Genomic DNA, 57671 nt, shown 5'->3' with positions numbered 1-57671 from the left:
AAAGCTGGGCCGCTCAAAAACGCCAGGGCCACCAGAACGGCCAGGGCTTTCAGGGTTTTCCTAGACATGATTCGTTTCTCCAATTTTACCTTTTATGGTTAACCGGTCTCCGGGGCTTAAAAGCCCCGGAGAAACGGGATTACACTACTTAGTTCTGGTTAATCGTGGTCGTGTTGAACGCACCCGTCTGGATTGCAGTTGCGTTGTTGAAAGTGCCACAACCGCCGACAACACAAGCCTGGTCCTGAGTGATGGTGATCACGTTGCCTTCGCCGCCATGCTGCTCGGCATTGGCCACATCGTCGTCATCAATCTGAGTGACGGTAACGGTGTTCGGATCAGCAGCCGTACCCAAACCGGTCTGCAGGACATTTGCTGTGTTGAAATCATCCTGAGAAACGGTCGCTACGTTCCAGTCGCCGCTCTGGTCAATCGTAGCGTCATTGTCAACTGAAATGCCGATCGGAAGGATGCCGTTATCCTGGTTGACAGTTGCGATGTTGTCATCACCAGACTGCGTAACTGATGCCGTATTGTCACGAGATTCATATTGACCACCAAGTTGATTCACATCAGAGCTGTTGCGTTCACCGCTCTGATTAACAGTCGCCGTGTTGCGCAAATCCTGATCAACCGTAGAAACGTTGTCAATACCGGACTGGGTCACATCTGCAACGTTTTCATCAGCAAGCTGATTAATAACTGAATCGTTATTATCACCAGTCTGATCAACAGTCGCGTCATTCAGGTTGCCTTCCTGGTTAACCAGGGAGGTGTTCAGGTGACCGGTCTGGGAAACGTTTGCTGTGTTGTCATCACCAGACTGCTGAACATCAGAATCGTTGTCGTCAAAACCCTGAGCAATGATCTGGCTGACGTTGGCGGTGTTGCCATCGCCGGACTGATCAATGTTAGAAATGTTGCGGTCATCCTGGTCAACTGTCGCGCTGTTCCCGCTACCGGACTGGTTGATGGTAGAAATGTTCTGGGTGTTCTCAGGAGCAGTAGGATTGCCAATCTGGTTAACATCAGCAATGTTGTCATCACCAGACTGATCAACTGTAGACTCGTTCAGGTCATCCTGGTCAACGGTAGCAACGTTGCCCACACCACTCTGATTTACATCAGAATCGTTTTCACCCTGGCTCTGGTTTACAGTTGCGGTGTTGTCCAGGTTGGACTGGTCAACATCCGAAGTGTTGTCGTCACCATTCTGATCTACATCAGCTGTCTGACCATCACCGGACTGGGTGATGTTAGAGGTATTGTCGTTACCCGTTGTGGTTGAAGTCGCGTTATTGTCCGCCATTGCCGTTCCATTCAGAAACGCCAACAAGGATAAGATTGCCAGTGCTTTCAAAGTTTTTTTAGCCATTTTTAAATTTTCCTTTATATTTCAAAATTCAAGTTTGTAAAAATTTTGACCCCAAATACTGCTAAACACCCGATTGTTTCCCCGGGGAAAACCCCGGGGAAACGGATGCTTTACCGTGTAACTAAGGAAGCTGCGTGATGGTCGTCGTATTGAACGTACCGGTCTGAATCGCAGTCGCAAAGTTATTAGCGCCAAATGGAGCTACATTGGAATTACAACAAGCTTCCTGATTGATGGTGATTGCATTGCCTTCGCCGCCATGTTGCTCGGCCTCAGCAAAATCGCCATCGTTGAACTGAGTGATATCAACCGTGTTCGGATCGCCAGCCGTTCCTAAACCGGTCTGCAATACCGATGCGGTGTTGAAATCGTCCTGGGTAACAGTCGCAACGTTCCAATCTCCAGATTGCTCTACAGTTGCAGTGTTATCCACAGACTTTCCGTTTGGAATTACACCGTTCTGGTTAACAGTAGAAACGTTATCGTTACCAGACTGCGTGACATATGCTTCATTGGAATCAGACTCGAAAGGATCATGATGCTGATTCACGTCAGAAAGGTTCCGGTCGCCAGACTGAGTTACTTCCGCCGTGTTGGAATCGCCCTGGTCAACATTGGAAACGTTCTCAGTACCAGACTGAATAACAATGGCATCATTCCCAAAACGCTGAACGATGTTGGACTCGTTGAGGTTACCGTTCTGAGTCACATCGGCGATGTTGCCGTCACCGATCTGCAGGATGTCCGACGTGTTGGTGTCGGTTCCACTAAATCCGGTCTGATCAACAGTTGCCAGGTTCAGGTCACCCTGCTGCTCAATGGTGGACTCGTTGTTATCATCCTGATCAACAACCGCGGTGTTCAAGTCACCAGACTGAGTGATGGTGGACTCATTGCCAACATTGGTGCCAACAGCGTTGCCAATCTGATTTACATCAGCGGTATTGTCATCGCCAGACTGATCAACGGTGGACTGGTTTCCACGATCCTGATCAACAAAAGCTTCGTTGTCGTTACCGGACTGGAAAACTTCAGAGAAGTCCAGATCGTTAACCTGATTTACAATGGCGTTGTTACCGTTACCACTCTGATCAACATCAGATGTGTTGTTAGATGTGGTCTGGGTCACTTCTGCATTGTTGCTATCACCAGACTGATCGATGGTTGACTCATGATCCTCACCGTCCTGATCAACATTCGCTGTGTTGACATTGCCGGACTGGTTAACATCTGAATCATTCTCGTCACCATCCTGATCCACGGTGGCCTGGTTTTCAGCACCACTTTGATCGACTGTAGACAAGTTATCCGCGCCAGCCTGAACAACATCGGCTGTATTAAGGTCACCACTCTGATTTACATCAGAGATCTGACCATCACCCGATTGCGTAACATTAGCGAGGTTTGAATCACCCGACTGTTCGACATTGGAATCCTGATTCGTGTCATCCTGATCAACATTTGCGGTATTACCAGCACCAGACTGGTTAGCAGTTGATAGGTTGTCATCGCCATCCTGATCAATATCAGCCGTGTTATCTGCATCTGACTGCTGTACATCAGAATCGTTGTTATCACCATTCTGATCCACATCAGCTGTCTGACCATCACCGGACTGGGTGATAGCCGAATTGTTATTGGAACCCGTGGTCGTGGACGTGGCGTTGTTGGCGGCAAATGCAGAGCCGTTCATAAACGCCATTACCACTAGTACCGTAAGGGCTCTCAAAACTTTCTTTGACATTGTTTTGTCTCCAAACTTCGAAACTCAATATTAGTAAACTGAATTCCCGGGGCCCCAAGGCCCCGGAAAGCCAGATTCAAACTACGGGAGTTGCGTAATGGTGGTCGTGTTGAAAGAACCACTCTGAATCGCAGTCGCAAAGTTGTTGGCGCCAGCATTTTCGGAACAACAAGCTTCCTGGTTGATGGTGATGGTGTTGCCTTCACCAATGTGCTGTTCTGCATCCGCTACATCACCACCGTTGTGCTGGGTAATGGTCACGGTGTTCGGATCGACAGCTGTACCCAAACCGGTCTGCAGTACAGTCGCGGAGTTGTCATCGTCCTGAGATACGGTTGCCACATTGTAGTCACCGCTCTGGTCGATTAGAGCCGTGTTATCGAAAGAGTTCAGGTTGGTTTGAACTGAACCGTTGTTCTGGTTAACAGTCGCCTGGTTGAAATCACCGCTCTGATCGATGTCGGCGGTGTTGCCTTTAGAACCACCAAAATCGGTAGGATCAAACTGGTTAACAGTCGCCTGGTTGTCGTTACCGCTCTGGTCAATAGAAGCAGAGTTTCCACCGGAACCGTCAAAAGTAGCCACTGCATCGTTCTGGTTTACGTCCGCGTTGTTGCGGTCACCAGACTGGTTAACAGTCGCGTCGTTCAGCTCGTCCTGCTCAACATTGGAAACGTTGTCGTCACCGGTCTGGGAAACATCAGCCAGGTTCTCATCACCATACTGGTTAACAATTGAATCGTTGTTGTCACCTTCCTGAGTAACGTTCGCGTCATTCAGGTCACCTTCCTGGTTAACAAGGGAGGTGTTATTGTGACCGGTCTGAGAAACGTTTGCTACGTTGTCATCACCAGACTGCTGAACATCAGAATCGTTGTCGTCAAAACCCTGAGCAATGATCTGGCTGACGTTGGCGGTGTTGCCATCGCCGGACTGATCAATGTTAGAAATGTTGCGGTCATCCTGGTCAACTGTCGCGCTGTTCCCGCTACCGGACTGGTTGATGGTAGAAATGTTCTGGGTGTTCTCAGGAGCAGTAGGATTGCCAATCTGGTTAACATCAGCAATGTTGTCATCACCAGACTGATCAACTGTAGACTCGTTCAGGTCATCCTGGTCAACGGTAGCAACGTTGCCCACACCACTCTGATTTACATCAGAATCGTTTTCACCCTGGCTCTGGTTTACAGTTGCGGTGTTGTCCAGGTTGGACTGGTCAACATCCGAAGTGTTGTCGTCACCATTCTGATCTACATCAGCTGTCTGACCATCACCGGACTGGGTGATGTTAGAGGTATTGTCGTTACCCGTTGTGGTTGAAGTCGCGTTATTGTCCGCCATTGCCGTTCCATTCAGAAACGCCAACAAGGATAAAATCGCGAGGGCTTTGAGAGTTTTCTTAGCCATTTTGAATTCTCCAAAATTATTGTGATTAATAAAAACTTAAAAAAAAGAAACAAAAACACTTAAAAAAAACTAATCGAGATCCAGTCTTTTACTTTTTTGATTCGGACTGGGTAATGACCATGTTTTTTCCGCTTCCGGACTGGGTCACGGTGCGGGAATGCCCATCCCCAATCTGGGTGTGAGCAATTACATTGTCCTCGCCCTCCTGAATGGAGAGTGCGAGGTTGTCCCTGCCTTGCTGTGTTTGAACTACTGAGTTGTGTTCTCCGGTCTGGTCAACGAGAGCGACGTTGTCCCCGCCCTCCTGTTCCTGAACAACGCTGTTGTTGTCACCTTCCTGCCGGATTATGGCAATTTGTGAATCGCCGGAATTTTTATCTGCGGACTTTTGCGCTTTATTTTTCTTTTGAATAATTGTCGCCTTGTTATTACTTCCGCTTTGCTTAACTTCCGTCACTCCGCCACCGCTCTGCTTGACCACAACACGATTGCCAGCTTCGGCACCGGATTGAGCCAGCGATAAAGCAGCTGCTGTAGCGAGAGTAATATTTCGTAAACGTTTCATCTTCAGTTACCCCGTTCTTTACTGCTGATGAATAAAGAAGGTCTGATTGCCCGTCTGAGTTACCGCGATCGTTTTGGGCGAACCTTCCTGGATAATTTCAGCATTATTGTTATTTCCGGTCTGTTCGATGGAGGCGTTGTGCCCGTTGCCCGTCTGCAGAATGGAAGCCAGGTTGTTGAAACCGTCCTGGATGATGCTGGCGATGTTGCCGATACCAATCTGCTCGATCAGCCCTTCATTTCGGAATCCGTCCTGAGTGATACTTGCCATATTGTCGCTACCGGTCTGCGAGATGATGGCCTCGTTAAATGTACCGTCCTGCATGATGGAGGCATTGTTGTTGCTACCGTCCTGGGTGATCTCAGCGGTATTGTTGACCCCCAGGGTTTCGATGAGCGAAATGTTATCGATTCCACCTTCCTGCACCACGGTGGCTGTGTTCATCGAACCATCCTGGCTTACAGTGGCTTCGTTATCATCCGAGAGCTGGGTAATGAATATTTCGTTCTGGAAATCTACCTGAGTGATTGTGGCGAGATTGTTATTACCCGTCTGAACCACGGTGGCTTCGTTGCGGCTGCCGGATGTCTGGCTGGATTCAACCCGGTTGTTGTCTCCGGTCTGGGTAACTTCGATGGACATGTTTTCATCAACCTGCTCAATTAAGGCATGGTTGGAAAATCCATTCTGCTCAAGAGTAGCCTCATTGAGCATTCCATCCTGATTGACTTCAGCAAAGTTATCGTCGCCAACCTGGGAGATATCGGCTGTGTTGGCTGCGAGATTGCCGAGAAAACCACCCTCACCGCCGCCACCACCGGGTGCCAGCGGATCAAGAATCAACAGATCCTCAAGTACGCCCTGGTCCCCTTCTTCCAGTTCGTTGACCTGGTTTACAAAGGCCTGGTTACCCGAACCATCCTGTTCCACTGTGGCCTCATTGAAACTACCCTGCTGATCAATCTCTGTGTTATTTCCAGTCCCACCCTGTTGTGTGATGACCCCAAAGTTCATAGCGCCATTTTGAAAAACAGTGGCGTTGTTTTCGACAACCTCTTGCGCAATTGCGGTAGGCATTGCAATGAATGGCAAAGCCAGACAAAAGGCCTGTGAAAGGATCACGTTGAATGACATTGCCAGAGCGGCAATTTTTTTCACTCGACTGTGGGGTTTAGTTTGCTGGGATAAATCCTTTTGGATTTTCATGGGCTCTATAAATTTTTGTATGCGTGAATAAAAAAACCGGGACCACGAAAAAAACGCATTGCGTTTCTTTCGCGGCCCCGGCTTTTGTCGCTCTATACCGACCTCTTGCCCTCTTGGACCTGTCTCGATTTTAATGTGGTAATTCTTTTAAAAAACTTTCATTCCGATTCTAAAATGCAACTCCAACTTCAAATGCATCGGTTAAATATCGAAGGTTGTTCAATTCAACGCGGGTTTTGCAGAACTTGCAGGTACCAAAGGTGACCCCCGTTTCAGGATCAGACTCAAGAACACTACAGTTTTTAGTTACAAACAATCCTTCAGCATTCAGGAATTGTATTTTTCGTTTACACGTGTTGCATTTGACGGTTTGGTTGTCCATATACATTCCTAAAATATCGGTATGATTCGGTAGACCCGAAAAAGGTTGACCGGAACCCTAGTTTTCTATTAAGAACGGTGCCATTATATTTACAATCACAACTTACCCACAATACCCCAAACGGGGTATTTTGTTCGAGATTGAAATTTTAAATATTAAACTAATAAATGCCGAAACCATTGATTTAATTAAGGTTAATATAATTAACCAAAATAGTAAAAAACCATGATTTTGGCCCACTTAGCCGCAATATTTCGTAATTCCGAATTGAGTCTTCATCCAAATAAAACTGCCTGAAAATTGGTTTTTTTAAACTGTAAATTACTATTTTAGATATAATTTACCAGTCGGCCTTGCTTTTACATAATTTTGCGGCAGGTCCCCTACCCCAAAAGGGGATAAAGGGACATTTTAATATTTTAGTTGAGGAATTCTTTTGGCCAAACCAGCTTTAATTTCCATGAATCTTCCTGCTTTGCAAAAATTTGTTAAAGCCCTCTCTACATGCAATACCCGTAAGGCTTATGAAGAAACATTAAAAGAGTTTTCTTCTCCTCTTCTTGAGTTATCAGAAATCTCCACCATTGATGGATTTGAAATCCTGAGAAAAAAGGGTTCAAAAGAGAAAGGATCGTCTTTATCCAAATTGTCCGACGACCTGGAAAAACTTGCGCAGACGATTCAGGGTATTCTGGTTGCAGATCCGGGAAAACCTGATGAGAGTGAAAGCTCCGTCCTTTGGCTTCAGCGTTGTATTTCTCTTTTCCTGGTAAAAAAATATTTCCAGGTTGAATTACTGGAAGAAGCCCGGAAGTTTCAGGTGGCCCTTGAAATTCTGGTTGAGCCCGGCCTTGGGTTTGCCCTTGTCGACATGGACATGCAAATCAATTATTGCAATGCGGTCATGCGCGAGGAATTCGAAATAAAAAATGGTGGAGCCCTGCCTGAAGCTCTCAACCGTCTGGTAAAGAAAAAACCGACGCCCAAAGTGCAAGCCAGTCCCCTTGATGACGTTTCACGGATTACCACCGATTATAATTTCTTTAACTGGAACAACAAAAACTATCGGGTGACCGTGCGTTTACTGAATGGTGAAACCACACAGAGTTTTCAACCTTTCTGGGCTATCACCACACAACCCGCTCTTGACGCTTTCAGCCGGACGAACCGGTTGGCACAAAAAGTCGGTTTGTCCTGGCGCGAGGTCGAAATTTGCAGCCTGCTCCACGATGGACTCGACCCCAACGAGGTATCAAATCGGTTATTCATCAGCAAACACACGGTCAAAACCTATCTGAAGAGGATATACCGCAAATGCGGGGTTCACTCCCGGGCCCAGTTAATCGCGCTACTCAACCAATATTCCGGAAGTAAATACGTTGTCTAATCCTTGAAATAAGATATCCTTGGTACCATGAAATTCAATCTTGATACTATTCCCAACGGCCTGCTGGGTTCTCCGCTTCATATCTACTGTGAACTTCAAAAGGTGATGCATCACCCAGACACCAGTTTCCAGGAACTGGATGCCATCATTCGCATCGACTCCTCTCTTACAGCCCGGCTCTTGCGAGTTGTGAACAGCCCCTACTATGGCTTCAAGTCAAAAGTGGAAACCATCACCCATGCATTGTCCATTGTAGGCATGGACCAACTCATGGAACTGGTGGTGGCAACCAGTATTCTCGGAAAATTCCGCGGTATCCCTAATGAACTGTTCAACATGAACCTGTTCTGGCGTCACAGTGTAGCCGTTGGCCTGGCTAGTCGTACGATTGCCGAAATAAAAAAAGAAGACAAGGCCGAACGGTATTATGTTGCCGGGCTATTGCACGATCTCGGTCGACTCGTTCTGTGCCTTTCCGTACCAGACCAGTCCCTTAAAATATTTGAAGAACACGCACAGGGTGAAAAACCCATGACGTTTTACGAGGAGGAGCACCTCAATTGCAGCCACGCCCAGGTTGGGGCTGCCCTGTTCAAACGCTGGAACCTTCCGGAATTTTTACAGGCTGTTGTGGGAGGGCATCACGATCCGTTTCGCAACCCGAAGTGGGAGACCCAGGCTTCCATTATTCACTTCGCTGATTTCCTGGCTTATGAAATGGGCCTTGGCGGAAGTGGTGAGATGCATCCCCCCGTCCTGGATCCCAGGGCTAAAAACCTTCTCAAACTGGATGAGAAAGCTTTGAAAAAAGTCTGGGAAGAAATGAACAACAAACTGGAAGACACCCTCGCCGCCTTTATATAGGGCTTTTCATAACATAAGTGAAATATTTTGGAACAAAGTGTCCGTCTTTGCGAGGAGCCTTTGTGACGAACCAATTCAGCCTGGCAACACCCGCAGGAAACTGGAAAAAACCTCCGGATCTACCTCCTCGGGACACTAAACCTTAGGGAAAATACCTGGGCCGAGCTTCCCCTGGTCGCTCGCGGTGGCGGTTTTTTGCAACGGTTGTTATCAAACCAACAATATAGAGCGTTTCATTTCCCTGAAATCAATTTCTACTTCACCTGAAAGCTCATCAATTTTTCATTCGGAGCACTTCGACAATCTCAGGATAAACTCTAGAGGTGAATCAATGCAGAAATCTGGTCCAGATGCGAAAACCAGGCGGGATCTAAAAGGAAAACCTTATTTCTACGTCTGAAATTTATTCCTGGTTTTGTAAATCTCGCTCCAACAAATTGTAGACTTCGTCAAAGCATCTCGGCGGCGTTTTTTTCTTCCTGCACCAGTTGTAACGTCTTCTTGCCGTTCTTGGTCATATCGCATTGACCATCAAACACGGCTCCCAGCTCAACATACAATTGGGGGGCGATCACGTTGCCAACGACTTCACTATCTTTATGGATTTCCACTTTTTCTTTTGCCTGAACAGTTCCACGGATCTTGCCTTTGCAAACCACAATCCCTGCTTCAACATCAGCTTCCAACACACCCTTTTCGCCAACAATCAGTGTGTCATCGGTCCTCACCTTGCCCTTGAAACTTCCATCAATACGGACAGTACCGTTAAAAGAAAGCGAACCATCAAAAGAGGTGTCTTCGCCCATATAGGCTTTGATCTGGTCGTTCTTTCCCTGCTTCATCGCTTCCCCCCCCGAATTAAACATCGCGTGTACTCCATTAGGATATTTTTCAGCCTTTCATGCGCAAGTAAAAATATCGGACTGCTCCCATACGTTACGGCGCGTGCCACCCCTTTTTAAGTGTCGCTCTTCAGAATGATATCACGAATTCTGGTCAAGTCATCATTGGAATAATAGGCCACAATCACCTTTCCACCCTTGCCAGAAGTTTTAATATCCACCTTGGTTCCGAGTGCCCGGCCCAGTTGTTTTTCAAGATCCTCGACAAAAATATCCCGCTTGCCTTCCTTGAGTTTAGAACTACCCGTTGTGGTTTTTTTGTCGTGTGGAGACCAGGCTTCGGCTTGCCGTACACTCAAACCCTTTTCCACTATCGCCGATCGAAGTGCTTCCTGAGCCTTCTCCGATTCCTGACTCAATATCGCGCGGGCATGGCCAAAGCTTAATCGATTGGCCCGCAAATCCTCCTGTATCGCGCGCGGCAGTTTCAACAAACGCATATGGTTCGCCACGCTCACCCGACTCCTCCCCACCTTTACCGCGATGGCATCCTGCGTCAACCCAAACTCCTGTGCCAGTCGTTGAAATGCCTCTGCTTCTTCCATCGGGTTGAGATCCTGCCGGTGGATGTTCTCGATCAAAGCCATCTGCAGACGCTGCGTGCTGGTGACTTCCCGCACCACTGCAGGAATGGATTTGAGTCCCGCCTTCTGCGATGCACGCCAACGCCGTTCCCCACAAATTATTTCGTATTTATTTTTTGCGCCCATTTGGACTACTATTGGCTGCACCACTCCGTTTTCCCGGATAGACGCCGTCAGCGCCTCCAGGGCTTCAGAATCAAAATGCTTGCGCGGTTGCAGCGATCCGGGCTCCACTTCTTCCAGTGGCAATTCTGCCGGACCTTCTTTTTCATCAGGGGGTTCATCCAGATCAAAATCCGGGATCAGGGCATTGAGCCCTTTACCCAACGGCTTGCGGGTCATACCGTTCCTCCTTGCTGTTCGTTCATGGCAGCATCCGATTTTTTATTGCGAGCGATGATTTCCTTTGCCAGCCCTATATAGGCATCGGCACCTTTGCTGCGTCCGTCATAAAGCACTACCGGCTTGCCGTGACTCGGCGCTTCGCTCAAACGCACATTGCGTGGAATGTACGTGTCCAGAAGATAATCCTTGAAATACTCTTTCACCTGGTCCCGCACCTGAGACGCGAGGCTGGTGCGTCCGTCAAACATGGTGAGCAATATGCCCTCAACCGAAAGCTCCGGATTCACCGAATGCTTGACACCTTTCAATGTTTTTAATAAATGGCTGAGTCCCTGCAGGGAGTAATATTCGCACTGCATGGGGATGAGCACACTGCGCGAGGCCGCCAGCGCGTTCAGGGTCAACAGACCCAGCGAAGGGGGGCAATCGATAAAGATGTATTCAAATTTTTCGCCCGAATGGGCTAAACTATTTTTGAGGCGTTTCTCACGCTGCTGGTGGTTGACCAGCTCAATTTCTGCCCCGGCCAGGTCGACTGTTGCGGGTACCACCTTCAGGTTTTCGATTTCTGTCGGGTGACACACCTGTTCAAGTTCAGCAGAACCGAGTAATAGGTCATAAATACCCATCTGGCCGGGTTGAACATCCACCCCAAGACCACTGGTTGCATTGGATTGGGGATCCATATCGATGAGCAACACAGACCGCCCCGCCAGGGCAACACAGGCCGATAAGTTTACCGAAGTGGTGGTTTTTCCCACCCCTCCCTTTTGATTGGCAATGCTGATTATTTTTGGCATGGTGAGTATCTTTTGTGAGGACAATTAAAAATACCATATTCATCCCACCGGAACAACGAACATTTAAAGGCTAATTTTTATAAAGACATATGAAAAAGGTGGCTTACATAAAAGAATTTTGTAGGTTGAGCGTATATTCAAGTGTTCCACGTGGAACAAAAGGAGCCCTTTGCATAACTCTAAAATCAAAAATCAAGGCGGGATTCTTCGCGGAGTTTATCCTGAGCAAATATGGAGGACTTTGAATGACTGTTCTTTGATTTTATGTATCACATTCAAGAACCCGAATAGCGGTTCTTGAACAGGAGGCCTTGTCCTTTTCAAGCCGAAGTGCGGTTTTCATCCCAAAAGCACTTATGAAAAGACCTCGAGCAAAAGGAGGACTGCTACTTATTTGAATGCTTTTTATAACATTCCAGGAGAAGTGGATTGGAATTGAAATCTTCTACGTCAATAGCATCAATTCGGCTGTACTCCGGGTGGGGCGAATCTTTACTGGCTTCTTCTAAAGTGCGTATCAAAATGACTCGACCTTCTGACTGCAAAATTCCCGATGCCATTTCCAGGCAGGTCTTTGTATCGGCTACGGCCCGAAACAGAGCAGTGTCAATTTGAAAAGGCGTTTCGCCGACATCCTCAACTTTTGAATCCATTACCACGGTATTCTCCAAGCTCAGTTCACGCACCACCTGCTTTAAGAAATTGGCTCTCTTCCGACGGGATTCTACCAGCAACATGGGAATGGCTGGCCAAATGATTTTTAAAGGTACTCCCGGCAGCCCAGCGCCGCTTCCAATATCAACAATTCCCTGGGGATTCCCAAGCGCCTTCAAAAATTGAAAACTGACAAAAAAATGGTTCCTTATATATAGAGCCATTTCCTTTTCAGCGGTCAGGCTTATCTTCCGATTCCATTTGTCCCAGAGACGTGCAAACGTCCCTAGCCTGGGAATAACAATTTGGAGATCATATTTTGTTAGAAATTGCAGACGGGGATCCGTCAGGAGAGATTCAATAAAATATTCTGGAGAGGATTGTTCCACGTGGAACACCTGGTCAATTCTGGGTTATTTTGCGGATTTCCTCGGTCAGGACGGGGACTATTTCCAAAGCATCTCCCACAATACCGTAGTCTGCGACATCATAAATGGGGGCATCTCCATCTTTATTGATTGCCACAATACATTGAGAGGAAGACATTCCCGCCAGGTGCTGAACAGCTCCGGAAATTCCACAGGCTATATAAAGATTTGGGGAAACGGTCCGGCCTGTCTGTCCCACCTGGTTGGAATAAGGCCGCCAGCCTTCATCCACTACCGGACGACTGGCCCCAACTGCTCCTTGAACAAGGTCGGCAAGATCCTCGAGCATCTTGAAATTCTCCGGTCCCTGCATACCCATTCCGCCGGAAACCACAACCTGGGCCTCGGTTATATCCCGGCGACCTCCCTCTACTTTCCTTTCGGTAAGTTTCAATCTAGCTGTAGATTCCGACAACTCAACTGACTCCTGCTTTACCTCCGGAGAACTGGCTACCTGTACCTCTCCACGAAATTGGTTGGGTCGGATAGTAATAAAATAGGGTGGAGGGGAATCAAAAGTAAGCGTGGAAATTGCCTTCCCGGAGTAGGTTGATCGCCTGACAGCAATCCTTCCGGAATCATAACTAATTTGATTACAATCAGTTATGCATCCAGAATTCAAAGAGGTGGCTAGTGCCGGCATGAGCTCTTTGCCGTGGTTGGTGGCCCCCATCAAAACACAAAATGGCGGAGCTTGAGAAATTAAAGGTGTCAAGACTTCCCTATATGCGAGTGGACTGTAGTCCTCCAGGCCTGCGTTGGTCAATATTCGAACTTGATCCACTCCGGAATTTTCCAGAGATTTGTTAATGGCATCAGGTTCAGCACACAGAACCACTCCCACCACCTGGCCACCTGTCTGCTCTGCCAGATTGCGTGCAGCATTCAACGCTTCCAATGAAACGCCTTTTATATCCGCCCCAGTACGCTCAATGATCACCCAGACATCTTTTTTTTCACTCATTTCCCAATCCTGATTTAAACTTTATTCAAAAACCGATTAACTCCAAGTTATTGAAAGGGCAAACACCCTCTCCAGACCCGGAGCATACCGAATGGCGTAAAAAGGGTCAAGCCAGACAAAACAAATCAAATGGCCTATTGACAACTTATTGTCATTTTGTTATTTTATTACCATATTGATTATCGCTTGACGGAGAGCATCATGCCTGACGAAACAACCTCTGAATCACACCTCATAAAAATTGCTTTCCCGCAAACAGGTATACGTCCCATCCTGTTTGCCAATGCGGCGTTCTCCTTTTTCTCGGGATCCACCATGCTTCTGGTGCAAACCTGGCCACTGATCACATCCAATAAAACCCTTTCACTGATTAACGGTTAACCATGCCCAAACGTACACCAAAGGCTGAAGCACTCCGCCACCTGATCCTGAACCTGCTCGAGTTGACGAGTGCCATGGAATCCAAAGGACAGGAAATTGTCAAACCGCACAAACAAACCCTTTCAAACTGGAAGGTCCTTACAGCCGCCGGATGCGACAACTTTACTGTTTCCCAGATAGCAAGGCGTATGGGCCTCTCCCGCCAGGCGGTACAGAAAATTGCCAACTCCCTTGTAGAACAGGGCCTGGCCCGCTATGTAGAAAACCCCGACCACAAGACATCTCCAATAGTTGCATTGACCAAACAAGGCCATGCCCTGGATGAAGCCATCGTTCAGGACCACATCGTATGGTCCAATGCTTTCTCCAAAAATTTCACCCTGGAAAACTTAACCACCACAGCGGCCACCTTGAAGGAATTATCGGAGCACCTCGAAGCGGAATCGAAAGGAAAAAGTCGCTCTAAAGGGAGACCAAAACATGGCTGAATCTCAATACAGGCTTTTCAAAACCAGGAGATTCACGCCCCTCTTTCTCACCCAATTTCTGGGAGCGTTCAACGACAATCTTTTCAAGAACGCACTCGTCATTCTCATCACCTACCAGGCTGCGGAAAAAGCCGGTTACAACCCGCAAATTCTGGTAACCGCCGCAGCGGGAATATTTATCTTCCCCTTCTTCCTGTTTTCAGCGACAGCAGGTCAATTAGCGGACCGCTACGACAAAGCCAGTCTCATTCGCATCATCAAGCTGGTCGAAATCTTTTTGATGGTCGGAGCCTCCATCGGATTCATCTGGGGTAACATCTGGTTCCTGCTGACAATCCTGTTTTTAATGGGCACCCAGAGTTCATTTTTTGGGCCATTGAAGTACGCCATTCTGCCGCATCATCTGGAGGACAGTGAATTAATCGGGGGCAATGCGCTCATCGAAGCGGGAACATTTATTTCCATTCTCACCGGTACTATTCTCGGAGCTCTTTTAATAAGGGCCGACGGAGGGGTGACCTGGGTATCCTCATTCATCATTTCAGTTTCTCTGGCTGGATGGGCCGCCAGCCTGAAGATCCCTTCAACTACGCCCGCGGTACCGAACCTCACCATTGAACCCAATATTTTCAAACAAACCTGGGTCATGATGAAGGAGTCGCACCAGAAGCAGGACATCTTCCTGTCCATTATGGGCATTTCCTGGTTCTGGCTCATTGGGGCCACCTTCCTGTCCCAGTTTCCCAACTACGCAAAATTCATCATTGGTGGAAACGAACAGGTGGTCACTCTTTTCCTCACCCTGTTCTCCGTGGGCATTGGTGTCGGTTCCCTGTTTTGCAACCGTCTTTTAAAAGGGCAGGTCTCGGCCACGTTCGCACCCATCGGTGCGCTGGGAATGACGATATTCATGGTCGACCTGTTTTTTGCCAGCCAGGCGGAGTTCATCAAACCGGCCACGGGCTTCATCGGCGCGTCGGAATTTTTATCTACATTTCCGGCCTGGCGGATTCTGTTCGACCTCTTCGCCATCTCGGCCTGTGGCGGTATTTATATCGTCCCGCTCTACGCTATTTTACAGGCTCGCTCCGAGGTCACTCACCGAGCCCGCACCATCGCTGCCAATAACATCATGAACGCCCTGTTCATGGTCGTCGCCGCTATCGCCACAGTTATTATGCTGGCACAGGGGTTTTCCGTTCCCCAGGTGTTTCTGGTGGCCGCCACTATGAACGCATTTGTCGCGGTCTATATCTGTAAGTTATTGCCCCATGCTCTTATCCAATCCCTCGCCCGCAGTGTCCTCTTTTTTCTGTATCGGGTAGAAGTCAAAGGACTACACCATTATGAAGAGGCAGGGGACCGCCGCGTAATCATCGCCAACCACCTCTCGTTTCTCGATGTCCTGCTCATTGCCGCCTGGATACCGGACAAACTCACTTTCGCCATCAACACTCACATCGCAAAACTCTGGTGGATCAAACCCTTTTTGTCCCTGGCGGAAACGCTGTCACTCGACCCGACCAATCCCCTGGCCACCCGCACCCTGATCGATCGCGTCAAGAAAGGTCACCGCCTCGTTATTTTCCCCGAAGGTCGGCTCACAGTCACCGGTTCCCTCATGAAGGTTTATGAAGGACCAGGGATGATCGCGGATAAATCAGATGCCAACCTCGTCCCGGTTCGCCTGGAAGGGGCGCAGTTCACCCCGTTTACACGCCTCAGGGGAAAGGTTCGCGTACGCTGGTTTCCACGCATAACGGTGACGTTTCTTCCACCGGTAAAATTTAATCTTCCGGATGAAATCAAAGGGCGAAAACGTCGCAGACTCGCTGGCGAACATTTGTACACCTTGATGACCGACATGCTGTTTCAAAGCGGACCGTACCGGCAGACTTTGTACCAGGCTTTGCTCGACGCTAAAACAATGCAGGGCAGTGGTCATACAGTGGTGGAGGATCAGGATTTTCAACCGCTGACTTATTTCAAACTGCTGGTGCGCTCCTCAGTATTGGGAAAGGTCTTTGCGAACAACTCGGAACCGGGCGAGCGAGTCGGTTTACTGCTCCCCAATTCGCTGGGACTGTTAATCAGCTTTTTTGGATTGCAGGCTTATGGTCGTGTTCCGGCGATGCTCAACTTTTCTACAGGTGCGCGCAATGTGGCGATCGCCTGCAAAACCGCCTGCATTAAAACGGTGTACACCTCTCGCCGATTTATTCAGATGGGAAAACTGGAAACCATGGTCGAAGCCATCGAAAAGGAGGGCGTCACCCTTTGTTATCTTGAAGACCTTCGCCCCACCATTTCCCTTTGGCAAAAATTGTCGGGCGTATTCAATGCCATCTTTGCGGAAACGTTTTATCAAAACAGGGTAAAGGGGCGGAATCCCGATGACCCGGCGGTAGTCCTGTTCACCTCCGGTTCCGAAGGAACTCCCAAAGGGGTTGTTCTCTCGCACGCAAATATATTGGCCAACCGACTGCAGGTCGGTGCGATTTTAGATTTTGGTCCAACCGATGTGATGTTGAATGTTCTCCCCATGTTTCACTCGTTTGGACTCACCGTGGGAACCTTACTCCCCATACTCTCAGGCATTAGAACCTTTTTGTACCCGACTCCCCTGCATTACCGGATCATCCCGGAGGTCGGTTACAACATCAACGCCACCATACTGCTGGGAACCGACACCTTTCTTTCCGGCTATGCAAAATTTGCCAATCCCTATGACTTCTACAACCTGCGTTATGTTTTTGCAGGCGCGGAAAAATTAAAGGAAGAAACCCGCCAGACCTGGCAGACCAAGTTCGGTATCCGAATTTTGGAAGGCTACGGTGCCACAGAAACTGCGCCGGTACTGGCACTCAATACACCCATGCATCACTTGCCCGGTTCCGTCGGAAGATTGGTACCCGGTATGCAACACCGCATCGAACCGGTTACCGGCATCGATGAAGGTGGCAAGCTGTGGGTCTCCGGACCCAATGTGATGTCGGGTTACCTGCGTGCAGAAAAACCGGGAATTTTAGAACCACCGGAAGACAAGTGGTACGACACAGGGGATATTGTGACGCTCGACGATACCGGCTTCATCACGATCAAGGGTCGAGCTAAACGGTTTGCCAAAGTGGGGGGGGAAATGGTTTCTCTCACCGCCGTGGAAACCTTTATCGCCGATCTTTGGCCCGGAGCCCATCATGCGGTCGTCTCCTTGCCGGATCCCAAAAAAGGCGAACAGTTGGTGTTGGTCACGGATTATCAGGAAGCTTCACGCGACGCAATCCAGAGGTATGCAAAAGACCAGGGGATCGGTGAAATCAATCTGCCCAAAGCTATCAAAGTCGTCGATACCGTCCCGGTACTGGGGACGGGAAAAACAGATTATGTAGGAATTAAGGCCATGGTTGAAAATAGAAATCTGTAAAAAAAGTTAATTCAAAAGAAATATTGTCCGCCCCGGTACTGGAGACGGGAAAAACAGATTATGTAGGAATTAAACCTATGGTTGAAAATAGAATTTTGTAAAAAAATTAATTTTAAAGAAATATTGTCCCGCTCTCCTTTATTATGGTTAACTTTAAATTTAAATAGGTATTTATTTTGTAAAAGTAATTAAGGAAACCCCCCTTCGCAACTAAACTCAGAATGACAAATAAAAAGCCAACTACATTCTGACTCGCCTCCAGGCGAGGAAGATTCTCGCAATGGACTTTGTTTTTAGAATTATGCAAAGGTCTCTTTAATTATTAAAGAACGCGAATAGCGGTTATTGAAGGGGAAAACATTTTCATTAACACATAAAACGCCTTATCGAAACGGAGCTAGTTCATGAGCAAAGCAACGCTTTCAAGACGACAACTTTTTAAGAAACTTTTACTGGTTGGCGGACCCGTGGCTGCTGCGATTTTCCTGGTTGGCTTAAAAAGACCCAACCGAGTTTTTGAACAAGTCCTCGGACCTTTCTTTCCAGACCCTGACGACCCGATAGAACCCATCCGGGAGCTCGGTAATAAGGGAAAATCTTTTCCCATGTCTAACGACTGGGACCTGACCCAGGTTAAAGGAAAACAAAAGAGGGCCGAAGGGCAAATCGTTTCACTGACAGGGAAAGTGCTGAACCCCAATGGGGAAGCGGTACCCAATGCTTCCCTAATGTTATGGCAGGCATCGAGCAGCGGTCGTTACAACCATCAGGATGATTCATTCGCAAACACGTTTGAGGATCCGCGAGGAAAAACGATTGAGAGAAAACTCGACCCCAATTTTCAATATTGGGGCCATACCATTACGGATGCCACCGGCTCCTACCGGGTCCGTACCATCATCCCCGGGTACTACCCCGCCGATCTCGATATCGGCTGGTTCCGCCCGCCACACATCCATTTTATTGCGAAAGCCGAAGGCCTCCCCGAACTGGTGACGCAAACTTATTTCAAAGGCGATGCCATTCCTGACAACCGATTCATTCAAACACTGAATGCACGCGACTTTGTTCTGCGCAATCTGAAATTAAAAAGGGAAGAGCAGGAGCGACTCATCATCGAATATAAACCTGCAGCAGATGATCCTGGTGTTTTGACAGGACACTTTGATTTCCAATTAAGAACTGCATGAACCCCGGTAAAAAAAAAGATGGGGTTGTTCTGCTGCATGGCATATTGCGCAGCCACCTTTCCATGATCGGACTGGAATCCAGGTTCCGCAAGGAAGGGTACCGAACACTCAATCTCAACTATCCTTCAAGTCGATTCAACATTGAGGCCCTGGCGGATCGTCTGCATCCGAAGATTGATCGTTTCGCCAAATCGCTCGAGGGCAAGATTCATTTTGTAACGCATTCCATGGGGGGATTGCTGACGCGAGCCTATATCGCACGCCATAAGCCGGCCAACCTGGGTCGGGTGGTGATGCAGGGTCCACCCAACCAGGGCAGCGAAGTGACTGACTTCTGGAAGAATAACTGGTTATATAAAACGCTTTACGGTCCTGCCGGCCAGCAACTGGGGACCTGTGAACAAGGGCCCTCCGCCTGGAATGATGTTGCCGACTATGAACTTGGGATAATCGCCGGTAATCGGACGGTAGACATCTTTCACTCCAGCCTCATAAAGGGTAAAGACGACGGCAAGGTTTCTGTGGAAAGTACGCGCCTGGAAGGCATGACCGACCATATCATCCTGCCAGTGACCCATTCATTGATGATGTATAAAAAACCCGTAATCCACCAGACATTATTTTTTCTTGAACATGGCAGGTTTGATCATAAAGGCTAATGGCTCTACGTCGCCGTGTTGAAATATTACTATCCCTGCTGGCTGTTAGTATCATCTTCGCCCTTCTGGCTGATCCCATTCCGCAAGACGTGCACTACCACCACTTTGCCGATTTCCAGAATTACCTGGGTGTGCCGTTTTGTGGAAACGTTTTTTCCAACCTGCCGTTCCTTTTGATCGGGACATGGGGATTACTGTTCACCATTAACAACCGGGATAACCGTGAAGTCTTTCACGATTCACGCGAATGGATCAACTGGGCCGTTGCGTTTTTTGGGATCGCCTTGGTTGGGCCGGGTTCCGCTTACTATCACCTGGCGCCGGATAATGCCACCCTGCTATGGGATCGGTTGCCTATAGGGATTGGATTCATGGGACTCTACGCTGCCGTGATTAGCGAGCGGGTGGATACCGATCTGGGTTTGAAGCTCTTGCCCTGGTTGGTGGCGTTGGGAATCGGGACGGTGTTGTACTGGCATTTCACCGAGCAGGCGGGAAGTGGGGATTTACGTCCCTATGCCGTTGTGCAGTTCTTCCCACTGCTGACCATTCCCATCATGCTGCACTGGTTTCCCGGTCAATACGGACACGCGCACTGTTTATGGAAGTTGATTCTCTGGTACGGCTTTGCGAAAGTGCTCGAACATTTCGACGCCGGTGTGTACACCCTGACAGGTAACCTCGTCAGCGGCCACACACTCAAACACCTTGCTGCAGCAGTTGGTTGTTATCACCTTATAAATTATCTGTCAAAGCGTCTCACATTCTCTCCGCAACAACGGATATAATCGAAACAACAGGGGCATCCATCTTGCCCGCAAATCACAGCGGTCGTGCAGCAAATTAAAATTTGAGTTACTAATCCCCTTCGTTTTCATCCAGCACTGTTTCCTGTTCGCCGTCCGCGGAGGACCACCTGGCGGTCGTGCAGCAAATTAAAATTTGAGTTACTAATCCCCTTCGTTTTCATCCAGCATTGTTTCCTGTTCGCCGTCCGCGGAGGACCACCTTGCGGTGGGGCAGCAAATTAAATTTTAAGTTACTAATCCCCTTCGTTTTCATCCAGCATTGTTTCCTGTTCGCCGTCCGCGGAGGACCACCTTGCGGTGGGGCAGCAAATTAAATTTTAAGTTACTAATCCCCTTCGTTTTCATCCAGCATTGTTTCCTGTTCGCTGTCCGCGGAGGACCACCTGGCGGTGGGGCAGTAAATTAAATTTTAAGTTACTAATCCCCTTCGTTTTTATCCAGCATTGTTTCCTGTTCGCCGTCCGCGGAGGACACTGTTGGCGCGGAGGATGGTTTCGAATCCGTACTTGGTGCGCAGGCGGTCGATGCCTTTATACAACCGACCCCACCGCTCCGGCGCTGTCGGGTGGAACAGGTCGAGCTGTTTCTGCCGGTCCGTGGTGAGTCCGCTCAGCGACACGCCGACCAGCCGCACGGGTATGCGATCCATGGCGGCAAGTGTGAACAGTTTGCTGATGCTTTCAAACAGAATATGATCTTCGCAGGACGCTTCGGACAAAGTACGCGAACGCGTGATGGTTTTGAAATCGTAGAACCTGAGTTTCAGCGTAACGGTGCGCGCATACAAACCCTCTTCGCGCAATTGCGCAGCGGTTTTTTCGGTGAGGTAACTCAGCATTGCGTTCAGATATGGACGGTCGAGCGAATCCTCTTCCAGCGTGGTCTCCCGGCTGATGGACTTCGCTGCTTCTTCCCGCGCGCGCACGGGTGAGTCACATTGTCCGCGTGAACGATAATAGAGCCGTGTGCCCCACTCGCCGAAACTCCTCTCCAGTTCATCGAGCGGCAGCATGGTGAGTTGCCCGACTGTCTTGATCCCCAGGCGGCGTAACTGTTCTTCGCCTTTGGGGCCGATACCAGGAATGCGCTTGATCGGCAGTCGCTTGAGGAAGTTGCGTTCCTGACCGGGCGGCACGCGCAGGAAACCGTTGGGCTTTGCCATACCGGACGCGATCTTGGCGATCAGTTTGTTGGTGCCCATGCCGATGGAGGCACAGATACCGAGTTCGTCTTCAACCTGATGGCGGATACGTGCCGCGGTCTTCTCTGCCGGACCGCCGTGCAGGCGCTCACACCCGGTGAGGTCGATATACCCCTCGTCGAGCGACATCGATTCGACCAGCGGTGAATACGTTTCCAGAATTTCAAAAAACTGTTTTGATATTTCGCTGTAGAGTCCGTGCGATCCGCGCACGAATATGGCATCGGGACACAAACGTTTGGCGCGCGCTACGGGCATTGCAGAATGCACACCGAACTTGCGCGCTTCGTAAGATGCTGCTGCAACCACACCGCGCCCGTTGGGGTCTCCACCGACGATCACCGGCTTGCCCTTGAGCGATGGATCGCGCATCTGCTCCACCGACGCGAAGAAGGCATCGAGATCGACATGCAATATCTGGCGGGAACCCTGTACTCCACCCACTGCAACCTTACGGCCAGTGCCAGGGAACTTTTTGCGATGCGCTGTGAAATTATTCTGGTTCATACAATATTCGGTCCGGTTTGTTTCCAGAAATCGGGGTCTCTGCGCTACCGAAGCAGTCAAATCCCCCTGCTTCGCTTCCCCCTTAAAGGGGGAATCACTGACACGGCGCCCCTTCCCTTCGACAAGCTCAGGACAGGCTCTAAGCTCAGGGTGACAGCAAAAATACTTAAACCTTGCTGCACCGGTGCTCAGCGCAAGGTTGTGTTTGGGTGTTGACTGCTATCCTATTATGGAATGGGATTTACGTCAACCTCATTGATTTTACAGGAGTTAGGGCGATTCAAGTTCAGCGTTTGTTTGTATGGCTTTGGGGGGATTGAACTATTTTCAAGAGATCCGAGAGGGCTTCAGAATCGGAGGCACGGAACAGGCATTCGGCCTTTTCGATGAACTCAGCGTGGGTGTGGAAGCTGAATTCCACCTTGAGCTCGCCCGATTCAAAATGCTCCGGCACACGGATGCGCACCTTGCCGTCGAGTTTCATCTGGCTGAGAGACCGGCGGACTTCGATCCGCAATTCGGAAAGGGTGGGGAAGCGTTTCTGGAAGAGGTGCTGGTGAACCGCCTGGTACCGGTCGCCGGGATTCAGCGACTGATCTGCAAGCGCGTTTTGAATGGCGGAGTCGTTTATCAGGGAAACCGGGGTGACCGCGTCGCGGTCGGCAATTTCTCCGATCAATTCAAACAAGTCGCGACATTTGTTGGCACCGGGCTGTAAAACGGTGAGCAGGTGCTGGATGGCATCGAGGTCTGCGTCACTTAAAGGGTACAGCATCGAATAGGTCCGCAGCGGAATGGCCAGGTTGTGCAGGGTGATCTGCAGATTTTTCGAAAACTCCCGCGCGTTTAAAAAATCGTGCAGACGTTTTTTCGATGGTTGCTGATCCAACAGGGGCAAAACATGTTCAATGATTTCGCTTTCATCCAGATCAGTTGCCGACAGGCGAATGAGCGCACGCCCGGTTTCGATGTCCGACAGACTCCGATGGACCCGGTTGTCCTGAAGTTGCAGTAACAGTTTTTCTTCAGGGGTGAGGGAACTCCCTGCAATCCGTACCGGCAGGGTGGAGATACCCGAATCTTTTGCTGTCGCCAGTCGGCGGTGCCCACAGATCACCGAGACCGTATCGTTCTGTCGGCAGGCCAGAAGCGGCGTGAGGACACCCATCTGGCGGATTGACTCGATCAGCTTGTGCGGCACCGGGCTCAGCGCAAAATCGGTGACCGGGTCCGGGCGCAGTTCCTCAATGGAAATCGTTTCAAGAGGCCATTCGGCGGGTTTGAGTTGCATGCGCTTTCCTGTTCTATTGATTGGAGGGCTTCCCATACTTCAGGAATACTGGGTCTTGAATCAACTCCCCTCCTTAAAAAAGGAGGGGATCCAGGGGAGGTTGTATTCATGACCCCTCCCAAACCCTTCCCTTACAAGGGGAGGGAAAATAGTTAGTTCAAGACTTGTAAACTTTCCACCATGAAAATGTTTAGGTTATGCAAAGCTCTCTAGTGAATGCTGACTATTGTAGTACACTCCTTACCGGTTACCTGAAAATTTTATGGAGTGCTACACTGCATCTATGAAAATCCTTTTTACCCGATATTTGATGCTGCTTGTACTCGCGTTCGCGCTTGCCACGAGCGGTTGTGCCGAGCCTCCGCCGCAGGGAATGGTCCTGGTGCCTGCCGGTTATTTCAGCATGGGCAGTGATGAGAAAGACACCGAGGGCCACGCGCTTTCGATGGGACTCAGCAAACCCTGGTACGCTGATGAGTCGCCGCAACGGCGGTTTCACCTCGATGATTTTTTTATCGACCGGTACGAGGTCACCAATAAACAGTTTTACATATTCAGTCAGGCAACCGACCATCCACCGCCTCCAACCTGGTCGGGAATGCGTTATCCCGAGGGACAAGATGACTTCCCCGTGCATGGGGTCAGTTACTTCGATGCCGCATCGTATGCCGAGTGGGCGGGCAAGCGTTTACCAACTGAAGCCGAATGGGAAAAAGCGGCGCGCGGCGAAAACCCGATCACGTACCCGTGGGGCGATATGTTCGATGGCAACAGGGCCAACCTCAGCTTATCGCCACGAAGTAAAACCGGGCGCGGACTGATGCCGGTGGGTTCATTTCCGGAAGGAGCCAGTCCCTATGGCGTCGAGGATATGATCGGCAATGTGTGGGAGTGGGTGAACGATTATTACCGTTCTTATCCCAGGAGCACGTATGAATCCAAATATTTTGATGGCAAACATGTCGTAGTGCGCGGCATGTCGTATCTGGGAGTCGGGCATTTCCCGAAGAAAGAATACACGAAGGTGGTGGCGCTAAAGGCGCGGGCAGCTTATCGCGAGAAACTCAATCCCTCTGCAAAAAGGCTGGACGTGGGCTTCCGTTGCGCAAAAGACCGGAAAAATTTTTACGAAACCTATTTTGGTGGTTGATTAAGAACAATAAGGCGGGTGGAATTTATTTTTAAATAACGCATTGCTTAAAACCCGATTCAAATTCTTCCCCGTTTAATTCCAAAAGACTGCCCACTCAGGCAAATCAGGACCATTCCGTATTATATATACTTTGAATGTGAAACTGATTCTAAGACAAACCTATGTATTCGAAATAAGGGAACGTCTAAATAACGATTATCCAAAGGATTACAAAATATTCTGAAATCGCAGGGAATCAGGGTCTGCTGAAATAGTAACGGATGCCCAGTTCAAAGTTATGTGTGTCGATGGAGGGCGTGACCATGCCGATTGTGGGATCGCTGACACTCATATATTTGTAGCCCAGGAATCCGACCACCTGCGGGTTGATCCAGTAATTGACCCCCCCGAATAATTGATAGGCGAAACCCATATCATTGTCTGTGCTACTGGGAATGGTTACACCGCCGGTGGTAAAGGTCGGGTTTTGAAAATCCACCAGTCCAACTCCTAATCCAGCACCCAGGTAAGGTGAAATGCGACTCGAATTTCTGAAATCGAATGCGGCATTTGCCATAAACGTATTGATGCTCATATCGCCTTGAGAAGGGACGACCGTATTCCCTGCCGGGAGAGTCAGGTTGACCTGATCAATGTCAGCCGATTTGTACGCGTACTCAAATTCAACCCGGAAACGCCTTTTGAAGAACAAACCAATCGCCGCATTGACGCCAAGCCCAGTGGATAACTCCGATTCGGCCTCTGCTGCCTGCAGTGCGGTGTTGGTCGCGCCATTACCGGATGTCAGCTCGGAGTCCTGTGGGATAACAAGGGCCCCCGCAGCGGAAACGTAAAACGGATTTCCATTGCGCCGTGCACCCCAGCTTTCCGAGGCCAGGCTGAAACAAAGAAAAATGGCAACAATATAAGGGACGTATTTTTTCATAATGGAATTAACTGCTTTATCGGGAGGATACGACCGGATCATGAGGTAATTCTAATGCAAAGTACGCCAAAGGACACCCAAAAACTTAAGTAAGACTACCGAACTTGTCTCACCATTGAAAGTGGTCTTTGCAAAGCTAGAAAATCAAAAGCAAAGGCGAGATTCTTCGTCCCGTTGGTCCTCAGAATGACAAGACGGAGTCTAAAATGTCACCCTGAGCCTGTCGAGGGAGGCCTCCTTGCTTGCCCCTTAAAAAAAGTTCACCCGCGCAAAGGCGAGAATATAGGGGAGGTTGAATAGAAAGCCCCTCCCCTTAACAGGGGAGGGAAATCACCAGGGTTTGCTTTAGCAGAACCGTTATCCGGCAGCAAGGTTTCGGTCAGGTTTTCCGGATTCCGGCAACTGAATGTTGAACCAGTCGATATGCCGGGTGACATACATGATGAAAGCCAGGACAAACCACAGGCCAACCGAGCCCACCACCAATGCTAAATCTTCCTGCTTGAGCAGCACAAAAAGGAAACCGTAGAGAACGGACAATTGCATCAGAACGATGAACGCTCCTTTTTTCGCATGGGTCACACCCAGTACATAAAGGAAAATGGTCAGGATGGTTGCGCCCGATGCACCCGCATACGCCAAGGCAAAACCTATGTGCTCGGATACCGAAATCAGTAAAAGGTAAAACAGGCAGAGTCCGGTGCCGGTGATGGTGTAGTGCATGGGATGGAATTTAAGGCCGTATAAAATTTCAATGAAGAACATGGTGGCGAACGTTAAGGCAACGAACAGGAAGGAATATTTCACCGACCGGGTGTTCAACTGATAATTTTGCAGGGGCATCAGGAAACGCACACCGAAGCGACTTTCCTTTTGAAGGTTTTTCAAGGAACGCCTGCCGCTGAAGGATTTAGGGAGGTTTCGGTTCAGTCCCAATACACTCCATTCCGCTTGAAATCCGTTTTTACTGATAGCCGAGCTGTCCGGTAAAAAAGAACCATCGAAACTGGGGTCCGGCCAGTTGGACACCATATTCACTTTTGTTGTCCCACCGAAAGGTAAGAACTCCAACGCGTCGCTGCCTTTCAAACCAACCGTGATATGAAACTTCCCTCCTTTTTCTTTTACAAAATCGGATGTGCCGGGGATTTTGGATCGAATCGCGCTTCCGCAAACACCGGAAGCCATATTGCCGATCGTCCGGTCCAGTTTGTTGCCATTCCATTGCACCTCAACTTCTTTCAGACCTCGCACCTCGTCCACACCAAGATTTAACTCTGCCTTCTTCCAGAGTATCTTTGTGTTCTTGAGATCCTGCGTGTACTGTTCGAGATTGGAAAACCCGCCTTCCAACACGAGTCGGGTTTCGTAAAGGGGAATGGTGTAGAGTCCGCGTTTTTTAACGTGGCTCTGGGTATCCGCTGTGATCAGGAGCGTGTCCGGTAAAAAATGAACGTAGTTATGATGGTCATAAGTCTCGCTTTTCCCTTCCTTGTCCAGTCTGGTGCGTGTCTGAATAATGGGTACAGACAAGACGACCTTGCCGGTGCTTTGCTTGCGCGACCATTTTCTGGTCACCTCATCTTTGGCCTGATTGCTGTAATGATGTCGCTCATGAATCAAATCTTCCACCTGCCCTACAGGAATGAGCAGGATCAAACAAATAAAAACGATCAGCCAGATTTTAATCCAGATGCTGTTAGCAAAAAATTTTTTCTTCACGTCACTCATAGCGTCCTCCAGTTTATTTTTCCCAATTTTGGAGAAGGACTATGAACCTAATATGAAGTCTCTATGAACTTTCCATGAATTCGTCCTGCACCCCCCGGGAAGGATTGGGTCATTGCGAGGAGCGATAGCGACGAAGTAATCCAGACCTCTGGATCTACCCCTTCGGGGCACGAAAGCTTAGGAAAAATACCTTGGCCGCGCCCCCTCTGGTCGCTCGCGATGACGGGTGTTAGCCATCATTGCTACCAGACCGATCTGCTTTGATTTTAGGGTTCTGCAGAGGTCTCTCTAAGAGTGGGGAATTGTGATCTGGAAGTGGGTTCCGCTTGGAGTGGGGATTAACCTGATGGTGCCAGAGTGCAGGGACAGGGCTTCCTCTACAAAACTGAGACCCAGGCCGGAACTTTTTTTGCCAGTCCCGGGTCGTTCCAGCGAAAAAAATTTCTCGAAAATTCGTTCCCGGGCGTATTCGGGAATCCCGGGTCCCTGGTCCCGAATTGAAATTTTAATATGTCGGTCATCGCTGTCTATCTCAATAAAAATGGTTCCCTTTTCCGGTGAAAAATCAATGGCGTTGATCAACAGATTGCTGAGGGTCTGATGAATCAACAACCGTTCCCCTTTAATAAAATGGTTGGAACCCTTTATAGAAATATCAAGCTGGAGACCTTTTTTCTCGATCAAAGCAGAAAAGGATTTTGTTATTTCCCGTAGCATCTGGGACACAGAAAAGCGCTCTATATCTTTAAGTGAACTGCGGCTTTCGAGTTCAGCTACGGAAAGCAATTCATCCAACAGCCTGCGGGCTCGTTTGGTTTCCGTCTCAATATTGGAGACAAACAGATTTCGTTTGTCAGCAGGCATGTCGTCCTGCAACAGCTCGGCGGCACCTTGAATGGCAGTCAGCGGACTTTTCAGTTCATGCGTGAGGTGCTGCACAAAATTCTCAACCGATTTTTTACCTTCCAATGAAATTCTCATTTCATCGAAGGCCTGGCCGAGGTTATCAAATTCATGCGAACCAGTTTTAGGTGGCCGGGCTTTTCCGCCACCAGTAATCTCTCTGGCGTACTTCAACAACGATCGGATAGGCCGTGTCAGCCAATAGGAAAACAGAACGGCAACCGTTGAAGCCGCAAGCACCACCAGCAGCCCTATCGAAAAAAACTTCTCCCGCCCCTGCGAAATAAACTTCTGCAGGCTTTGTTCCGGTTTGATGACGGATACTACTCCGATGATTTTTCCGCTATGCACGATGGGGGCGGCAATAAAATATACAGAAGACAACGGGTCTTTAGAGTCCATCCGTGTTGACCGTGCACCATACTCTCCTCTTAACGTCAGATAAACATCATTCCATTTGGAATAATCCTGGCCAACGTTATTGGGATCTCGCGAATCAAAAACCACGATTCCTTTTTCATCGGTGACGTATGCGTGGATGGGACTGCTGTCTTTAAAAACGCCGTGTATTTTGGCGTTGAATTCAAGCTTCCTGAAATTGCGAAAGGCTTCGCCAAAATCCTTAAAATAAAGTTTCCCATTATTGGATTGCGCTGACAGGTAAGAGGCCAGAACATTGGAGAAATCAACCAGCGAGTCTTCCATACTCTGCGCATATTGACTGCGGATTTCCTTCATCAGCCAATATCCGTAGCCCCAGAAACCAAGGCCCAGCACTAGAATGATGCTGACAAAAATTTTGGACGAATATTTCACACGGTTTCCAACCAGGGTTTTTGGAACAGTTCTAATAAGTGTTTTTAAAATAAAATAATCTGCTTCAGCGTTCCTTGATCGAATATCCCACTCCCCGGTGGGTCACCAGGATTTCTTCATCGCTGATCTCTTTTAATTTCCCGCGGATGGTTTTGATATGCGTGTCGACGGTTCTTTCGAAACTCATATCCGGGTCGGGCCAGACATGTTCCATGATCTGCTGGCGCGAATACACCTGACCCGGTCGCTTGAGCAACAGGCTCAATATCCCGTATTCATACCGACTCAATTCCAATGCGTTTCCCTGAAAGCGGATGATTCGTTTATCCTCCTCCACCAGGAACAAGGTACTTTTCTGATCCTCAGGCACCTGGGTGGTCCGTCTCAGGATTGCTTTGACCCGCGCCGAGACCTCGCGCGGGCTGAACGGTTTGGTGATGTAATCGTCAGCACCGATTTCAAGGCCCACGATGCGATCCACCTCATCATCCCTTGCCGTCAAAAACAGGACCGGTGTTGAGTGATCCTTGCGAATTTCTTTAAGGAACTCGAAACCGTTGCCATCTGGCAGACCGACATCCAGCACAATGGCCGTGTAGGACCGCGCGGCCAGATGTTCGCGCGCCTCTGATAATGTAGCTACACGGGTAGGATCAAACCCTTCCTTCTCCAGCGTATAGATCAGAGTATCGGCGATGCTCGGTTCGTCTTCCACCACCAGAATTTTCTGGTTCATAGCAAACTTTCCTTTGAGGCCATTACTTATCTATGAAACACAATGATCCTTTCCAATGCAAGAACATTGATCTACAGCCTGCACCGTATTCTTTTCCGCCCTTGCAATGTGAGGTTTTCCAATTAACCTAAACATAGATAAGACACTGGATACGTCACCGCTATGTACGATGCATTAAGATCAAAATTGATTGTCGTCTGGATACTGCTGGGAGCCGGTTTGATGTGGTGGGTCCTGGAAAATTACCCATCCGGCCCGAAAAAAGGACCTCATCCCGGCAACGAGGCGGCCTGCGCGGCCATGGGCATTGAGGGAGTGAAGGAGGGGTTGATTGATGAGGTGGAAGATGACTATTCGGTGGTTTATGTCACCGACCGCTGGGACCAGGTGATTGAATCTCAAAAAGATCAAATAGGATATTATTTCGCGCTCTGCAAATCTCCGAATGAAGTAACGGAAATCCGCCGGGCTTCAGATGATTCCCTGTTGCGTACTTTTGTTATCGACCTGGATTACAGGATGCAACGCGGATTGCCCATTGATCATCTCATTCCCGGACAAAAGTAGATTATTACTCCTGTTCTTCTAATATTTACCGGGGGGCCGAAACAGGGGTAGGTCGAGGATCCATTCCACATTAAACAATTCTCCAATAGTACCGAGCGCCAGAAGGAAAACATAAAGCACTACAGCCGCAAGTCCCATTTCCGCCTTGTACCGGTTCCAGAAAGAGGAGGATGCCGCAGAAGTCCGGCTATCTGGATCGGAGGCAGAATCTCCCTGCGCTTCTTCAACTACCTTTTCTGCTTCTTCCATATTATTTTCCATTAGATCACTTTAACTTCATCACGCAGAATCCGAGCCAATTCCGCGCAGGCTTCCTGTGTTGACCCTTCAAGGATCACCCCTTTCTTGCGTGAAGGGGGTGGAGAGAGCTCCATCTGCAGGACTCGATTGGCTGTTGCGCCGTATTTTTCCTTATCAAACCCGATAGCCGCGGCATCCCATACGTTGATTTCCTTTTTCTTGGCTTTCATGATGCCTTTCAGCGAGGGCAGGCGTGGCTCGTTCAAACCCTTCTGGCAGGTGAGCACACAGGGAAGACCAATTTCATAAACTTCCGATCCCCCCTCCACTTGCCGGGTGACAGTGGCGGATTGATAATCGTCAGCAAACACCAATTTGGTGATTACCGTAAGGCAGGGCACGTCCAGCATTACCGCCATGGCAGGACCGATGTGCGCCATATCATCATCGACCGCTTGCCGTCCACAGAGGATCAGGTCGAAACCCTTTTTTACAGCCGCCTGGGATAATGCGTGGGCCACACCCGAAGAATCAATGCCGTCAAATTCCGGATCGAGCAAATGAACCGCCTCGTCAGCGCCCATGGCGAGACCCGTCCGGAGCGTATCCTTGAACTTCTCTGGCCCCAGGGAAATGACGGTGATACTGGCCTCAGGGTTCGCTTGCTTTATCTTGACCGCTTCCTGAATGGCAAATTCATCGTAGGGGTTGACCACACGCGGCAACGCTTCGCCATCCACTTTGGAATCCTGGATCTTCAAAGCGGCGCCGGTATCATAAACCTGTTTAATGCAAACGAGTATCTTCATAAGTTTCCTTGCCGTATTATCGCAGAGTCAGGTGAAAATAGTAACCGGGCAGACTCTTCATTTTCGATATCTTCTTTTAAAGGCTGGTCCGGTACAATAGAAAGATACTGAAATTTTTCCAAATATGGAAGCCGTATGGAAACACTGGAAACAGTTGGAACCTATTCCCAGCCTTACGAGGCGCATATCGCGCAGAAACGTTTGCGTGATGCAGGCATTCCGGCCTTCCTCAGAAATGAGCACACTATTTCAATTGACTGGCTCTTGTCTCAGGCTCTGGGGGGTGTGAAGGTGATGGTTCCGTCGGACCGTGCAGAAGAAGCCCGCCAGATATTACAGAGTGATGGAGAATCTCAACTGGATTCCGCATTAGAGGATCCGATCACCTGTCCCGAGTGTGGAAGTCCTGACACCGAACCCACCCAGGTCAGAAAATTTAATGCGATCTGGCCCGTTGCTTTGAGCCTGGTGGTTTTTTACTTTTTTGGCCCGGAGTTCATCATTCTGGTATTCCCCTTTTTCTTTGGCGGACCCGGTGTGCTTTGCCACACCTGTGGAAAAAAATCCTATATCGGTAAATGGCCTTTGCCAAGGGTCGGAAAGTTCCTCGGCATCAGTATCTCAACCCTGGGGGTTCTCCTTATTTTCCAGGCCTTCCTGACGGCCTGGAACAAGGATTTTGTTGAGGGTGAAAGGGATTGGAATCAGGATGGGGAGACCACTTTAGGTGAATATCTCGAAAGCGCGTTTGTTGAAAAAGTTCCAACAGACCGATCCGATTGTTTTGATTACTATCAGAAGATCACAGGGGAAAAACTAAAGAGGGAGTGCGGGTTTGGAAATGAACCCAGGATGGATTGATATTTTCTTCAGAAAATATTCTTTTCGTCAAATGAGTACTGCGACACTTTGATTTCGACCCTTTTGTTTCGCCTCATAGAGGGCCTTGTCAGCGGCCTTCACCAGAACCTCGATTTTTCGGTCCTTGGTATTTATTATGGTCGCCACTCCCAGGCTGATCGTCAGGTGATCCCCAATATCGCTTGAGGCATGTTCAATTTTCAAATTAATTAACGTTTTTCTTATATTTTCAGCGATCTCCAGGGCTTTCTCTGATGCTATTCCCGGCAGAATGGCGACAAATTCTTCACCTCCATACCGACCCAGAAAATCACTGGCACGATTGAGGCTACTCCCTAACCCTGCAGCAACCTTCTTCAAACATTCATCCCCTTCAACATGCCCGTAAGTATCATTGTATTTCTTAAAGTAGTCGATATCCATCAGGATCAGAGACAAGGGTTCCTGGTTTCGACTCGCCCGGTTCCATTCCTTTTCAATATTAATATCAAAGGAACGTCGATTGTCTATTCCAGTCAGGCCATCAGTTTGAGACAACGCCTCCAGTTCATTCTCCAATTTCTTTCGGTCTGTTATATCCCGGATGGTCCCGGTAAAAATCCGATTCCCCATCCTTTTAAATTCAGCGACCCCTATTTCAATGGGAAACTCCTGCCCGTTTTTTTTTCGCCCTATGATTTCCACCAAAGTCCCGATGATGCGTTTATCACCTGTTTTTAAATATCTTTCCAAACCGTCTCCATATCTATTTACAAACTCAACAGGCATCAGGAGGCCGACCTTGCGACCCACAACTTCTTCCTCCTTATACCCGAACATTTTCTCAGCAGCCGGATTGAATGACCGGATTATGGAATTTTGATCCATGGTGATGATTCCATCTACAGTATTTTCAACAAGGGTTTTTACCTGGAGGCGGGAAAAGTTCAATTCAAAGGCAATAGCAAATAAAAAACCAAAAACCAGCACCATTCCGGCTATCAAATGCGGAAAGTACTGATTGGGTCCCGAAGCATCACCCTGCCAAACCAGTTGCCAGTCCTGGCCAAAGAAATTTAATACCTCGCGACTTTCTAATTTCCGTTCAGGGCTTAAAGTTTTAAACAAAAAGTCTTCTGGATTATCTTCATCACCCTGGAATATGGCCAACTCCATATCCGGTCTTATGATAGGAGCTAAAACATTTTCCACCAGATCACCAACCCGGTATACACCCAGGACAAATCCTTTAAGGCGGACCCGACGCCCTCCCGGATCCTTCGGAAGGTTGTTCCCCTCGTAAACGGGTAAAAATATCAACACTCCTGCGTGCTCTTCTTCATCCTGAACCAGATGAACCTTTTTTGTAGCCACAGCTTCAGCCTTATCCCGTGCAGTGACCATGGATTCAAAACGGGTCGGGTCACTGGCCATATCAAACCCAAAGGCTTTTTCGTTTCCCCTCATGGGTTCAATGTAAAAAACAGGAAAATATTCGGGACGCGAGGCAGCTGTCACAAAATTCCCATCCGCTGTTTTTTCCCGGGTTTCAAATTGAGGAAACCCATCACGGATAGCCTGTTGTTTGTATTTAAAATAATGTTCTGCCTTTACCCTGGGAACCCACTCCAAAGCTCTAATTCCGCCATTGGATTTAATAATTTGGGATGCAAAGATTTTGAATTCATCGCGATCTACATGTTTGGATGCATAAAATAAGGAACGTAACAAATGGAGAATCTGTCGATTGACTTCTAATCGACCCCTGAGAGCCAAAGAAGCTTTTTCCACATGATGGTCGAAGTCAATTTTCCACTTTTCCTCCTGGCGTAATTTCGTAACCTGAAAGGAAACCATACTCAATAGGATCGCAACAAGTAATATCCACAGAGTTTGCTTCTGAAAATTATTTAGTAAAATATTCAAAGTCCACTCGGGTTGAATTCTTCTCGAAAAAAAATAGTGACTTGACTTGAGCAAAATATCCCAATTTAGAAAGATTGTGAATTGTAAAGTTTTTCAATGAGGAGTCTGAAAAGAGTCGTTCATAAATTATTTATGTTGCTTTTTATTTTTTTAAGCGCCGCTTTTATATGATCTGAAAGGGCCTGCGCCGATATTTTCATGGCACGCGCCGCATGTTTCTTTTTGACACCACCATAAAAGACCAGACAAATCGCCATGAGCTGCTTGTCCGTTAAGGCTATTTCTTCCAGGATAATATTCGCTTGCCGAAGGTCTTCATATCCCGGGACACATCCGTAACCGCTTGATACCTGTGCACTTCTTCTGGAATTGGCCACGCCTTCCAATACTCCTGGGTCCAGATAGTTCATATTCCTGTCTTGCTCCAGGTCTTCTTCCCAATTTTCAGACTCCGTCAGATCATAGGTTTTAAAGAATTTCAAAATACCCTTTTCGCTGAGCTCCTGATGATGGCGTTTGCATAATGTGATCTCCTGCAGAATTCCCAATCCGATACTTTCAGTTATCTCTCCATCCTTTTTCCAATGATGATCCGCTTCCACCAGTGGCACGACCCGCGTAGTCCCATAGCAAAAGTTACGTCCTTTACCGGCTGCCCTACATTCTTTTAATTTCTGGTCTTTCATTTTTCCCTTCATATATTCCTGACCTCGTTAATGAATATAGTTTTGTTTAAGAAAATGTTTGAAGCCCTCTTCATCCACTTCAACAAAAACCGAGAACCAGGCCGGGGGCTCCGGATCCGACAAATCCCTCTGCAAACGATGGGGTAATGGATCGGGTACACCCGGCACCGGTATCCCGTTGATAAAATCCCGGCCATTGGCACATTGAATCCTCCAGTACTCCCGCGCCAGCCGAAAATGAAACCATAAAGCTCTGAGTGGCGACCCCGTTTCATACAAGTACCGACCACAATAAAAACATCGCCATCCCCCATCAAAAGGGTAGAGACCGCGTTTGCCGCAACCCCGTTTCAGGCATTCACCCGTTTGCAATTTAACTTGTTCCGGCTGGCAGACCCTCCAGCGCGCCCCGGTTTTCAAACACCTCTTCACTGCACTTAATTTCCTTTTTCCTCGTTCCATTTTTTTCTCTCCCGAAATTCGAAAAAATTTTATGATTTCCAAAATTTTATAATTAAATTATTGGTATTCCATTTAAAATATTGACCGGCACGAACCCGCAGAGTCGACAGGAAACAAAAGCACTCAAACTTTTAATTTATTGAAAATTAACGAAAGGGGAATATTGTCCCCTCAATTATGAGTATGGTACAATCGTCCCTGATAGTCAATTAAAATTTCCGTTTTCCATAAATTTTATCGTATGAAAAATGTACTTATCCGAATTTCCTGTTTGAGAAACCAGCTCCCCCTGTCTCAATTCTGTCAGGAGGTTGGCCTGAACTATGAGAAGCTCAAAAAGGCTTTTCAACGGGACACCTTTCCCGATGCAGAGACCCTTTTCCTCATCGCCAATCACTTTCAAATAGATTTGAAGTGGCTGATTTCCGGCCTGCCCAAAAACTCCTCCTTTCATCATGCAATCGGGAACCGCTTGATCCAGGCGCGGCAGGAAAGGGGCTGGTCCTCTTCCCGGTTCGCCAGCTTTCTTGGGCTGCATGAACACGTTCTGCCACTGTATGAAGAAGGTTCCGGTGCCATTTCCCTGTGTTTTCTTCGTCAACTGGAGGAAACCAGCGGTATCGCACTGATGCATGCGGCCGGGGATCGCATTGGGGAGATTCCCCCGGCTCCCGAGCTTCGCATTGTCGCGCCTGACAGCATGAAATCAGGACCCGCTTTCCGAAAGGAGGACTATATCTCGATTCCCTTGACCGACTCCGCCATTGCAGCCGGCCAGCCAATCATCCAGGAAAATAACGTAGAGGATTACGTTTTACTGCACATCCGGGCTGCAGGAAAACGATCCAATCTGGTGGCCAGCCGCGTGGATGGCCAGTCAATGGAGCCCATGCTGCACTCAGGCGACATTATCGTGATCGATCGTAACGATAAAACCATTGCCAGAAACAAAATGTATGCGGTATTTTATGAAGAGGGCCTCACGGCTAAATATCTGGAGCGACAAGAGGACTGGCTTATCCTGAGACCCATCAACCCCAATTCCCAGGTCCAGATAATCCGCCTGAGCGAACAGCCCGACCCGATAGTCGGTCGCATCATCGGATCCTGGAAGGAACTATAAAACGTTCCTCAAAATACTTACCTCGGCTCCGTAACTCACATTCCGTTTTTTAATAGAAAGTTATACTCAATGCCCACTCCTGCCAGCCTGCCTGGATTTAAAATTCTCCTCGCAGAAGATAATGCACTCAACCAGGACCTGGCGAAACGCCTCCTCACCAAACGGGGACACAACGTGACCGTAGTCGAAAACGGAAAACTCGCGCTGGAACAACTGGAACAGGAAACGTTTGATCTGGTACTGATGGATCTTGAAATGCCAGTGATGGACGGCTTTGAAGCGACCCAACAGATTCACGAACGCGCAAAAGGCGAATCCGGATTCCAATTGCCGGTGATCGCCATGACCGCCTACGACCAGGATGAAATGAAAAAGGAAATCGCCGCCGCCCGCTTCGATGGCGTCATCAATAAACCCTTCATACCCAAAGAACTCGACGCCGACATCCGCGCAATCGTAGATAAAGCACGATAGACAACCAGTCCAAAGCGGACTTAGACAAGCTCCGGATAAACTTAATGAAAATTCCCGCCTTGGATTTTGATATCAAGCCAAGAAAAACCTACCTAATCAGGCACTGCTGGCCAATGGGAATCATCTTTGTAATTGGCAGGTAAAGACACCTCTAAAGAATCACTGGCAGCACGTACGCTTTTCACCCATCCCCACAAGTTCAAAATTCCTTGTAGCTCATCCGACTCTTCAGTATTGATCACACCACGTGTTTCCTTAAGATGGAGTTCCGCTGCACGTGCCTGAATATTCTGCTGTTTCCAGCCAGGCCCGACCACGTTCACGATCCGCCTGCGTGCTTCGTTCTTGATGCGCGTTCTCGGGTTGGCGGACTCGGCTTGTATTCTGAATTGGTTCATGTAATCAGTCCCAGAAAAGTGAAACGTTTTCGAAATAAAATTCCTTGTGGTTCGCCGACACCAGTTTCCACTTCATAGAAGTGCCACTCGGCTGCCCGCTTAAATCAACGCCACCTGTTAACAGGTTCTGCCAGGGAAATCCGGCCAGTGTTGCAGCAAGTGTCGCCTGCGTCCAGGTGTTCCCGCCATCGCGGGACACATAACCTTTGATATCCGTATCCGGCGTGAGAACATCACCCGGTGTCAAAAGAAAACTGAGCAAGGCCTCGCCCGGCACAGCGTCGGCTGTCACCGCTTTAGATTGCACCGTGACATTCGCATCCGCATCAGCCACTTCAAATCCGGACAATCCGAGACTCTGCCCACTGTTCACCAGTGTGTATCCGGATCCGCTTGATACGTTATACCCGTTAAAACTGGATCGCTCGTAATACCCATCCCCGCTGGTGGCAAGCCCCAGCATGTCGTTTGCGGTGTCGTTCGACACATCAAAGATCACCAGATAATCCTTGGCCGAATCGATAGCAAACTCCAGCCAGTCTGAGGTGAGTGTGGACCCGGCGGCAATGGTGCCGGTTCCCGCATTCCCTCCAAATAAAAGGGAAACTGGCGCAGCTACGGTATCGGCGGTGGCACCGGAGCGTTCCCCGATACTCACGTTGTCGATCTTCAACCCCTCACCGGTTGCCGGAGCCGATAGTGTCACGCGCACAAAAGCACCATCGGATGTCAGGTTGATGGCGTTCACTACATTGCGCATGGAAAAACCCGCCGCCCCGCCGACACTGGAATCAACGGTCTTCGACCAGGTCGCCTTGGGTGAACCAACTCCGTTCTTGTAAAAATCCCCCGTTGCGTCATACACCTGTCCGGACGAAGCCGGGAGGTCGATTTCATTTTCGTTGCTGAACGGATTCACAATACCGTCTACCAGGTTCAGTTGACCCAGCGCGAATATTCCCGAAGCAAGTGCGGTGTTGTATCCGATATTACTTTTGATTGCGGCCACTTCATCAACACTGACGGGCCATTCAGTAATATCGACACCAGCAAGCCCCAGAGTGGTGATGGCCCGGACCGCATCCCCTCGATAGTTAATGGTCATAGCGCTCCTTTAGGGAACAGGTTGGACATTAAAATGAATGACAACGGTGATTTCCGCACCAGGCAGGGTGGCTCCGACTCCCTTGACCTTTAAACCCATTTTTTCCGGAGTCGCGGCCAGGGGATCGTAAGTCAAACCCGTCACCGCACCTCCGCCACTCGTCTGACCGATATTAATGCTCACCGTTTTGCCCTGCTCGATATTATTTTTTAAGAAGTCCATTGAGAAAGCTCCTCCGGTTGGGGCCTGCCGGGCGAACAGGGAAACACCAACGAGGCTGACCGGAACATCAAACAGAAAATCGTTGAAGAACACTTCTCCGTTTATCGCTTCACCTGCCAGAGGCACCACCATATAATGCGCGGCTGATTCATCGAGCTTGTCCGCCCAGCGCTCAACATCAAGTTCCCAGGTTTCGTTCCCGGTACCGGGCTTGGTCAGGTTGAGTCGGGATGTTGTTTCCGGCATGATTTAGGAAACCCTCTGGTAAGTGTGCTCAATGGTTACCGTCATGGTGTCATTGGCGCCCTTGTTTTTAACCGCGAACCCGATGCGAGTGAGCATGTCACCTGCACTGGCTGCGTTGAATACCCCCGCCTCGGTCAATGCCCCGGTACCAACACCCGGGCCGAAGGTCGCGACATAAGTCACTTTCTTGTCCGAGCGCGTTACCGAAGTCAGTGCTACCCGCGACAATTCGGTTTGCAGGGTGGTGTCGGTGTTTGCCGGAACATTGGTTCCCGTACCCACTGCCATATGGGACATCGCCGCCTGGTTCTGTTCAGCCATCTGGTCGGCCATGTGTTGCAATCCACTATCCACAATCATCGTTATCCCCCTGTTCTGTGTTTAAAATGCGCACAACAATGTTTGGATCAGGATCATTAACCTCAATCCCGTTTTCAGAAAAGCGGTTCATCACCTCCCGCGTTTTTCCTTTCCGCTTTCCATCCGGTCCCGTGATTTCCACCGTGATGGTTTCCCGGGTCAGCATGTATTCGTTCACATCAACACTTCCCTTCCGCCCCAGCCGGAAAAACCCCAGGCTTGCTGTCCCCAGCCACCATTAGCAGATGAGAAAATCCCTTCACTCGCAGCCACATGATCAGGGGAAGTTTGAAAACTCAAATCATTGGAAATCGTTTCGGCGGATTGAACTGAGTTCAAACTCCTTATGAAAGAAGTCAGTAGAACCGCTTCCTCCGTTTGAACTGAATAAGATAAAATCCCGGGTTCATCTGCAATGCCAGCCAGTTCAAGAACGGGTATCCCCTGGTTTTCATCCATCTGCCAGTCAAGGATCAACGCGGAGCTTTCATTGGCCTCGAAGGTAGTCAATGAAAACTCCTGTAGGTATTCAATTGGAAATAAATGAAACAAAAGACGAACCGCCTGCAAACCATCCGGAGTATCTCCCCCAGCAAGATCCGTTCGCTCCGACAGTTGGGCAAACACACCATTCAACCCGGCATCAGGGTAATTGAGCTTGACGGTGTCTCCCGGTTCAAGATCCAAATGCTCAAGTGGCACATCACATTCCAGAGAAGTGAGGGGACGAGAAGATTCAGCAAGGTAAAAGGCAGCAAGATCCTGTGCCATGCTCTGTTCCGTGCACCAGTCCAGCGGTCTACCACCGGGCAGAGAACTTGCACCAAATAACTCCACCTGAACCGGGTCCTGGACACTTATTAAATTCCGGTAACGATCCTGCCTGGTCCCTGCGCTCCAGTTTCGGTCATAAGGAAGGTTGATAACAGTGCTGACGGCATTACCCGATCCACGCTTTAACTGGATTCTGGGCTTTCCATTTTTGGGGTTGAGGAGAACAGACGAATCATCCAGCGTTTTGGCTTCCTGTCCATTGAGCCCGGTCGAAGAATTGAGCGGACGAAACAACAAGCGCGCGCGACCCCCTGCATCCCAGGACAGGCGGCACCGACTGGATACCATCCATTCCTTCCATAGTGATTCAAGTGACCCGCTGTTTTGGATCACACCGCTCAGACGATATCCTCCTGGAACGGCGGCTTGCAGTGAATCGCCTGCACTTGAAAACGATACCGGATCGATAGCGGAATCAGGGAGCTGTAAAATCTTTTTCAGACACCACAAGAACACATGGTCGGGCCGCTCCAACAGAGCATTGGAAGACCCGCTCAGGGAACCCGAGCCATCGTCTACCAATCCCTTCACATCCGCCGTTATTGTATCGGTCGCTTTCAGTCTGCGCCGGGCGTATTCAATTTCAAAAGCAATGTGAAGAACATACACCGTGCGACCGTCGTTGGATCCTGTGTATTCAACCTCCACCTCGCGCCCGGTGAACCAGTCCCAATTACCGTCCACTTGATCGGTAATATCAAAAACATCAACAATCGTTCTCGTCGATTTTTCTGTAACCGCGGTCACCGGTGGCTGTAGTGATAACTCTTGCGTGCTCCCTGTCTTTAAAGTTTGCTGTGGAATCTGCGTTGCCTGCGTGCCGTGCGGATAAAACAACAAGCGTTTGACACTGGTAAAGCTCACAGTCCACTGCCCTCCCTGGGCTCCGACAGAAAGCGACATGGTAGAAGGCTGATTGGAACCGTTTAATGTGAAAGAAGGAGAGTAATCAAAATTGAAACGTGACGGATTCCATTCCGCTACTTTGTTGCCGTTAAAGAACAAAGCCGCCTCCCCCACTCCAAATAATCCGCCTTCAACATTGAGGCTGAGCTGATATTCGCCCCTGATCGCACCGGGGGGTGCCGGAGGAAACTGGACATTGATCAAACTCTGGCCTGCAATCAGATTCTGATATTTACCGGTACCGGAAATGGCACCCTGTTCTACAACATGGTCAGCGTTGGAAGTCGGCGATATCGGCGGCTGCGGAATGTCGATGGGGAAACCAAATGTATCAAGATGGTTGTGGGTCATGTCAGTAGACCCGGTAGTCACCGCCACATCATCTTTTGCTGGAGGAGACAGCACACCCACTTCCCCCACTCCTGACAAACGAATTGAAACCGAGTCGCTGGAAAGTTGTTCCTCCATGAAATGTTCGACACGCAACAGGACGCGACCTATCTGTCCTATAGCCGCAAGGTCATCTGTTTGAGACAGGCTGAGTTTACGGTGGGTCTGATTGATTTTTGCGTAACGTGTTCGCAAATTTGGTTGCATTGCAAAGGAAGGGTCCAATGCCGAATTGCCTGCCGCTACAGCATCAAATTGTGCCTGTAGAAATTTAGTGTCGATCGACTGGACTTCCCTGGGTTGCCTGGGAAATATCACTTCACCCCTGACCAGATCTACTGAGTACTCCGACGGATCAACAGGTTGATCCGCAACGCAAACCCGGTTGATCGACTGTATCGGAAATGCGGGATCGCTAAAAAGAAAACGGTGGTCGTTCACCTTTTCCAGAACTTGGTCGTCAGCGAAATGGAACTCGGCTATACCCGTGCAACCCGTAAACCTGTCAGCAGTTTTCCCCGTATATAGAATCTCATCGTCATTGACCAACACAACACCGGAGTCAGGAAACCCATCTGTTGTCGAAACATCCAGAGTGCTGGCTCCAGGCAGGACCACCGAGGTCAGTTGGGAACGCGCCACTTTTCTAACGCGCATACCCGGTGCACCTTTTACGGAACCGATCACGATAGGCCGTGTTTGACCCAGGTTTTCAACCGGCACATTGGGATAATCGTTGAGCGTGATGGGTGCTCCTATCACAAATTGCCCGAGTGATTCTGAGTAAGGTGTCAACCGCAACCTGCATTCCACACCATCGTATTCGAACGGGCCGCCAATCACGCCTGCAAACAGGGGAGCCAGGTCACTTTCATTCAAACCTTCCCCTTCGAACCACTGATACACCACTACAGATGCCCGTTCCGGGGGATACTGGGCAAAAAGATCCGAAAATCGGGAGGCGCCGGGTGCCGGGCTGGACTCTCCGTTCCAAAGGGTGACTCCCTTGAGGCTCTCGGAACCCTTCCCCTGCCAGCCAAGCACCAGAGGTTGCCAGAATTCCGAACCGGTTGAAATTGCCCGGTCTGCCAAACGCAATTCCAGTGCCGGAGCTGAAGACCGTGCTGCCCAGCCCAGCTTTAATAGAAGGGCGGGCGCGTGAGTCGTTTTATTTTTTCCTGAAATAAAACCCGATGTAAAATCTTCGCGCATGGATCAGCCTGAAATAGTTTTTTCGATTGCGCTCAACTTCAACCTGTCCTGAATGGAAACTACCGAACGCTGGCGTCGCCGACCAAGCTCTTCCTTCAACCGGCTTTGTAAAATTTTATTGAACTGGACTTGCCAGCCATCCACCGTTTTCAATTGCAGATAAAACTCGCTTCGGATGGAAACCGGATGGGTGAAAATAAATTGTCCGGACCCATCAAACACTTTCAGAGGAATCACGACCGCTCCAGTCAACTCCTGGACTCCTTCTGCATCTACCTCAAAAGTGACTTTGTTAATATCAAGTTGTCCCCAATCGATCATGCTCCTGACTCCTTCAACAAATGAATGATTCCTGAATATCGCCCACAAGCCGCTTGCTTGAATTCAAAATCATTGATCCAGCGCACTCGGATGATTTGTCCGGAGGGATCGGTGTAATCAAAAGTTTGCGCCGCCTTTCGGACTGTATCGAAAAAAGCAGCGGCCCGATCGCGATCCACCTGTGGCAGATGGTCGAACTGTAATTCAAATAGTTCACGCGCTGCCCCCGCGGGGTCCTGCACCAGCACAAAACCCCCGGCTGTTTCGCCACGCACTTGCCGATGAAATTCCCGTTTGTGGCTTATGGGATAACGCGGTGGTTTGGAGGGAACCCAGGTGAGGGTCGGGTTGCCCTCGTCCGGAAAATGAAAAGCAATTCCCATTAATCAGCTCCTATTAGGTTCTTTCCGTTTAGCCGAGGCGGGGTAAACGGTAGGGATCCCACAAAGCCCGGACAGGCAAAGGAAGATCCTTCGAATTGAATTCCGTTAAACCCGGAACAGGTACTCCGGAATCGAGCAGCCAGGTCTTATTGGCATAGAGCAAACGGATCCAGAGCAACATGCCCTGACGCAATCCAGCAGGTACATCACTGGCATCACCAAAACCTGCGACAAATTCAATTTCAACAGCACGTGCGATACGAAGATCCGTTGGCCAGCAATAGCCCTCACGCAAAATCAGGCGACCGGGCACTGCCGAGGTGTCCATCAGATAATGGGTGGCATCCAGTGTCGTGGCCTCGTCATGCTTGTTATAAGTTTTGACATGGGTTATCGACTGCAAAGGTGCGCGTGGAATTTCAATTTCCTGGATTTGCGAATGGGCGGGTTGAAAAGCATCGAGCCACAGGATCCAGGTTTGCGTTTTCAGGGCACGTCGAGTAAACCCTTCGCAACTTTCTCGCACGGCCTGAATCGCATTGTTGATCCAGTCGGTTTCCGATGGGTCAGTTGTCTTGAGATAGCTTTGTGTTTCTGCAAGACTTAACGGTTCCCCGGCCGGAGGGGTTTTTAGTTCAAGAGCCATGGATACCCCTTTCACTTGGGTTGCCTTTTCGAGATTTATTTTCCGGCGCGGCTCCTTGGGCTTTGGTCTGCCGTTTGGATACACGGTGTGCCCAGCCTTCTTTAATAAATAATTTCGCCAGCAAGTCCGGTAAATCCACTTGCTGGCCTTGGGAATAGCGGACAACCGTGTGACCTTCCGGGCAGGCGTATTGCGTGGTTTTCATTTCAACTTTCATTTGAAATCTCATCCTTCTTTTAAATAGCCTCAACTTCAAAAAGAAAAATTTACATAACCGCAGAAGAATGCCGGGTTTATTTTGAATGTTCTTCCCCCTTCAAGAACTGCTAATCACGTTCTTGAATAAAGAAGGAGTGGGGTAAAGGTGATTTTTTTTCATGACCCCTCCCGCACCCTCCCCTTCAAGGGGAGGGAAAAAGTGGTTACCCGATAGGTTCTGTAACAATATTTATTTGGGGTTATGCAAAGCTCTTTATAAAAGGCGGGGTGGGGAAAACTATTTTTCTTTATTAAGCCGCGGGGGCCTGGTGGGGTTTCCCGAGGATGATGGTGGCACTGGAAAGAATGGAGGGAGAAGTTCCAGCTATGGACAGGACTCCGCGCAGATAGCGGCTGGATCCTTTGTAACCCACCGACTGCATTCCTTCCTGGCCAAACGCGCTCACCGCAGACAGGCTGCCTTCCAGATCAGCAGCCGGGACATCAGTCCAGTTACTTGCGTCGTCGGAAGATTGAAGTTTGGGTGTATACACTTCGTCCGTGTCGGTAAAATCTCCGGCCCAAATATAAAACAGCGCCGTTGCCGCACTGAACCCTCGCAGGTCAACCGCCGTCCCGTTCTGGCTCGCGGTGTATGATGAGGGTTTGATGGTCTGGTTCGGTTGGATATTATTTTGAATGTCCCGCATCAGGGCACTCCTTATTAAAAAAGTTGTGAGGAAAGGAAATAGAAGGGGAGAACAACCGGGCGCAGGTGACAAAGAATGGTCAATCCGCCCGATGACCCCGGGAGGCAAACTTATGCTGCAGTTTTTTGCAGAACCAGGGCTTCGAAATTGGTTACATCACCACCGGTTTGTTTGGTCGTGTAAAACAACACAAACGGTTTGGCACTGAACGGATCGCGCAATACGCGGACACCTGCCCGATCCACAATGGTGTAGGCCTGCTTCCAGTCGCCGAAGGCGATTGACAGGGAATTGGCTGCAACCGCCGGCAGGTCTTCCATGCGTTCGATGGGGTGCCCAAGAAGACTTTGAGGCTCACCCGCCTTCAACCCGGGCTCCCAGAGATAATCTCCGCCTGCATCTTTCAGTTTGGCGATGGCCTCGATGGTCGAGCGCGCCATCAACCAGGAAGCGTTTCGGATAAAGGGAGTTTTGAGAGCGTAAACCATGGTACGCAACCCATCTGCGGTTATCTGGCTGGCATGGCCGCTGTTGATCTGCTCAATTTCACCCGGGTTGGTGGTCCCGCCCGGATAAGTCAATATCCCACGCGGTTTGTCGACACCATCCCCGTTTATGAACGCGGTGTTTTCGGTATTGCCCATCTTGAGTGCCGTCTTCCGGGCCAGCCATTCCTCAACGTTCACTCGAGCGTCATCCAGCAACTGCTGAGTAGCTTTGGGCATGGCATACATCTCGTGTACCGGAATGCGGCGAACGCCGATGGTTGGTGTGGATGTTTCATTCCGCACACCGGTTTCACCTGTCCAACCGACACCCGCTTCCCCGATGTCTTCGGGAATTTCCAGCGCATCGGTACTGATGGTTTCCACCGTCGCAACATTTCTCATGGGAGACGTTTCAAACACCCGTTCGACAATCTGGTGAGACATCTCGGGCGATACCCAGTATCCACCCTGGGGATCGGAATCAACTGAGAGCAGTTTAATTTCATCTGGACTGAGGGCGCGTTCACCGAAACGGAGGTAGGACAACATCGCCTGTTTCCGTTCGTTACTTTCAGAGTCACCCGCACTCTGATTGACTTCGAGAGCAGGCCGCGACATCCGGGTCTCAAGGTTTTCCAATCGACTTTTAATTTCCGTAAGGTCCTGTACCTCGCTGACCAGACTGTCTACTTGTTTTTTGAGGAGTGGATCGTTGCGGCCTTTCTCGATCTCGGTGAGGCGTTGATCATTTTTGGTTTTGAATTCCTGGAAAGACTTGTTGACGTTTTCCACCAGACGTTTGACGTCTTGCATTGCATTCTCCTTGAAAAAAATTTTGAGGTGTGACCGTTTTAAGAACGGCAGGAAAATTTTGAAAAACTATGGAGGGAAATTCGGGCAGGGCTTAAAGAATACGAGATTTTTATTGCAGGGAAGAGGGATGGAGCGTGGATATCAATTGGTTCAAGGCTTTCGAAAGAGGATCGCTGATCTTCATTGCGGTAACACTTGCCTGGGGGTTCATGGGAAACGTCACCATGCTGTATTCCATTAACTGAATCTCCAGAAGATGCCGTACTGTGGGATCTTCAAAATCATTTTCCCAGAGTACCGTCTGGAATCCGATGGAAAGACCGGTGCGACCCCCGACCTTTTGCGCCAGGCGCATCAGGCTGTGTCGCTCCCGAGCCGCCTGGACATTTAAATCAAGTTGGCCCAGGACAAACAGTCCATGCGAATCCTCGAAAGCTTCCAGGTTCCAACCGATCTGTTGTTCCGGGTTATGGTGATCGAGGATAGGCACCCTCCCCCCTTGTGTTTCCAGCAGGGTTTCGGTGAATGCCCCCGGGGCGATCATATCGCCACCCAGATCGACATTTCCAAATGTAGCGGCGTAGCCCTGAAAGCGTCCATCCTCTTCAACATTATTTAAATCGAAATCAAACGTTTTGTATTCCATCTGTGAACCTTGAAAGTTTGTTTGAAAAATTTGGAAATAAAACCAGCAGATTAAATCTTTAAAGTCCTGGGCGTTGCGGAAGGGAATCGCCACCGGCTATCGGTTCATAACCGAGGGCTTCCCGCTTTTCGTTTACCGTCAGGAATCGCGCTGCGTTTACACGACGCCAGACCGAATCGCGGTCTTCTGCAAGGGCATCCACCCGATCCGTATTGAAATCCAGTTCGAGGTCGCTTCCAAAGCGGGGCACCAGCCAACGGTTTAAAGCATCGCGCAATCGACTCAGTGCCGGAATGACCACTTCGGTGTAAAGCGCCTTGCGCGCTTCTTTCCGGTTCTGGTGGGTGGCAGGAGCAAGGCCAATCAATTCTGGTGGAACGTTATAAATCTGTGCGATTTGAAGGGCGCTGAACCGCAAACCTTCGATCCAGTCCATGTCCTTTGGAGACACCGAAAGTTCTTTCCACTCGAGGTCTTCCTCCAGTAACAAGGGAAGGCGTGCTGTCTGCACACCATGAAACTTGGATGCCATTTCATTTTTCAAGCGATCAAACTGTTCGTCGCTCAATCGCTTTTTTGAAACCAAAGCTCCCGAAGGCACGGCGGAGTTCTGCAGGAGTGCCGCGTTCCACCGATCACAGGCATTGAGTTTGTCGACGGCAATGGCGGCCACTTCCACTGGCGACTGGCCATACCAATCATCCAGTGGATTGAACAACTTTAAATGCAACACCTGCTCCGGGGCAAACCTGACCGTTTCGCTGCCGACCCGATACTCAAAACCTGCGATGAAATCCGTTCGATCCGGCAGGACACTCATCCGATCGGGGCGCAAGGGATACAATTCGGCAGGTCTGGCATTTCGGGCCCCTGCTGCTTCAATAAATACGTTTCCGGAAAGATAAAGTTGGGATATGACCGTTTCCATCCACTCAAACTGTCCCATAAAGGGATTGGGGCAACGGAGCAGTTTCAAGAGGGGATGGTCATTTACCTCTTCCCATTCGCCGCGTTTAGGGTGTTTATAGAGCAGCCAGGGAACCGAAGCCGCGGCACCGGCGATTTCCCGCACACAGGCATGGACCACGCTGTTCTGCTGGTAGCCTTCTTTCATCAATTGGTCGTAACGCGGTTTAAGTCGGGAGGCTCCGGGAAGAGGCAGCCACAATGTCAGGGCCCGCGTGGCCTGACTTGCTTTACTTTGAAACCAGGACTTGATCGGCATGGGTCATCCAGCTGAAAGGTTTTTAAAAAGAAGAAGGAAGGTTTTATCGTTAAAAATTTCGAATACGGGGACCGCCGTGAGTACTGGCGATCAGAGTGAGCAGCATTTCCAAAGCGTCCGGTCCATCATCGTGATCGGCTTTCGGGTAATAGCGCAATTGATCGAGCAATAAAGATTGGCATCGCCGAAACCGGAACAGTCCGTTTTTTATATGTGGCTGCAGGCGGGCAATGCGCAGGCGCTTGTCTGTTTTGGGTCGAATGCCTTCGATGGGAAGGAACAATTTTTTCTTTCGACTTTCCTTTTCCACGTGATCCTTGAACAATTCCTGGAAAGCCACCTCTTCTATTCCCACCAGATGGAAACCATATTTTTTATGCCAGGCGAACAGGTCCTCCATCAGTTTGTCGGGATGGCGTTTCTGGATATCGGCTTCGAGCACATCCACACTGCCGTCTTTTAGATGTCCCCCTATGATGATGGCCGACGGATCATGCCGCCTTGATGTTTTGCCCATGGAAGGATCGACCGCACAAAATATTCCCTGGTAGTTTTCAGCAGCGAGCCGGGTTTCGATATCTCCTTCTTGAACAAATTGAAACCAGTCTTCGCAAAAAAGGGCATCATCCGGGTGCAGGGGCTCATTCTGTTTTTCCGAATCAAAAAAGGCCGGCCCTTCGGATACCCGCATTTTCATCAGGTAGGCGTAGTCTTCGACTTCCGGCCAGAGCACATCGGTTCCTTTGAGCATGACTGTCCGGTTTTGATTAAAGAATTCATCAGCAGCCTCCTCACCATGGTTAATGTAAAGAGATTCCCAGGACTCCCATAAAGGAGAGGGGGAAAATCGGTTCACAGCTTGCCAGATCCTCCCGTTCCACCCCGGTCGCTTCATGAGGCCGGATAAAAGGGAGTCGTAATGCAGAATCGTTCCGACCACCAGGTACACGGTATAAACCCCGCCCGTTTTCAGGAGTGCTTTAAAAAACCAGACGCGATCTTTTTCCCTTTGTGTTGGTGAGTCGACATTGCCATCGCTCTCCAGGTCATCGCAGATAATCAAATCCGGACGTCTGTTGGAGTGGCGAGCTCCCCGAATCGCTTTTCTCTTGCCCCAGCATTTGATCCCGACGCCATTTCTTGTGACGATCTGACCCAGTCGCCAGGGGCGGGAGCGCCCGCAGGCTTCAGGGAAATCAGAATGAAGCCGTTCATTGGCTTCCAGTTCTGCCTTGATAAACTCAAGAAACTCCTGAGCCTGGGGTCCGGTGTCGGAAATGATGCCAATGAACCGCCGATGTTGGCCCACGATGCACCAGATGGGGAGGATGAGCGAAGTCAGTGTGGATTTGGCGTGACCCCTTGGGGCCGCTTCAGCCACTTTCTTTCCGCGTTTCGTTTCAACAGCTTCCAGGATTATTTGCTGATAAGTGGCGAAAAGGGCCTCGTGCATTTTTGAAGGTGGGTCGGTCAGGTAATGAGGAAAGTACGTCCGGGCAAACCAGGCGAGGTTATTTACGGCCTGTTTTCTGCGTAGCCGGATGCCTTCTTTTCCGTTGTCGGGGAAGGGTGAGACGGCGCGGGTGATGGCGGCCCGGATTCCGGCGAATCCGCGGGCAAGGTCTGTAGATTGTCGGAAAGATCCCAAGTTCGCTTAACCCTTTGTTCTATTTCCTCCAAATGGTCCCCAAGGACCCGCGCACAATCGACCTCCCCCCTGTCCAGCAGGAACTGAACCACCGTTTGCAACGATTCCAGCAATAATTGGTTCCGGTCGAGGCGTTTGGTCTGTTGCCGCGCCTTCAGGACATCCACAATTCGATCCACATACATGACATGTATCCGGTGGATCGGTAATTCCTCCAGAGAAAACCGGAGGATCTTAAAAATTTCCCTACGCGCTTCGATTAAATCCGAAAGCAGGGGGTTCAGTATCCCCAAAGGGGGAGGGTCAGCCTGTTTTGGAATAGTGGGGTTTTTGGTGTTGGAGTTTTTTATTGAGCGCCTGCAGTTGCTGGAAAATTCCTCCGAGGGAGGATTCGGTTTTCCCGGTAGTGAGGAGGTACCACTCTTTTGTGACGAATTGTTCATACAATTTTCTCTGATCTGTTACCCGTTCAGCTTCTATTCGTTCCAGAACGCGGTCAATTTTTTCAAACCGGCTGAGGGACTCCTGTTTTATTTCTTTCAAACGGGATTCCACTCCAAGAAGCAGACGACGAATGATCCACCCGATCATGCCAAGCCCCAACATAAGAGAAAGATTCAGGTAGGGCGTTATTGTTCTAAAAAATTCAAGAGTCATAAATTAAAAAAAGTTTTGGTCATTTGAAAAGTTTAAAAAAAACCGGAAGAAAAATTTTTCCCTGAATAGCTATTTTTTCGTCATTTTGAAAAAGGAGGGAGGGGGCAGCGGAAATCCCCTGCCCCCTTAAGGCAGGAAAAAGCCCCGTGTACTTTGGAGCAGGAAATTGCAAGCATAAATTTCGTACCCAACGGGAAATCAAGCAGGAGCAAGGATTTCCCAGGGAAGGAATTTTTTAGCTCTCTGCTTAATGTCGAATGAGTCAAGGTGTTATTGCTTTAAACATAGAGAAACAAAGCGGTTTTTTTATCCTTGTGACAAGGTATGAGGTTTTTGTGAGGACGGTTGTGAATTGTTAAAAATAAATTTGAACGCGAATATTTTGTTATTGCTACCCTTATGAATTTAAAATGTTTTCTTTTGTTTTTTTTGGTTGCCAAGGTCGTCCGGGTTTTTTATATTCTTTCTCATTCCCACCCGGTTTCAACAAAAAATTTTTTGTATTATTAGCCACGTTATTGAGGACCCTCCATGAATTCTCTTTGGAACTCCTGCTTGGAAGAAATAGAAAAAAAAATTCTCCCCGAAAATTTTAACACCTGGTTTTCCCCAACATTTTCAGCCTCAAATGAAAAAAACCGATTGACCATTGCAGTACCGAACCGGTTTTATGAAAAATGCCTGACGGAAAACTACCTCGACCTTATTCAGGACACGCTGAATAACCTGTCGTCTGAGAAAATGGAGGTCATGTTTGAAGTGATTCCAGGAGGGCTCAGCCCAAAAGCCCCTCTCTCTTCACAAAATGTGGAGGAAAAAAAAGAACCGGAGCCCGCACCAGCTACCCAACCAGCACCAAGGGTTGAATCACCACCTTCAACTCCGGTTTTTATGCAAACCAGGGGAAATTCCTACCAGACATGTCTCAATCCCAAATACAGCTTTAACAGCTTTGTTGTTGGTCCCAATAACCAGTTTGCCCAGGCTGCATGCGAAGCGGTTTCCAATAATCCCGGATTTAATTACAACCCGTTGTTTTTATACGGGGCTGTTGGCCTCGGAAAAACCCATCTTCTGCATTCCATAGGCAACGAAATCCTAAAAGCCCACCCGGATGCCAAAGTACGCTATCTATCAGCGGAAAACTTTACGGTGGACCTGATTGAATCGATCAAACGTGACCAGATGCATTCTTTCAGAGAGCGTTACCGTCCATTAGATGTCCTTCTGGTCGATGACATCCAGTTTCTCGGGGGCAAGGAGAGGACTCAGGAGGAGTTTTTCTACACATTTAATTCGCTTTACGAATATCACAAGCAAATCGTGATCTCGGCTGACCGCTATCCTAAAGACATGCATGACATCGAGGAACGACTGCGTTCACGCTTTGAAAGCGGCCTGATCGCCGATATCATCCCTCCGGACCTGGAAACCAAGATCGCCATCCTTTTTAAAAAGGCAGAAAGCCACAAGAAAAAAATCTCTCAGGATGTAGCAGCATTTCTTGCGCAAAACATCAAATCCAATATCCGTGAGCTTGAGGGACTCCTCCTCAGGGTCATCGCCTATGCTTCTTTTACCAAGAGGGATCTGGATATGGAGCTCGCTCAGGAGGTTTTGCGCGACTTCACTGTCGATAAAAATCGCAACTTCACCATCCCCAATATCATGAAAACCGCAGCGTCTTTTTTCAATCTGAAGGTTCAGGATTTGAAGTCAAAAAGACGTTCCCGGGAAATTTCTGTGCCCCGTCAAATCGCAATGTATATCTGCCGGGAATACACTCCCGCCTCCCTTCCAGAAATTGGCCGTCAGTTTGGTGGAAAAGACCACACAACTGTCATATTCTCCCACAAGAAGATCGCCAAATTAGTTAAAGAAAACAAGGAAATAGAGAATACTGTCGACGAAATTGTTAAAATCATAGAGCAAAGTTGAATTGTTAAAAAAACGTGTAAATTCTGTCCATATTTACCCTCGAAATTTGCTATAATAAACAGGTTAAATCTTTTCCCCATCCGCAACCGGAGACAGCCCAATTTCGCACTGGTTTATACACTGAAAAGTTCCTTAGGAATTGGACCTTTATGTGGTTTTTCCTCAAATCCACAGCCCCTTCTTTAACTACTGGTTATATTTTTTTAACTTCTTTTTTAAGGATTTATGGAAAACACAGAACCTAAAGTTTACGATTCTTCCAATATAAAAATCCTTGAAGGTCTGGAAGCGGTTCGTAAACGCCCTGCCATGTACATTGGAGGTACCGGACTCGACGGTCTCCATCATTTGATCTATGAACTGGTCGATAACAGCGTCGATGAGGCTATTGCTGGGTTCTGTTCAGAAATAGAAGTTATCCTCCACATAGATGGCACGGTCACGGTATCGGACAACGGGCGCGGAATTCCAACAGACATCCACAAAGACAGAAAAATCTCGGCTGCAGAAGTGGTCATGACCGTTTTGCACGCTGGAGGAAAGTTCGACAAGGACACTTATCAGGTTTCAGCCGGTCTTCATGGCGTAGGGGTGTCTGTAGTGAATGCCCTGTCGGAATCTGTGGATCTGGAAATTAAGCGGGGTGGACTGATATACCGGCAGAAGTATGCCCGCGGTAAACCACTGACCTCACTGGAAGTGGATGGAAAAACCGACTCTACGGGAACCCGGCTGGTGATCCGACCTGACGGAGAAATTTTTGCTGATGTGAATTTTAGTTTTGATGTTTTGTCGCATCGGTTGCGTGAGCTATCGTTTCTCAATAAGGGACTGAAAATCCACATTCACGATGAACGTGATGGGCGAAGCCATGATTTTTTCTACGAGGGCGGGATAATCTCTTTCGTTGAGCATCTCAGTAAAAACAAGAAGGTGATTCACCCCGATCCGATCTACATTGAGAGGACCAAAGACGATTGTGTGCTTGAGTTGTCGATGCAATACAACGACGGGTACAACGAGGAGATGTTCACCTTTGTCAACAATGTGAATACGCGTGACGGTGGAACCCACCTCAGTGGCTATCGCTCAGCCCTCACTCGCACAATAAACAGTTACGCAACTCAAAGCGGGATGCTCAAAAATGCAGGCATCACGTTGACCGGCGATGACATGCGGGAAGGGCTGATTGCCGTTCTCAGCATTAAAATCCAGGAACCCCAGTTCGAGGGGCAAACAAAGGGGCGGTTGGGGAATAGTGAAGTCAAGGGCATCGTTGAGCAGATGGTCAACGAAAAGCTGGGTCAGATATTTGAAGAAACACCAAAGATAGCAAAAGCCATCTGTTCCAAAGTGATTGGTGCCGCGCAGGCACGAGAAGCTGCAAAAAAAGCAAAAGACCTGGTGCGACGCAAAAGCGCGTTGGAAATCAGTTCTTTACCGGGAAAACTGGCAGATTGTGCCGAGAAAGACCCAGAAAAATCAGAAATTTATATCGTGGAAGGTGACTCTGCTGGCGGTTCTGCAAAGCAGGGCAGGTCCCGCCAGTTCCAGGCTATATTGCCGCTCAAGGGTAAAATCCTGAACGTTGAAAAGGCACGTTACGACAAAATGATCTCAAGTGATGAGATCCGTGCGCTCATTACGGCCTTAGGAACGGGAATAGGAAAAGTCGATTTCAATATAGATAAAATCCGCTATCACAAAATCATCATCATGACGGATGCCGATGTGGATGGGGCCCATATCCGGACCCTGTTGCTCACTTTTTTCTTCCGACAGATGCCGGAAATAATCCAAAAGGGCTATTTGTATATTGCACAGCCGCCTCTGTACAAAACTAAAAAGGGGAAACAGGAGGTTTATTTCAAGGATGAAAAGAAACTGTCACAATTTTTGATCGAAAATGGTGTGGCCAATCAGGAAGTACGGCCTTCTTCAAATGGTGTGGCCTATAGTGGTCGTGAGTTGGTGGAACTGGTGAATCAACTGGACAAATACTGTGATTACTCGGAAACGGTTACCAAAAATAATATCCCCTACAGTTTGCTCAACCAGGTGGTCCGGCTCAATCTAACGCCAGAAAACTTCAAGGATTTAAGACAGGCCCTGGAAACCTTATCGTCTTTGATGGCTGAGGTGATTGACGATGAGCGCAAAAAAATAAGCGGTTTGGGTGATGGCCTGAAAAATATTCCAGTGGTGTTTGAAAATGGGGACCGGTTAGGGGAGGCAGAAAACGCCGTTCTGAAAGAATTTGGGTTGGACATGGAGGAGGAAGAAGGAAACCGCTACCGGGCCAAAACGGATCATGGGCAGGAGGGAATTGATCTCAATGACCAGATACGAAGTGCTCAGGTGGAAATTTCTTTTGACCAGGAAAAAGATCATTATGTCGCCAGCATCAAGGGGCGTTGGCTGGGGAAACACATCCAGGTGGACCTCGGTGCAGATTTTTTGAACACTCCGCTGATTCAAAAACTGTTTGAGCTTTACGAGCCGATCCGCCACATGGACCATCCTCCGTTCAAGCTCACTAAAAAGCAGGACAGCATGGAAGTGGGTTCCAAGGAGGAATTGCTTAAAGCCATTCACGAAGCAGGCAAAAGCGGGGTTTACATTCAGCGTTATAAAGGTCTTGGCGAGATGAATGCCGATCAGTTGTGGGACACCACGATGAATCCAGATAACCGGGTTCTTCTGCAGGTTAAAGCGGATGATTTTGTAGAGCTTGACACCCTGTTCACCCGCTTGATGGGGGATGAAGTGGAACCGCGCCGCGAATTTATCCAAAAGCACGCATTGGATGCCAAAAACATAGACATCTGATCTTTTGTCCTGCATGCAAGTCTCAGGAAACAAGTTTTTTCCGACCTGGAAATAACCCTTTAAAGTTAAAAACAAATGAGTGAACTGATAGAAGGAATAAATATAGAAGACGAGATGCGAAGCTCGTATCTCGATTACGCGATGAGCGTCATCATTGGACGCGCGCTTCCTGATATCAGGGATGGATTAAAACCCGTGCATCGGCGCACTTTGTATGCCATGCATGAGGAATCCAACACCTTCAATCGTCCTTACAAGAAATCCGCGCAGATCGTTGGTGCTGTTATGGGTCGGTATCACCCGCACGGTGATTCTGCTATCTACGACACCATTGTTCGGATGGCGCAGGACTTCTCACTGCGCCAGCCTTTGGTTGACGGTCAGGGTAACTTTGGATCTGTTGATGGTGATTCCGCAGCGGCCTCACGTTACACAGAAATCCGCATGGCCGAAATCTCCCAGGAGATGTTGCGCGACTTGGAAAAGGAAACCGTCCAGTTCCAACCCACCTATGACGGTTCGCGAAATGAACCAACGGTGTTGCCTGCCGGTTTCCCTCAGCTTCTGGTAAACGGAGCTTCAGGAATTGCAGTTGGAATGGCCACCAATATTCCGCCTCATAACCTGAAAGAAGTGGTCAGCGCTACAATCAAATTAATTGATCAGCCGGATGCCACAGTGCCGGACCTGATGGAGGAGATGACAGGGCCGGACTTTCCCACTTCCGGAATCATCCAGGGAACCAATGGAATCCGCTCTGCCTATCACACCGGGCGGGGGCAGATACGGGTAAGAGCCCGTGTTGATATAGAAACCAATGAAAAAACGGATAGGGAAACCATCATCGTCCGTGAGCTGCCCTACCAGGTCAACAAAGCGCGGCAAGTTGAAAGAATAGCCCAACTCGTACGCGACAAGAAACTCGAAGGCATATCTGATTTGCGTGACGAATCGGACCGCGATGGCATTCGTATTGTGATCGAGCTCAAAAAAGGAGCCAACAGTCAGGTCATCCTCAATACGCTCTACAAAAATACACAGTTGCAGGAAACGTTTGGCATCATCATGCTGGCGATCGTCAATCGTCAGCCCAGAGTTTTAAATCTCAAAGAGGCCTTGCAATACTTCATCACCTTCCGGCGGGAAGTGGTGACGCGACGAACCGAATTTGATTTAAAAAAGGCGCGTGAAAAAGAACACATCCTGGAAGGATTGAAAATCGCTCTCGACAATCTTGACGATGTCGTCAGGACGATTCGGGAAGCAGAGGACCCGGCGTCAGCAAAAGAAAGTCTGATGTCTAACTTCGGGTTATCCGAGATTCAGTCCAAAGCGATCCTGGAGATGCGCCTGCAGCGCTTAACCGGGCTTGAGCGTCAAAAAATTCTGGACGACCTCGCTGCGGTTCGAGAAGAAATCAAACAGTATGAGCACATTCTCGCTAATGAAGATGTCAAGCTTGCCATCATTCGGGAAGAACTGACCGTTATTCGCGATAAATATGGAAGTGAACGTCGAACTGAAATCGTTGAAGACGACGAAGGGGATATCGACATAGAGGATATGATCGCTGACGAAGACATGGTCATCACGTTTTCGCGAAGCGGTTACATCAAACGTTTGGCAGTCGACAACTATCGGTCCCAGAAACGCGGTGGCAAAGGGGTCAAGGGCATGGCGGTTCGTGAGGAGGATGTGGTCTCCCAGATGTTCGTCGCCTCCACAAAAGACTACCTGCTGATTTTCACTAATATCGGTAAGGTTCATTGGCTGAAAGTTTACAGGGTTCCCGAGGCGACACGGGTTGCCAAGGGTAAATCCATCGCCAATCTCCTGCAGTTGCAGCCGGATGAAAAAATAGCCAGTATTCTTCCAGTGAAAACTTTTGAAGAAGACAAATTTGTGGTGTGCGCCACCCAGCGTGGTGTGGTGAAGAAGACCTCGCTGATGGCTTACAGCAACGTTCGCCAGGGCGGTATCATCGGGTTGACTCTCGACGATGGGGATCGTGTTATCGCGGCGGAAGTCAGTGACGGCAGCAAGGATGTCATACTGGCGACACGTCTCGGCAAGGCCATCCGTTTTCAGGAAAGCGATGTCCGGGCTATGGGACGTACGGCTCGTGGTGTTGTGGGCATCCGTTTCAAGGAAGATGATGCGGTGGTCAGCGCTGTGATTGTTGAACCCGGCAACTCTGCTCTCACGGTGACCGAGAATGGTTACGGTAAAAGAACTCCGGTTGAAGACTATCCGGTGCAGGGTCGTGGCGGACAGGGTGTTATCACCATGAAGACTAATGACAAAACCGGATCGGTTGTGGGCGTTGAACAGGTCACTGAAAACGATGAATTGCTGGTGGTGACCAGCAACGGCAATATCATCCGGATGCCGGTCGACGGTATTTCGACAATGGGCCGCAATACGCAGGGGGTTCGGCTTGCCCGGATCCAGGAAGGCAATCACGTTGTTGCGGTGGAAAAGTTTGTTGAGTAACCCTCCTGAACGTCCCGGTACATTATGAAACTATGTTGGCCCCGCAAGCCAGGGA

At 49.0% G+C, this 57671-nt stretch carries 56 protein-coding genes (2 of these 56 only partly in view); 17 read left to right on the top strand and 39 right to left on the bottom strand.

The window, feature by feature from the left end; genetic code table 11:
• From G3M70_06230 to G3M70_06200, 7 genes are all read right to left on the bottom strand, one after another.
• Positions 1-68 carry the beginning of a hypothetical protein gene (locus G3M70_06230; GenBank protein QPJ61506.1) on the bottom strand. The gene continues 1201 nt to the left of window position 1, outside the view, so the window shows 68 of its 1269 coding nt (coding positions 1-68); the start codon lies at positions 66-68; its stop codon lies off the left edge, out of view.
• Between the two features lie 80 nt (positions 69-148).
• Positions 149-1375, bottom strand: a complete 1227-nt coding sequence (locus G3M70_06225) for a hypothetical protein (protein ID QPJ61505.1) — start codon at positions 1373-1375, stop codon at positions 149-151.
• Positions 1376-1496: 121 nt separating this feature from the next.
• Positions 1497-3119, bottom strand: a complete 1623-nt coding sequence (locus G3M70_06220; protein QPJ61504.1) for a hypothetical protein — start codon at positions 3117-3119, stop codon at positions 1497-1499.
• Positions 3120-3200: 81 nt separating this feature from the next.
• A complete protein-coding gene (locus G3M70_06215; protein ID QPJ61503.1) occupies positions 3201-4526 on the bottom strand; it encodes a hypothetical protein in 1326 nt (441 codons plus the stop codon).
• Between the two features lie 88 nt (positions 4527-4614).
• Positions 4615-5091, bottom strand: coding sequence for a hypothetical protein (locus tag G3M70_06210; GenBank protein ID QPJ61502.1), 477 nt, complete (start codon positions 5089-5091; stop codon positions 4615-4617).
• 18 nt (positions 5092-5109) lie between these two features.
• Entirely contained in the window at positions 5110-6297 is a 1188-nt protein-coding gene (locus G3M70_06205) for a hypothetical protein (protein ID QPJ61501.1), read from the bottom strand.
• Between the two features lie 169 nt (positions 6298-6466).
• The gene (locus tag G3M70_06200) at positions 6467-6679 is read right to left on the bottom strand and encodes a hypothetical protein (protein ID QPJ61500.1); all 213 of its coding nucleotides are present in this window, start codon (positions 6677-6679) and stop codon (positions 6467-6469) included.
• A gap of 436 nt (positions 6680-7115) precedes the next feature.
• Between G3M70_06200 and G3M70_06195 the strand changes: the two genes are divergently transcribed.
• Complete coding sequence (locus tag G3M70_06195) at positions 7116-8066, top strand: helix-turn-helix transcriptional regulator (protein QPJ61499.1); 951 nt, start codon at positions 7116-7118, stop codon at positions 8064-8066.
• Between the two features lie 27 nt (positions 8067-8093).
• Complete coding sequence (locus G3M70_06190; protein QPJ61498.1) at positions 8094-8930, top strand: HDOD domain-containing protein; 837 nt, start codon at positions 8094-8096, stop codon at positions 8928-8930.
• 449 nt (positions 8931-9379) lie between these two features.
• On the opposite strand, the gene G3M70_06185 is transcribed toward G3M70_06190, so the two are convergent.
• The 5 genes from G3M70_06185 to G3M70_06165 form a co-directional block, all read right to left on the bottom strand.
• Positions 9380-9772 carry a polymer-forming cytoskeletal protein gene (locus tag G3M70_06185; GenBank protein ID QPJ63726.1) on the bottom strand — a complete coding sequence of 131 codons (393 nt, stop codon included), beginning with the start codon at positions 9770-9772 and terminating at the stop codon, positions 9380-9382.
• 116 nt (positions 9773-9888) lie between these two features.
• Complete coding sequence (locus G3M70_06180; GenBank protein QPJ61497.1) at positions 9889-10758, bottom strand: ParB/RepB/Spo0J family partition protein; 870 nt, start codon at positions 10756-10758, stop codon at positions 9889-9891.
• Complete coding sequence (locus G3M70_06175) at positions 10755-11561, bottom strand: ParA family protein (protein ID QPJ61496.1); 807 nt, start codon at positions 11559-11561, stop codon at positions 10755-10757. Before G3M70_06175 ends, G3M70_06180 begins: the two co-directional genes overlap by 4 nt.
• A 386-nt stretch (positions 11562-11947) precedes the next feature.
• Positions 11948-12604 (bottom strand): 16S rRNA (guanine(527)-N(7))-methyltransferase RsmG, encoded by a 657-nt coding sequence (gene rsmG, locus G3M70_06170; GenBank protein QPJ61495.1) that lies wholly within the window; start codon positions 12602-12604, stop codon positions 11948-11950.
• A 13-nt stretch (positions 12605-12617) separates the two neighbouring features.
• Positions 12618-13607 (bottom strand): electron transfer flavoprotein subunit alpha/FixB family protein, encoded by a 990-nt coding sequence (locus G3M70_06165; protein ID QPJ61494.1) that lies wholly within the window; start codon positions 13605-13607, stop codon positions 12618-12620.
• Between the two features lie 201 nt (positions 13608-13808).
• Between G3M70_06165 and G3M70_06160 the strand changes: the two genes are divergently transcribed.
• From G3M70_06160 to G3M70_06135, 6 genes are all read left to right on the top strand, one after another.
• Positions 13809-13988, top strand: a complete 180-nt coding sequence (locus G3M70_06160) for a hypothetical protein (protein QPJ61493.1) — start codon at positions 13809-13811, stop codon at positions 13986-13988.
• Positions 13989-13990: 2 nt separating this feature from the next.
• Positions 13991-14476, top strand: a complete 486-nt coding sequence (locus G3M70_06155; protein ID QPJ61492.1) for a MarR family transcriptional regulator — start codon at positions 13991-13993, stop codon at positions 14474-14476.
• A complete protein-coding gene (locus tag G3M70_06150) occupies positions 14469-17900 on the top strand; it encodes an acyl-[ACP]--phospholipid O-acyltransferase (GenBank protein QPJ61491.1) in 3432 nt (1143 codons plus the stop codon). Before G3M70_06155 ends, G3M70_06150 begins: the two co-directional genes overlap by 8 nt.
• 404 nt (positions 17901-18304) lie before the next feature.
• Positions 18305-19090, top strand: coding sequence for a hypothetical protein (locus G3M70_06145; GenBank protein ID QPJ61490.1), 786 nt, complete (start codon positions 18305-18307; stop codon positions 19088-19090).
• Positions 19087-19749, top strand: coding sequence for a hypothetical protein (locus G3M70_06140; protein QPJ61489.1), 663 nt, complete (start codon positions 19087-19089; stop codon positions 19747-19749). The genes G3M70_06145 and G3M70_06140 overlap by 4 nt, the downstream gene beginning before the upstream one ends.
• Positions 19749-20537, top strand: a complete 789-nt coding sequence (locus G3M70_06135) for a ceramidase (protein QPJ61488.1) — start codon at positions 19749-19751, stop codon at positions 20535-20537. Before G3M70_06140 ends, G3M70_06135 begins: the two co-directional genes overlap by 1 nt.
• Before the next feature lie 454 nt (positions 20538-20991).
• Here the strand turns inward: G3M70_06135 and dinB are convergent, their stop codons facing one another.
• Positions 20992-22266, bottom strand: coding sequence for a DNA polymerase IV (gene dinB, locus G3M70_06130; GenBank protein QPJ61487.1), 1275 nt, complete (start codon positions 22264-22266; stop codon positions 20992-20994).
• Between the two features lie 286 nt (positions 22267-22552).
• Entirely contained in the window at positions 22553-23557 is a 1005-nt protein-coding gene (locus tag G3M70_06125; GenBank protein ID QPJ61486.1) for a ParB/RepB/Spo0J family partition protein, read from the bottom strand.
• Between the two features lie 283 nt (positions 23558-23840).
• Between G3M70_06125 and G3M70_06120 the strand changes: the two genes are divergently transcribed.
• The gene (locus G3M70_06120) at positions 23841-24707 is read left to right on the top strand and encodes a formylglycine-generating enzyme family protein (GenBank protein ID QPJ61485.1); all 867 of its coding nucleotides are present in this window, start codon (positions 23841-23843) and stop codon (positions 24705-24707) included.
• A 238-nt stretch (positions 24708-24945) separates the two neighbouring features.
• On the opposite strand, the gene G3M70_06115 is transcribed toward G3M70_06120, so the two are convergent.
• The 4 genes from G3M70_06115 to creB form a co-directional block, all read right to left on the bottom strand.
• Positions 24946-25635 (bottom strand): porin family protein, encoded by a 690-nt coding sequence (locus G3M70_06115; protein ID QPJ61484.1) that lies wholly within the window; start codon positions 25633-25635, stop codon positions 24946-24948.
• A 357-nt stretch (positions 25636-25992) separates the two neighbouring features.
• On the bottom strand, positions 25993-27366 hold the full coding sequence (gene creD / locus G3M70_06110) for a cell envelope integrity protein CreD (GenBank protein ID QPJ61483.1): 1374 nt from the start codon (positions 27364-27366) through the stop codon (positions 25993-25995).
• 288 nt (positions 27367-27654) lie between these two features.
• On the bottom strand, positions 27655-29085 hold the full coding sequence (gene creC, locus G3M70_06105; protein ID QPJ61482.1) for a two-component system sensor histidine kinase CreC: 1431 nt from the start codon (positions 29083-29085) through the stop codon (positions 27655-27657).
• A gap of 64 nt (positions 29086-29149) precedes the next feature.
• Positions 29150-29821 carry a two-component system response regulator CreB gene (gene creB / locus G3M70_06100; protein ID QPJ61481.1) on the bottom strand — a complete coding sequence of 224 codons (672 nt, stop codon included), beginning with the start codon at positions 29819-29821 and terminating at the stop codon, positions 29150-29152.
• 162 nt (positions 29822-29983) lie between these two features.
• Between creB and G3M70_06095 the strand changes: the two genes are divergently transcribed.
• Complete coding sequence (locus G3M70_06095) at positions 29984-30388, top strand: hypothetical protein (GenBank protein ID QPJ61480.1); 405 nt, start codon at positions 29984-29986, stop codon at positions 30386-30388.
• 18 nt (positions 30389-30406) lie between these two features.
• Here G3M70_06095 and G3M70_06090 read toward each other — a convergent pair whose 3' ends face one another.
• Both G3M70_06090 and G3M70_06085 read right to left on the bottom strand, forming a co-directional pair.
• Positions 30407-30637: a hypothetical protein gene (locus tag G3M70_06090; protein QPJ60356.1), complete on the bottom strand. Its 231-nt coding sequence runs from the start codon at positions 30635-30637 to the stop codon at positions 30407-30409.
• Positions 30638-30648: 11 nt separating this feature from the next.
• The gene (locus tag G3M70_06085) at positions 30649-31437 is read right to left on the bottom strand and encodes an electron transfer flavoprotein subunit beta/FixA family protein (protein QPJ61479.1); all 789 of its coding nucleotides are present in this window, start codon (positions 31435-31437) and stop codon (positions 30649-30651) included.
• Positions 31438-31572: 135 nt separating this feature from the next.
• Between G3M70_06085 and G3M70_06080 the strand changes: the two genes are divergently transcribed.
• A complete protein-coding gene (locus G3M70_06080) occupies positions 31573-32298 on the top strand; it encodes a DUF2007 domain-containing protein (GenBank protein ID QPJ61478.1) in 726 nt (241 codons plus the stop codon).
• A gap of 27 nt (positions 32299-32325) precedes the next feature.
• Here G3M70_06080 and G3M70_06075 read toward each other — a convergent pair whose 3' ends face one another.
• The 3 genes from G3M70_06075 to G3M70_06065 form a co-directional block, all read right to left on the bottom strand.
• Positions 32326-34134: a diguanylate cyclase gene (locus G3M70_06075; protein QPJ61477.1), complete on the bottom strand. Its 1809-nt coding sequence runs from the start codon at positions 34132-34134 to the stop codon at positions 32326-32328.
• A gap of 188 nt (positions 34135-34322) precedes the next feature.
• A complete protein-coding gene (locus tag G3M70_06070) occupies positions 34323-34889 on the bottom strand; it encodes a hypothetical protein (protein QPJ61476.1) in 567 nt (188 codons plus the stop codon).
• A gap of 27 nt (positions 34890-34916) precedes the next feature.
• Positions 34917-35351 carry a hypothetical protein gene (locus tag G3M70_06065; protein QPJ61475.1) on the bottom strand — a complete coding sequence of 145 codons (435 nt, stop codon included), beginning with the start codon at positions 35349-35351 and terminating at the stop codon, positions 34917-34919.
• Positions 35352-35592: 241 nt separating this feature from the next.
• Between G3M70_06065 and G3M70_06060 the strand changes: the two genes are divergently transcribed.
• Positions 35593-36474 (top strand): hypothetical protein, encoded by an 882-nt coding sequence (locus G3M70_06060; GenBank protein ID QPJ61474.1) that lies wholly within the window; start codon positions 35593-35595, stop codon positions 36472-36474.
• Between the two features lie 69 nt (positions 36475-36543).
• Positions 36544-36948, top strand: coding sequence for a response regulator (locus tag G3M70_06055; GenBank protein ID QPJ61473.1), 405 nt, complete (start codon positions 36544-36546; stop codon positions 36946-36948).
• 92 nt (positions 36949-37040) lie between these two features.
• Here G3M70_06055 and G3M70_06050 read toward each other — a convergent pair whose 3' ends face one another.
• The 16 genes from G3M70_06050 to G3M70_05975 form a co-directional block, all read right to left on the bottom strand.
• A complete protein-coding gene (locus tag G3M70_06050) occupies positions 37041-37346 on the bottom strand; it encodes a hypothetical protein (GenBank protein QPJ61472.1) in 306 nt (101 codons plus the stop codon).
• A 4-nt stretch (positions 37347-37350) separates the two neighbouring features.
• Positions 37351-38451 (bottom strand): hypothetical protein, encoded by a 1101-nt coding sequence (locus tag G3M70_06045; GenBank protein ID QPJ61471.1) that lies wholly within the window; start codon positions 38449-38451, stop codon positions 37351-37353.
• Between the two features lie 9 nt (positions 38452-38460).
• Entirely contained in the window at positions 38461-38919 is a 459-nt protein-coding gene (locus G3M70_06040) for a hypothetical protein (GenBank protein ID QPJ61470.1), read from the bottom strand.
• 3 nt (positions 38920-38922) lie between these two features.
• Positions 38923-39279 (bottom strand): hypothetical protein, encoded by a 357-nt coding sequence (locus G3M70_06035; protein ID QPJ61469.1) that lies wholly within the window; start codon positions 39277-39279, stop codon positions 38923-38925.
• Positions 39266-39457, bottom strand: coding sequence for a hypothetical protein (locus tag G3M70_06030; protein ID QPJ61468.1), 192 nt, complete (start codon positions 39455-39457; stop codon positions 39266-39268). Before G3M70_06030 ends, G3M70_06035 begins: the two co-directional genes overlap by 14 nt.
• Complete coding sequence (locus tag G3M70_06025) at positions 39454-42621, bottom strand: hypothetical protein (protein ID QPJ61467.1); 3168 nt, start codon at positions 42619-42621, stop codon at positions 39454-39456. The genes G3M70_06030 and G3M70_06025 overlap by 4 nt, the downstream gene beginning before the upstream one ends.
• A 3-nt stretch (positions 42622-42624) precedes the next feature.
• On the bottom strand, positions 42625-42942 hold the full coding sequence (locus G3M70_06020; protein ID QPJ61466.1) for a hypothetical protein: 318 nt from the start codon (positions 42940-42942) through the stop codon (positions 42625-42627).
• Positions 42939-43325: a hypothetical protein gene (locus tag G3M70_06015; GenBank protein ID QPJ61465.1), complete on the bottom strand. Its 387-nt coding sequence runs from the start codon at positions 43323-43325 to the stop codon at positions 42939-42941. The genes G3M70_06020 and G3M70_06015 overlap by 4 nt, the downstream gene beginning before the upstream one ends.
• A 28-nt stretch (positions 43326-43353) precedes the next feature.
• Positions 43354-43971 (bottom strand): hypothetical protein, encoded by a 618-nt coding sequence (locus G3M70_06010; GenBank protein QPJ61464.1) that lies wholly within the window; start codon positions 43969-43971, stop codon positions 43354-43356.
• Complete coding sequence (locus G3M70_06005; protein QPJ61463.1) at positions 43961-44188, bottom strand: hypothetical protein; 228 nt, start codon at positions 44186-44188, stop codon at positions 43961-43963. Before G3M70_06005 ends, G3M70_06010 begins: the two co-directional genes overlap by 11 nt.
• Positions 44189-44480: 292 nt before the next feature.
• Positions 44481-44879: a hypothetical protein gene (locus G3M70_06000; GenBank protein QPJ61462.1), complete on the bottom strand. Its 399-nt coding sequence runs from the start codon at positions 44877-44879 to the stop codon at positions 44481-44483.
• A 110-nt stretch (positions 44880-44989) separates the two neighbouring features.
• A complete protein-coding gene (locus tag G3M70_05995; GenBank protein QPJ61461.1) occupies positions 44990-46180 on the bottom strand; it encodes a phage major capsid protein in 1191 nt (396 codons plus the stop codon).
• 109 nt (positions 46181-46289) lie between these two features.
• Positions 46290-46826, bottom strand: a complete 537-nt coding sequence (locus G3M70_05990; GenBank protein QPJ61460.1) for an HK97 family phage prohead protease — start codon at positions 46824-46826, stop codon at positions 46290-46292.
• A 58-nt stretch (positions 46827-46884) separates the two neighbouring features.
• Complete coding sequence (locus G3M70_05985) at positions 46885-48051, bottom strand: phage portal protein (GenBank protein QPJ61459.1); 1167 nt, start codon at positions 48049-48051, stop codon at positions 46885-46887.
• A 49-nt stretch (positions 48052-48100) separates the two neighbouring features.
• Positions 48101-49699: a phage terminase large subunit gene (terL, locus tag G3M70_05980; GenBank protein QPJ61458.1), complete on the bottom strand. Its 1599-nt coding sequence runs from the start codon at positions 49697-49699 to the stop codon at positions 48101-48103.
• Positions 49700-50002: 303 nt separating this feature from the next.
• Positions 50003-50290, bottom strand: a complete 288-nt coding sequence (locus tag G3M70_05975) for a hypothetical protein (GenBank protein ID QPJ61457.1) — start codon at positions 50288-50290, stop codon at positions 50003-50005.
• A 597-nt stretch (positions 50291-50887) separates the two neighbouring features.
• Between G3M70_05975 and dnaA the strand changes: the two genes are divergently transcribed.
• The 4 genes from dnaA to G3M70_05955 all read left to right on the top strand — a co-directional run.
• Positions 50888-52294, top strand: a complete 1407-nt coding sequence (gene dnaA, locus G3M70_05970; protein ID QPJ61456.1) for a chromosomal replication initiator protein DnaA — start codon at positions 50888-50890, stop codon at positions 52292-52294.
• A 225-nt stretch (positions 52295-52519) separates the two neighbouring features.
• Positions 52520-55123, top strand: a complete 2604-nt coding sequence (gyrB, locus tag G3M70_05965; GenBank protein QPJ61455.1) for a DNA topoisomerase (ATP-hydrolyzing) subunit B — start codon at positions 52520-52522, stop codon at positions 55121-55123.
• 75 nt (positions 55124-55198) lie between these two features.
• On the top strand, positions 55199-57616 hold the full coding sequence (gene gyrA, locus G3M70_05960; GenBank protein QPJ61454.1) for a DNA gyrase subunit A: 2418 nt from the start codon (positions 55199-55201) through the stop codon (positions 57614-57616).
• A gap of 24 nt (positions 57617-57640) precedes the next feature.
• Positions 57641-57671, top strand: the beginning of a protein-coding gene (locus G3M70_05955) for a tetratricopeptide repeat protein (GenBank protein QPJ61453.1). The gene runs 824 nt beyond the window's last position; 31 of the gene's 855 nt are visible here — the first part of the coding sequence; its start codon is at positions 57641-57643; its stop codon lies off the right edge, out of view.

The organism is Candidatus Nitronauta litoralis (assembly GCA_015698285.1).
Taxonomy (GTDB): Bacteria; Nitrospinota; Nitrospinia; order Nitrospinales; family Nitrospinaceae; genus Nitronauta; species Nitronauta litoralis.
Note: the sequence above shows the minus strand (reverse complement) of the source record. Positions and strands in the feature narration are given on the sequence as shown.

What these genes read in the sequence shown, in the direction of transcription:
- G3M70_06225 (QPJ61505.1), bottom strand. Translation starts at nt 1,375, where the DNA reads ATGGCTAAAAAAACTTTGAAAGCACTGGCAATCTTATCCTTGTTGGCG.
- G3M70_06220 (QPJ61504.1), bottom strand. Translation starts at nt 3,119, where the DNA reads ATGTCAAAGAAAGTTTTGAGAGCCCTTACGGTACTAGTGGTAATGGCG.
- G3M70_06215 (QPJ61503.1), bottom strand. Translation starts at nt 4,526, where the DNA reads ATGGCTAAGAAAACTCTCAAAGCCCTCGCGATTTTATCCTTGTTGGCG.
- G3M70_06210 (QPJ61502.1), bottom strand. Translation starts at nt 5,091, where the DNA reads ATGAAACGTTTACGAAATATTACTCTCGCTACAGCAGCTGCTTTATCG.
- G3M70_06205 (QPJ61501.1), bottom strand. Translation starts at nt 6,297, where the DNA reads ATGAAAATCCAAAAGGATTTATCCCAGCAAACTAAACCCCACAGTCGA.
- G3M70_06200 (QPJ61500.1), bottom strand. Translation starts at nt 6,679, where the DNA reads ATGGACAACCAAACCGTCAAATGCAACACGTGTAAACGAAAAATACAA.
- G3M70_06190 (QPJ61498.1), top strand. Translation starts at nt 8,094, where the DNA reads ATGAAATTCAATCTTGATACTATTCCCAACGGCCTGCTGGGTTCTCCG.
- G3M70_06185 (QPJ63726.1), bottom strand. Translation starts at nt 9,772, where the DNA reads ATGAAGCAGGGAAAGAACGACCAGATCAAAGCCTATATGGGCGAAGAC.
- G3M70_06180 (QPJ61497.1), bottom strand. Translation starts at nt 10,758, where the DNA reads ATGACCCGCAAGCCGTTGGGTAAAGGGCTCAATGCCCTGATCCCGGAT.
- G3M70_06175 (QPJ61496.1), bottom strand. Translation starts at nt 11,561, where the DNA reads ATGCCAAAAATAATCAGCATTGCCAATCAAAAGGGAGGGGTGGGAAAA.
- G3M70_06165 (QPJ61494.1), bottom strand. Translation starts at nt 13,607, where the DNA reads ATGAGTGAAAAAAAAGATGTCTGGGTGATCATTGAGCGTACTGGGGCG.
- G3M70_06160 (QPJ61493.1), top strand. Translation starts at nt 13,809, where the DNA reads ATGCCTGACGAAACAACCTCTGAATCACACCTCATAAAAATTGCTTTC.
- G3M70_06155 (QPJ61492.1), top strand. Translation starts at nt 13,991, where the DNA reads ATGCCCAAACGTACACCAAAGGCTGAAGCACTCCGCCACCTGATCCTG.
- G3M70_06150 (QPJ61491.1), top strand. Translation starts at nt 14,469, where the DNA reads ATGGCTGAATCTCAATACAGGCTTTTCAAAACCAGGAGATTCACGCCC.
- G3M70_06145 (QPJ61490.1), top strand. Translation starts at nt 18,305, where the DNA reads ATGAGCAAAGCAACGCTTTCAAGACGACAACTTTTTAAGAAACTTTTA.
- G3M70_06140 (QPJ61489.1), top strand. Translation starts at nt 19,087, where the DNA reads ATGAACCCCGGTAAAAAAAAAGATGGGGTTGTTCTGCTGCATGGCATA.
- G3M70_06135 (QPJ61488.1), top strand. Translation starts at nt 19,749, where the DNA reads ATGGCTCTACGTCGCCGTGTTGAAATATTACTATCCCTGCTGGCTGTT.
- dinB (QPJ61487.1), bottom strand. Translation starts at nt 22,266, where the DNA reads ATGAACCAGAATAATTTCACAGCGCATCGCAAAAAGTTCCCTGGCACT.
- G3M70_06125 (QPJ61486.1), bottom strand. Translation starts at nt 23,557, where the DNA reads ATGCAACTCAAACCCGCCGAATGGCCTCTTGAAACGATTTCCATTGAG.
- G3M70_06120 (QPJ61485.1), top strand. Translation starts at nt 23,841, where the DNA reads ATGAAAATCCTTTTTACCCGATATTTGATGCTGCTTGTACTCGCGTTC.
- G3M70_06115 (QPJ61484.1), bottom strand. Translation starts at nt 25,635, where the DNA reads ATGAAAAAATACGTCCCTTATATTGTTGCCATTTTTCTTTGTTTCAGC.
- creD (QPJ61483.1), bottom strand. Translation starts at nt 27,366, where the DNA reads ATGAGTGACGTGAAGAAAAAATTTTTTGCTAACAGCATCTGGATTAAA.
- creB (QPJ61481.1), bottom strand. Translation starts at nt 29,821, where the DNA reads ATGAACCAGAAAATTCTGGTGGTGGAAGACGAACCGAGCATCGCCGAT.
- G3M70_06095 (QPJ61480.1), top strand. Translation starts at nt 29,984, where the DNA reads ATGTACGATGCATTAAGATCAAAATTGATTGTCGTCTGGATACTGCTG.
- G3M70_06090 (QPJ60356.1), bottom strand. Translation starts at nt 30,637, where the DNA reads ATGGAAGAAGCAGAAAAGGTAGTTGAAGAAGCGCAGGGAGATTCTGCC.
- G3M70_06085 (QPJ61479.1), bottom strand. Translation starts at nt 31,437, where the DNA reads ATGAAGATACTCGTTTGCATTAAACAGGTTTATGATACCGGCGCCGCT.
- G3M70_06080 (QPJ61478.1), top strand. Translation starts at nt 31,573, where the DNA reads ATGGAAACACTGGAAACAGTTGGAACCTATTCCCAGCCTTACGAGGCG.
- G3M70_06075 (QPJ61477.1), bottom strand. Translation starts at nt 34,134, where the DNA reads ATGGTTTCCTTTCAGGTTACGAAATTACGCCAGGAGGAAAAGTGGAAA.
- G3M70_06070 (QPJ61476.1), bottom strand. Translation starts at nt 34,889, where the DNA reads ATGAAAGACCAGAAATTAAAAGAATGTAGGGCAGCCGGTAAAGGACGT.
- G3M70_06065 (QPJ61475.1), bottom strand. Translation starts at nt 35,351, where the DNA reads ATGGAACGAGGAAAAAGGAAATTAAGTGCAGTGAAGAGGTGTTTGAAA.
- G3M70_06060 (QPJ61474.1), top strand. Translation starts at nt 35,593, where the DNA reads ATGAAAAATGTACTTATCCGAATTTCCTGTTTGAGAAACCAGCTCCCC.
- G3M70_06055 (QPJ61473.1), top strand. Translation starts at nt 36,544, where the DNA reads ATGCCCACTCCTGCCAGCCTGCCTGGATTTAAAATTCTCCTCGCAGAA.
- G3M70_06050 (QPJ61472.1), bottom strand. Translation starts at nt 37,346, where the DNA reads ATGAACCAATTCAGAATACAAGCCGAGTCCGCCAACCCGAGAACGCGC.
- G3M70_06045 (QPJ61471.1), bottom strand. Translation starts at nt 38,451, where the DNA reads ATGACCATTAACTATCGAGGGGATGCGGTCCGGGCCATCACCACTCTG.
- G3M70_06040 (QPJ61470.1), bottom strand. Translation starts at nt 38,919, where the DNA reads ATGCCGGAAACAACATCCCGACTCAACCTGACCAAGCCCGGTACCGGG.
- G3M70_06035 (QPJ61469.1), bottom strand. Translation starts at nt 39,279, where the DNA reads ATGATTGTGGATAGTGGATTGCAACACATGGCCGACCAGATGGCTGAA.
- G3M70_06025 (QPJ61467.1), bottom strand. Translation starts at nt 42,621, where the DNA reads ATGCGCGAAGATTTTACATCGGGTTTTATTTCAGGAAAAAATAAAACG.
- G3M70_06020 (QPJ61466.1), bottom strand. Translation starts at nt 42,942, where the DNA reads ATGATCGATTGGGGACAACTTGATATTAACAAAGTCACTTTTGAGGTA.
- G3M70_06015 (QPJ61465.1), bottom strand. Translation starts at nt 43,325, where the DNA reads ATGGGAATTGCTTTTCATTTTCCGGACGAGGGCAACCCGACCCTCACC.
- G3M70_06010 (QPJ61464.1), bottom strand. Translation starts at nt 43,971, where the DNA reads ATGGCTCTTGAACTAAAAACCCCTCCGGCCGGGGAACCGTTAAGTCTT.
- G3M70_06005 (QPJ61463.1), bottom strand. Translation starts at nt 44,188, where the DNA reads ATGAAAGTTGAAATGAAAACCACGCAATACGCCTGCCCGGAAGGTCAC.
- G3M70_06000 (QPJ61462.1), bottom strand. Translation starts at nt 44,879, where the DNA reads ATGCGGGACATTCAAAATAATATCCAACCGAACCAGACCATCAAACCC.
- G3M70_05995 (QPJ61461.1), bottom strand. Translation starts at nt 46,180, where the DNA reads ATGCAAGACGTCAAACGTCTGGTGGAAAACGTCAACAAGTCTTTCCAG.
- G3M70_05990 (QPJ61460.1), bottom strand. Translation starts at nt 46,826, where the DNA reads ATGGAATACAAAACGTTTGATTTCGATTTAAATAATGTTGAAGAGGAT.
- G3M70_05985 (QPJ61459.1), bottom strand. Translation starts at nt 48,051, where the DNA reads ATGCCGATCAAGTCCTGGTTTCAAAGTAAAGCAAGTCAGGCCACGCGG.
- G3M70_05975 (QPJ61457.1), bottom strand. Translation starts at nt 50,290, where the DNA reads ATGATCGGGTGGATCATTCGTCGTCTGCTTCTTGGAGTGGAATCCCGT.
- dnaA (QPJ61456.1), top strand. Translation starts at nt 50,888, where the DNA reads ATGAATTCTCTTTGGAACTCCTGCTTGGAAGAAATAGAAAAAAAAATT.
- gyrB (QPJ61455.1), top strand. Translation starts at nt 52,520, where the DNA reads ATGGAAAACACAGAACCTAAAGTTTACGATTCTTCCAATATAAAAATC.
- gyrA (QPJ61454.1), top strand. Translation starts at nt 55,199, where the DNA reads ATGAGTGAACTGATAGAAGGAATAAATATAGAAGACGAGATGCGAAGC.